General features: G+C 67.4%; 89 protein-coding genes (1 of these 89 running past the window's edge). 82 read left to right on the forward strand and 7 right to left on the reverse strand.

Translation table 11 applies throughout. The annotated features are described in order from the left end of the window. The 4 genes from ACIBQ6_RS21755 to ACIBQ6_RS21770 all read right to left on the reverse strand — a co-directional run. Window positions 1-331, reverse strand: the 5' end (the start) of a protein-coding gene (locus ACIBQ6_RS21755) for a tyrosine-type recombinase/integrase (protein WP_397213894.1). It extends 1415 nt beyond the left edge of the window; 331 of the gene's 1746 nt are visible here — the first part of the coding sequence; it begins with the start codon at window positions 329-331; its stop codon lies off the left edge, out of view. 36 nt (window positions 332-367) lie between these two features. Next, complete coding sequence (locus ACIBQ6_RS21760) at window positions 368-1138, reverse strand: hypothetical protein (RefSeq protein ID WP_397213896.1); 771 nt, start codon at window positions 1136-1138, stop codon at window positions 368-370. Further along, window positions 1135-1395 carry a hypothetical protein gene (locus ACIBQ6_RS21765; protein ID WP_397213898.1) on the reverse strand — a complete coding sequence of 87 codons (261 nt, stop codon included), beginning with the start codon at window positions 1393-1395 and terminating at the stop codon, window positions 1135-1137. The genes ACIBQ6_RS21760 and ACIBQ6_RS21765 overlap by 4 nt, the downstream gene beginning before the upstream one ends. Before the next feature lie 291 nt (window positions 1396-1686). Further along, window positions 1687-2202 carry a helix-turn-helix domain-containing protein gene (locus tag ACIBQ6_RS21770; RefSeq protein WP_397213900.1) on the reverse strand — a complete coding sequence of 172 codons (516 nt, stop codon included), beginning with the start codon at window positions 2200-2202 and terminating at the stop codon, window positions 1687-1689. 431 nt (window positions 2203-2633) lie between these two features. On the opposite strand from ACIBQ6_RS21770, the gene ACIBQ6_RS21775 reads away from it, so the two are divergent. From ACIBQ6_RS21775 to ACIBQ6_RS21875, 21 genes are all read left to right on the forward strand, one after another. Continuing rightward, window positions 2634-2975: a helix-turn-helix transcriptional regulator gene (locus ACIBQ6_RS21775; protein ID WP_397213902.1), complete on the forward strand. Its 342-nt coding sequence runs from the start codon at window positions 2634-2636 to the stop codon at window positions 2973-2975. Beyond that, complete coding sequence (locus tag ACIBQ6_RS21780; RefSeq protein WP_397213904.1) at window positions 2972-3742, forward strand: BRO family protein; 771 nt, start codon at window positions 2972-2974, stop codon at window positions 3740-3742. The genes ACIBQ6_RS21775 and ACIBQ6_RS21780 overlap by 4 nt, the downstream gene beginning before the upstream one ends. A 204-nt stretch (window positions 3743-3946) precedes the next feature. Then, entirely contained in the window at window positions 3947-4330 is a 384-nt protein-coding gene (locus tag ACIBQ6_RS21785; RefSeq protein WP_397213906.1) for a hypothetical protein, read from the forward strand. Next, window positions 4327-4743, forward strand: a complete 417-nt coding sequence (locus tag ACIBQ6_RS21790; RefSeq protein WP_397213908.1) for a hypothetical protein — start codon at window positions 4327-4329, stop codon at window positions 4741-4743. The genes ACIBQ6_RS21785 and ACIBQ6_RS21790 overlap by 4 nt, the downstream gene beginning before the upstream one ends. Beyond that, complete coding sequence (locus ACIBQ6_RS21795; protein ID WP_397213910.1) at window positions 4740-5039, forward strand: hypothetical protein; 300 nt, start codon at window positions 4740-4742, stop codon at window positions 5037-5039. Before ACIBQ6_RS21790 ends, ACIBQ6_RS21795 begins: the two co-directional genes overlap by 4 nt. After that, on the forward strand, window positions 5036-5281 hold the full coding sequence (locus ACIBQ6_RS21800) for a hypothetical protein (RefSeq protein WP_397213912.1): 246 nt from the start codon (window positions 5036-5038) through the stop codon (window positions 5279-5281). Before ACIBQ6_RS21795 ends, ACIBQ6_RS21800 begins: the two co-directional genes overlap by 4 nt. Further along, entirely contained in the window at window positions 5278-6114 is an 837-nt protein-coding gene (locus tag ACIBQ6_RS21805) for an ERF family protein (protein WP_397213914.1), read from the forward strand. The genes ACIBQ6_RS21800 and ACIBQ6_RS21805 overlap by 4 nt, the downstream gene beginning before the upstream one ends. Then, entirely contained in the window at window positions 6111-6455 is a 345-nt protein-coding gene (locus tag ACIBQ6_RS21810; RefSeq protein ID WP_397213916.1) for a hypothetical protein, read from the forward strand. Before ACIBQ6_RS21805 ends, ACIBQ6_RS21810 begins: the two co-directional genes overlap by 4 nt. A gap of 346 nt (window positions 6456-6801) precedes the next feature. Further along, window positions 6802-7242, forward strand: coding sequence for a hypothetical protein (locus ACIBQ6_RS21815; protein WP_397213918.1), 441 nt, complete (start codon window positions 6802-6804; stop codon window positions 7240-7242). Next, window positions 7242-7592: a hypothetical protein gene (locus tag ACIBQ6_RS21820; RefSeq protein ID WP_397213920.1), complete on the forward strand. Its 351-nt coding sequence runs from the start codon at window positions 7242-7244 to the stop codon at window positions 7590-7592. The genes ACIBQ6_RS21815 and ACIBQ6_RS21820 overlap by 1 nt, the downstream gene beginning before the upstream one ends. Window positions 7593-7668: 76 nt before the next feature. Further along, window positions 7669-8136, forward strand: a complete 468-nt coding sequence (locus tag ACIBQ6_RS21825) for a hypothetical protein (protein ID WP_397213922.1) — start codon at window positions 7669-7671, stop codon at window positions 8134-8136. Then, window positions 8133-8291 carry a hypothetical protein gene (locus ACIBQ6_RS21830; protein WP_397213924.1) on the forward strand — a complete coding sequence of 53 codons (159 nt, stop codon included), beginning with the start codon at window positions 8133-8135 and terminating at the stop codon, window positions 8289-8291. Before ACIBQ6_RS21825 ends, ACIBQ6_RS21830 begins: the two co-directional genes overlap by 4 nt. Then, window positions 8288-8680 carry a hypothetical protein gene (locus ACIBQ6_RS21835; protein WP_397213926.1) on the forward strand — a complete coding sequence of 131 codons (393 nt, stop codon included), beginning with the start codon at window positions 8288-8290 and terminating at the stop codon, window positions 8678-8680. The genes ACIBQ6_RS21830 and ACIBQ6_RS21835 overlap by 4 nt, the downstream gene beginning before the upstream one ends. Then, complete coding sequence (locus ACIBQ6_RS21840) at window positions 8677-9108, forward strand: hypothetical protein (protein WP_397213928.1); 432 nt, start codon at window positions 8677-8679, stop codon at window positions 9106-9108. Before ACIBQ6_RS21835 ends, ACIBQ6_RS21840 begins: the two co-directional genes overlap by 4 nt. After that, entirely contained in the window at window positions 9105-9437 is a 333-nt protein-coding gene (locus tag ACIBQ6_RS21845; RefSeq protein WP_397213930.1) for a hypothetical protein, read from the forward strand. Before ACIBQ6_RS21840 ends, ACIBQ6_RS21845 begins: the two co-directional genes overlap by 4 nt. Then, complete coding sequence (locus ACIBQ6_RS21850; protein ID WP_397213932.1) at window positions 9434-10303, forward strand: DNA cytosine methyltransferase; 870 nt, start codon at window positions 9434-9436, stop codon at window positions 10301-10303. Before ACIBQ6_RS21845 ends, ACIBQ6_RS21850 begins: the two co-directional genes overlap by 4 nt. Beyond that, a complete protein-coding gene (locus tag ACIBQ6_RS21855) occupies window positions 10300-10455 on the forward strand; it encodes a hypothetical protein (protein ID WP_397213934.1) in 156 nt (51 codons plus the stop codon). The genes ACIBQ6_RS21850 and ACIBQ6_RS21855 overlap by 4 nt, the downstream gene beginning before the upstream one ends. Then, entirely contained in the window at window positions 10455-10682 is a 228-nt protein-coding gene (locus ACIBQ6_RS21860) for a helix-turn-helix domain-containing protein (RefSeq protein WP_397213936.1), read from the forward strand. The genes ACIBQ6_RS21855 and ACIBQ6_RS21860 overlap by 1 nt, the downstream gene beginning before the upstream one ends. Beyond that, window positions 10675-11034 carry a hypothetical protein gene (locus tag ACIBQ6_RS21865; protein ID WP_397213938.1) on the forward strand — a complete coding sequence of 120 codons (360 nt, stop codon included), beginning with the start codon at window positions 10675-10677 and terminating at the stop codon, window positions 11032-11034. The genes ACIBQ6_RS21860 and ACIBQ6_RS21865 overlap by 8 nt, the downstream gene beginning before the upstream one ends. Before the next feature lie 102 nt (window positions 11035-11136). After that, complete coding sequence (locus tag ACIBQ6_RS21870; protein WP_397213940.1) at window positions 11137-11421, forward strand: WhiB family transcriptional regulator; 285 nt, start codon at window positions 11137-11139, stop codon at window positions 11419-11421. Then, window positions 11421-12107: a hypothetical protein gene (locus ACIBQ6_RS21875; RefSeq protein ID WP_397213942.1), complete on the forward strand. Its 687-nt coding sequence runs from the start codon at window positions 11421-11423 to the stop codon at window positions 12105-12107. The genes ACIBQ6_RS21870 and ACIBQ6_RS21875 overlap by 1 nt, the downstream gene beginning before the upstream one ends. A gap of 5 nt (window positions 12108-12112) precedes the next feature. Here ACIBQ6_RS21875 and ACIBQ6_RS21880 read toward each other — a convergent pair whose 3' ends face one another. Continuing rightward, a complete protein-coding gene (locus tag ACIBQ6_RS21880) occupies window positions 12113-12346 on the reverse strand; it encodes a hypothetical protein (RefSeq protein WP_397213944.1) in 234 nt (77 codons plus the stop codon). Window positions 12347-12548: 202 nt separating this feature from the next. On the opposite strand from ACIBQ6_RS21880, the gene ACIBQ6_RS21885 reads away from it, so the two are divergent. The 43 genes from ACIBQ6_RS21885 to ACIBQ6_RS22095 all read left to right on the forward strand — a co-directional run bounded on the left by ACIBQ6_RS21885 (window position 12549) and on the right by ACIBQ6_RS22095 (window position 34324). Continuing rightward, window positions 12549-13535, forward strand: coding sequence for a hypothetical protein (locus ACIBQ6_RS21885; protein ID WP_397213946.1), 987 nt, complete (start codon window positions 12549-12551; stop codon window positions 13533-13535). Then, window positions 13532-14095 (forward strand): ATP-binding protein, encoded by a 564-nt coding sequence (locus tag ACIBQ6_RS21890; RefSeq protein ID WP_397213948.1) that lies wholly within the window; start codon window positions 13532-13534, stop codon window positions 14093-14095. The genes ACIBQ6_RS21885 and ACIBQ6_RS21890 overlap by 4 nt, the downstream gene beginning before the upstream one ends. Beyond that, window positions 14092-15474 (forward strand): replicative DNA helicase, encoded by a 1383-nt coding sequence (locus tag ACIBQ6_RS21895; RefSeq protein ID WP_397213950.1) that lies wholly within the window; start codon window positions 14092-14094, stop codon window positions 15472-15474. Before ACIBQ6_RS21890 ends, ACIBQ6_RS21895 begins: the two co-directional genes overlap by 4 nt. Window positions 15475-15484: 10 nt before the next feature. Further along, window positions 15485-16168, forward strand: a complete 684-nt coding sequence (locus ACIBQ6_RS21900) for a hypothetical protein (RefSeq protein ID WP_397213952.1) — start codon at window positions 15485-15487, stop codon at window positions 16166-16168. A 42-nt stretch (window positions 16169-16210) separates the two neighbouring features. Continuing rightward, window positions 16211-16957, forward strand: coding sequence for a hypothetical protein (locus ACIBQ6_RS21905; protein WP_397213954.1), 747 nt, complete (start codon window positions 16211-16213; stop codon window positions 16955-16957). Beyond that, on the forward strand, window positions 16950-17234 hold the full coding sequence (locus tag ACIBQ6_RS21910; protein WP_397213956.1) for a hypothetical protein: 285 nt from the start codon (window positions 16950-16952) through the stop codon (window positions 17232-17234). The genes ACIBQ6_RS21905 and ACIBQ6_RS21910 overlap by 8 nt, the downstream gene beginning before the upstream one ends. Beyond that, on the forward strand, window positions 17227-17559 hold the full coding sequence (locus tag ACIBQ6_RS21915; protein ID WP_397213958.1) for a hypothetical protein: 333 nt from the start codon (window positions 17227-17229) through the stop codon (window positions 17557-17559). Before ACIBQ6_RS21910 ends, ACIBQ6_RS21915 begins: the two co-directional genes overlap by 8 nt. After that, window positions 17552-17941 carry a hypothetical protein gene (locus ACIBQ6_RS21920; protein ID WP_397213960.1) on the forward strand — a complete coding sequence of 130 codons (390 nt, stop codon included), beginning with the start codon at window positions 17552-17554 and terminating at the stop codon, window positions 17939-17941. Before ACIBQ6_RS21915 ends, ACIBQ6_RS21920 begins: the two co-directional genes overlap by 8 nt. Further along, a complete protein-coding gene (locus ACIBQ6_RS21925; protein WP_397213962.1) occupies window positions 17934-18479 on the forward strand; it encodes a hypothetical protein in 546 nt (181 codons plus the stop codon). The genes ACIBQ6_RS21920 and ACIBQ6_RS21925 overlap by 8 nt, the downstream gene beginning before the upstream one ends. A 122-nt stretch (window positions 18480-18601) precedes the next feature. Next, window positions 18602-19018, forward strand: a complete 417-nt coding sequence (locus tag ACIBQ6_RS21930; protein WP_397213964.1) for a hypothetical protein — start codon at window positions 18602-18604, stop codon at window positions 19016-19018. Next, the gene (locus ACIBQ6_RS21935; RefSeq protein ID WP_397213966.1) at window positions 19015-19206 is read left to right on the forward strand and encodes a hypothetical protein; all 192 of its coding nucleotides are present in this window, start codon (window positions 19015-19017) and stop codon (window positions 19204-19206) included. Before ACIBQ6_RS21930 ends, ACIBQ6_RS21935 begins: the two co-directional genes overlap by 4 nt. A 365-nt stretch (window positions 19207-19571) precedes the next feature. Beyond that, window positions 19572-19841 carry a hypothetical protein gene (locus ACIBQ6_RS21940; RefSeq protein ID WP_397213968.1) on the forward strand — a complete coding sequence of 90 codons (270 nt, stop codon included), beginning with the start codon at window positions 19572-19574 and terminating at the stop codon, window positions 19839-19841. A gap of 76 nt (window positions 19842-19917) precedes the next feature. Beyond that, window positions 19918-20160 (forward strand): hypothetical protein, encoded by a 243-nt coding sequence (locus tag ACIBQ6_RS21945; RefSeq protein ID WP_397213970.1) that lies wholly within the window; start codon window positions 19918-19920, stop codon window positions 20158-20160. 73 nt (window positions 20161-20233) lie between these two features. Then, window positions 20234-20446, forward strand: coding sequence for a hypothetical protein (locus tag ACIBQ6_RS21950; RefSeq protein WP_397213971.1), 213 nt, complete (start codon window positions 20234-20236; stop codon window positions 20444-20446). A 45-nt stretch (window positions 20447-20491) separates the two neighbouring features. Then, window positions 20492-20947 carry a hypothetical protein gene (locus ACIBQ6_RS21955; protein WP_397213973.1) on the forward strand — a complete coding sequence of 152 codons (456 nt, stop codon included), beginning with the start codon at window positions 20492-20494 and terminating at the stop codon, window positions 20945-20947. 76 nt (window positions 20948-21023) lie between these two features. Further along, the gene (locus ACIBQ6_RS21960) at window positions 21024-21212 is read left to right on the forward strand and encodes a hypothetical protein (protein WP_397213975.1); all 189 of its coding nucleotides are present in this window, start codon (window positions 21024-21026) and stop codon (window positions 21210-21212) included. After that, window positions 21209-21511, forward strand: coding sequence for a hypothetical protein (locus ACIBQ6_RS21965; RefSeq protein WP_397213977.1), 303 nt, complete (start codon window positions 21209-21211; stop codon window positions 21509-21511). Before ACIBQ6_RS21960 ends, ACIBQ6_RS21965 begins: the two co-directional genes overlap by 4 nt. A gap of 132 nt (window positions 21512-21643) precedes the next feature. Next, a complete protein-coding gene (locus ACIBQ6_RS21970; protein ID WP_397213978.1) occupies window positions 21644-22153 on the forward strand; it encodes a hypothetical protein in 510 nt (169 codons plus the stop codon). After that, the gene (locus ACIBQ6_RS21975) at window positions 22146-22550 is read left to right on the forward strand and encodes a DUF4326 domain-containing protein (RefSeq protein ID WP_397213980.1); all 405 of its coding nucleotides are present in this window, start codon (window positions 22146-22148) and stop codon (window positions 22548-22550) included. Before ACIBQ6_RS21970 ends, ACIBQ6_RS21975 begins: the two co-directional genes overlap by 8 nt. After that, window positions 22543-22845, forward strand: a complete 303-nt coding sequence (locus tag ACIBQ6_RS21980; RefSeq protein ID WP_397213982.1) for a hypothetical protein — start codon at window positions 22543-22545, stop codon at window positions 22843-22845. Before ACIBQ6_RS21975 ends, ACIBQ6_RS21980 begins: the two co-directional genes overlap by 8 nt. Beyond that, window positions 22832-23080, forward strand: a complete 249-nt coding sequence (locus ACIBQ6_RS21985; RefSeq protein ID WP_397213984.1) for a hypothetical protein — start codon at window positions 22832-22834, stop codon at window positions 23078-23080. Before ACIBQ6_RS21980 ends, ACIBQ6_RS21985 begins: the two co-directional genes overlap by 14 nt. Then, entirely contained in the window at window positions 23073-23357 is a 285-nt protein-coding gene (locus tag ACIBQ6_RS21990; protein ID WP_397213986.1) for a hypothetical protein, read from the forward strand. Before ACIBQ6_RS21985 ends, ACIBQ6_RS21990 begins: the two co-directional genes overlap by 8 nt. Next, window positions 23350-23583 (forward strand): hypothetical protein, encoded by a 234-nt coding sequence (locus ACIBQ6_RS21995; RefSeq protein ID WP_397213988.1) that lies wholly within the window; start codon window positions 23350-23352, stop codon window positions 23581-23583. Before ACIBQ6_RS21990 ends, ACIBQ6_RS21995 begins: the two co-directional genes overlap by 8 nt. A gap of 75 nt (window positions 23584-23658) precedes the next feature. Beyond that, window positions 23659-24096, forward strand: coding sequence for a DUF6221 family protein (locus ACIBQ6_RS22000; protein WP_397213990.1), 438 nt, complete (start codon window positions 23659-23661; stop codon window positions 24094-24096). Window positions 24097-24136: 40 nt separating this feature from the next. Further along, window positions 24137-24418: a hypothetical protein gene (locus ACIBQ6_RS22005; RefSeq protein WP_397213992.1), complete on the forward strand. Its 282-nt coding sequence runs from the start codon at window positions 24137-24139 to the stop codon at window positions 24416-24418. Window positions 24419-24866: 448 nt separating this feature from the next. Then, window positions 24867-25541, forward strand: coding sequence for a hypothetical protein (locus ACIBQ6_RS22010; RefSeq protein WP_397213994.1), 675 nt, complete (start codon window positions 24867-24869; stop codon window positions 25539-25541). After that, window positions 25538-25753: a helix-turn-helix domain-containing protein gene (locus ACIBQ6_RS22015; protein WP_397213996.1), complete on the forward strand. Its 216-nt coding sequence runs from the start codon at window positions 25538-25540 to the stop codon at window positions 25751-25753. The genes ACIBQ6_RS22010 and ACIBQ6_RS22015 overlap by 4 nt, the downstream gene beginning before the upstream one ends. A 347-nt stretch (window positions 25754-26100) precedes the next feature. Continuing rightward, window positions 26101-26286, forward strand: a complete 186-nt coding sequence (locus tag ACIBQ6_RS22020; protein ID WP_397213998.1) for a hypothetical protein — start codon at window positions 26101-26103, stop codon at window positions 26284-26286. Continuing rightward, window positions 26283-26579 (forward strand): hypothetical protein, encoded by a 297-nt coding sequence (locus tag ACIBQ6_RS22025; RefSeq protein ID WP_397214000.1) that lies wholly within the window; start codon window positions 26283-26285, stop codon window positions 26577-26579. Before ACIBQ6_RS22020 ends, ACIBQ6_RS22025 begins: the two co-directional genes overlap by 4 nt. Next, window positions 26579-26848 (forward strand): MW1434 family type I TA system toxin, encoded by a 270-nt coding sequence (locus tag ACIBQ6_RS22030; RefSeq protein ID WP_397214002.1) that lies wholly within the window; start codon window positions 26579-26581, stop codon window positions 26846-26848. Before ACIBQ6_RS22025 ends, ACIBQ6_RS22030 begins: the two co-directional genes overlap by 1 nt. Continuing rightward, the gene (locus tag ACIBQ6_RS22035; protein ID WP_397214004.1) at window positions 26848-27063 is read left to right on the forward strand and encodes a hypothetical protein; all 216 of its coding nucleotides are present in this window, start codon (window positions 26848-26850) and stop codon (window positions 27061-27063) included. The genes ACIBQ6_RS22030 and ACIBQ6_RS22035 overlap by 1 nt, the downstream gene beginning before the upstream one ends. Then, complete coding sequence (locus tag ACIBQ6_RS22040; protein WP_397214006.1) at window positions 27060-27482, forward strand: DUF6221 family protein; 423 nt, start codon at window positions 27060-27062, stop codon at window positions 27480-27482. Before ACIBQ6_RS22035 ends, ACIBQ6_RS22040 begins: the two co-directional genes overlap by 4 nt. 38 nt (window positions 27483-27520) lie before the next feature. Then, on the forward strand, window positions 27521-27769 hold the full coding sequence (locus ACIBQ6_RS22045; protein ID WP_397214008.1) for a hypothetical protein: 249 nt from the start codon (window positions 27521-27523) through the stop codon (window positions 27767-27769). 155 nt (window positions 27770-27924) lie between these two features. Then, window positions 27925-28161 carry a hypothetical protein gene (locus ACIBQ6_RS22050; RefSeq protein WP_397214010.1) on the forward strand — a complete coding sequence of 79 codons (237 nt, stop codon included), beginning with the start codon at window positions 27925-27927 and terminating at the stop codon, window positions 28159-28161. A 1-nt stretch (window position 28162) separates the two neighbouring features. Next, complete coding sequence (locus tag ACIBQ6_RS22055; RefSeq protein WP_397214012.1) at window positions 28163-28342, forward strand: hypothetical protein; 180 nt, start codon at window positions 28163-28165, stop codon at window positions 28340-28342. A gap of 369 nt (window positions 28343-28711) precedes the next feature. Beyond that, window positions 28712-28921, forward strand: a complete 210-nt coding sequence (locus tag ACIBQ6_RS22060; RefSeq protein WP_397214014.1) for a hypothetical protein — start codon at window positions 28712-28714, stop codon at window positions 28919-28921. A 20-nt stretch (window positions 28922-28941) separates the two neighbouring features. Beyond that, on the forward strand, window positions 28942-29178 hold the full coding sequence (locus ACIBQ6_RS22065; RefSeq protein WP_397214016.1) for a hypothetical protein: 237 nt from the start codon (window positions 28942-28944) through the stop codon (window positions 29176-29178). Next, window positions 29162-29428 (forward strand): hypothetical protein, encoded by a 267-nt coding sequence (locus ACIBQ6_RS22070; protein WP_397214018.1) that lies wholly within the window; start codon window positions 29162-29164, stop codon window positions 29426-29428. The genes ACIBQ6_RS22065 and ACIBQ6_RS22070 overlap by 17 nt, the downstream gene beginning before the upstream one ends. Window positions 29429-29527: 99 nt before the next feature. Continuing rightward, a complete protein-coding gene (locus tag ACIBQ6_RS22075; protein ID WP_397214021.1) occupies window positions 29528-30046 on the forward strand; it encodes a hypothetical protein in 519 nt (172 codons plus the stop codon). 20 nt (window positions 30047-30066) lie between these two features. Continuing rightward, window positions 30067-30366 (forward strand): hypothetical protein, encoded by a 300-nt coding sequence (locus ACIBQ6_RS22080; RefSeq protein WP_397214023.1) that lies wholly within the window; start codon window positions 30067-30069, stop codon window positions 30364-30366. Further along, entirely contained in the window at window positions 30363-31610 is a 1248-nt protein-coding gene (gene terL, locus ACIBQ6_RS22085) for a phage terminase large subunit (RefSeq protein ID WP_397214251.1), read from the forward strand. Before ACIBQ6_RS22080 ends, terL begins: the two co-directional genes overlap by 4 nt. Before the next feature lie 13 nt (window positions 31611-31623). Next, window positions 31624-33351, forward strand: a complete 1728-nt coding sequence (locus ACIBQ6_RS22090) for a hypothetical protein (protein WP_397214025.1) — start codon at window positions 31624-31626, stop codon at window positions 33349-33351. Beyond that, the gene (locus tag ACIBQ6_RS22095) at window positions 33260-34324 is read left to right on the forward strand and encodes a phage minor head protein (RefSeq protein ID WP_397214027.1); all 1065 of its coding nucleotides are present in this window, start codon (window positions 33260-33262) and stop codon (window positions 34322-34324) included. Before ACIBQ6_RS22090 ends, ACIBQ6_RS22095 begins: the two co-directional genes overlap by 92 nt. Before the next feature lie 79 nt (window positions 34325-34403). Here ACIBQ6_RS22095 and ACIBQ6_RS22100 read toward each other — a convergent pair whose 3' ends face one another. Further along, window positions 34404-34577 (reverse strand): hypothetical protein, encoded by a 174-nt coding sequence (locus ACIBQ6_RS22100; protein ID WP_397214029.1) that lies wholly within the window; start codon window positions 34575-34577, stop codon window positions 34404-34406. Between the two features lie 118 nt (window positions 34578-34695). Between ACIBQ6_RS22100 and ACIBQ6_RS22105 the strand changes: the two genes are divergently transcribed. The 13 genes from ACIBQ6_RS22105 (at window position 34696) to ACIBQ6_RS22165 (ending at window position 42831) form a co-directional block, all read left to right on the forward strand. Continuing rightward, window positions 34696-37056 carry a hypothetical protein gene (locus ACIBQ6_RS22105; RefSeq protein WP_397214031.1) on the forward strand — a complete coding sequence of 787 codons (2361 nt, stop codon included), beginning with the start codon at window positions 34696-34698 and terminating at the stop codon, window positions 37054-37056. Then, window positions 37056-37412, forward strand: a complete 357-nt coding sequence (locus ACIBQ6_RS22110; protein ID WP_397214033.1) for a capsid cement protein — start codon at window positions 37056-37058, stop codon at window positions 37410-37412. The genes ACIBQ6_RS22105 and ACIBQ6_RS22110 overlap by 1 nt, the downstream gene beginning before the upstream one ends. Window positions 37413-37417: 5 nt before the next feature. Next, window positions 37418-38656, forward strand: coding sequence for a Mu-like prophage major head subunit gpT family protein (locus ACIBQ6_RS22115; protein ID WP_397214035.1), 1239 nt, complete (start codon window positions 37418-37420; stop codon window positions 38654-38656). A gap of 253 nt (window positions 38657-38909) precedes the next feature. After that, on the forward strand, window positions 38910-39245 hold the full coding sequence (locus ACIBQ6_RS22120; protein ID WP_397214037.1) for a hypothetical protein: 336 nt from the start codon (window positions 38910-38912) through the stop codon (window positions 39243-39245). A 10-nt stretch (window positions 39246-39255) separates the two neighbouring features. Then, window positions 39256-39621: a hypothetical protein gene (locus ACIBQ6_RS22125; RefSeq protein WP_397214039.1), complete on the forward strand. Its 366-nt coding sequence runs from the start codon at window positions 39256-39258 to the stop codon at window positions 39619-39621. A gap of 12 nt (window positions 39622-39633) precedes the next feature. Continuing rightward, on the forward strand, window positions 39634-40065 hold the full coding sequence (locus tag ACIBQ6_RS22130) for a DUF6093 family protein (RefSeq protein ID WP_397214253.1): 432 nt from the start codon (window positions 39634-39636) through the stop codon (window positions 40063-40065). Continuing rightward, entirely contained in the window at window positions 40065-40418 is a 354-nt protein-coding gene (locus ACIBQ6_RS22135; RefSeq protein WP_397214041.1) for an HK97-gp10 family putative phage morphogenesis protein, read from the forward strand. Before ACIBQ6_RS22130 ends, ACIBQ6_RS22135 begins: the two co-directional genes overlap by 1 nt. Beyond that, window positions 40415-40849 (forward strand): hypothetical protein, encoded by a 435-nt coding sequence (locus ACIBQ6_RS22140; RefSeq protein ID WP_397214043.1) that lies wholly within the window; start codon window positions 40415-40417, stop codon window positions 40847-40849. The genes ACIBQ6_RS22135 and ACIBQ6_RS22140 overlap by 4 nt, the downstream gene beginning before the upstream one ends. Window positions 40850-40914: 65 nt before the next feature. After that, the gene (locus ACIBQ6_RS22145) at window positions 40915-41241 is read left to right on the forward strand and encodes a hypothetical protein (protein ID WP_397214045.1); all 327 of its coding nucleotides are present in this window, start codon (window positions 40915-40917) and stop codon (window positions 41239-41241) included. After that, window positions 41238-41438, forward strand: a complete 201-nt coding sequence (locus tag ACIBQ6_RS22150; protein WP_397214047.1) for a hypothetical protein — start codon at window positions 41238-41240, stop codon at window positions 41436-41438. Before ACIBQ6_RS22145 ends, ACIBQ6_RS22150 begins: the two co-directional genes overlap by 4 nt. 3 nt (window positions 41439-41441) lie before the next feature. After that, a complete protein-coding gene (locus ACIBQ6_RS22155; protein ID WP_397214049.1) occupies window positions 41442-41930 on the forward strand; it encodes a hypothetical protein in 489 nt (162 codons plus the stop codon). Continuing rightward, window positions 41927-42466 carry a hypothetical protein gene (locus ACIBQ6_RS22160; protein WP_397214051.1) on the forward strand — a complete coding sequence of 180 codons (540 nt, stop codon included), beginning with the start codon at window positions 41927-41929 and terminating at the stop codon, window positions 42464-42466. Before ACIBQ6_RS22155 ends, ACIBQ6_RS22160 begins: the two co-directional genes overlap by 4 nt. 14 nt (window positions 42467-42480) lie before the next feature. After that, on the forward strand, window positions 42481-42831 hold the full coding sequence (locus tag ACIBQ6_RS22165) for a hypothetical protein (protein ID WP_397214053.1): 351 nt from the start codon (window positions 42481-42483) through the stop codon (window positions 42829-42831). On the opposite strand, the gene ACIBQ6_RS22170 is transcribed toward ACIBQ6_RS22165, so the two are convergent. After that, window positions 42828-43001 (reverse strand): hypothetical protein, encoded by a 174-nt coding sequence (locus ACIBQ6_RS22170; protein ID WP_397214055.1) that lies wholly within the window; start codon window positions 42999-43001, stop codon window positions 42828-42830. The two genes, ACIBQ6_RS22165 and ACIBQ6_RS22170, sit on opposite strands and share 4 nt — an antisense overlap. Before the next feature lie 66 nt (window positions 43002-43067). Here ACIBQ6_RS22170 and ACIBQ6_RS22175 point away from each other — a divergent pair, with 66 nt between their 5' ends. The 5 genes from ACIBQ6_RS22175 to ACIBQ6_RS22195 all read left to right on the forward strand — a co-directional run bounded on the left by ACIBQ6_RS22175 (window position 43068) and on the right by ACIBQ6_RS22195 (window position 49074). After that, entirely contained in the window at window positions 43068-47093 is a 4026-nt protein-coding gene (locus ACIBQ6_RS22175; protein ID WP_397214057.1) for a hypothetical protein, read from the forward strand. A 42-nt stretch (window positions 47094-47135) separates the two neighbouring features. Beyond that, window positions 47136-47369: a hypothetical protein gene (locus ACIBQ6_RS22180; RefSeq protein ID WP_397214059.1), complete on the forward strand. Its 234-nt coding sequence runs from the start codon at window positions 47136-47138 to the stop codon at window positions 47367-47369. 9 nt (window positions 47370-47378) lie between these two features. Next, window positions 47379-47846, forward strand: a complete 468-nt coding sequence (locus tag ACIBQ6_RS22185) for a hypothetical protein (protein ID WP_397214061.1) — start codon at window positions 47379-47381, stop codon at window positions 47844-47846. A 65-nt stretch (window positions 47847-47911) separates the two neighbouring features. Further along, entirely contained in the window at window positions 47912-48391 is a 480-nt protein-coding gene (locus ACIBQ6_RS22190) for a hypothetical protein (protein ID WP_397214063.1), read from the forward strand. Next, on the forward strand, window positions 48391-49074 hold the full coding sequence (locus tag ACIBQ6_RS22195) for a hypothetical protein (RefSeq protein WP_397214065.1): 684 nt from the start codon (window positions 48391-48393) through the stop codon (window positions 49072-49074). Before ACIBQ6_RS22190 ends, ACIBQ6_RS22195 begins: the two co-directional genes overlap by 1 nt. Window positions 49075-49178 lie beyond the last annotated feature (104 nt).

Genomic DNA, 49178 nt, shown 5'->3' on the forward strand with positions numbered 1-49178 from the left:
GAGCGCGGAAGAGGTAGGCGTAGTTGCCGCGGGATCTCAGACCGACGTCGAGCCCCTCCCACCAGCGAGCGAACCACTCGTTGACGGTGAAGCCGTCGTCTTCCTGCGCGGGCTCTGGCTCGGGGGCAGGCTTCGTGCGCTTACGGGAGTAGTCCGGGGCGAGACCACGGCGTTCGAGGTCCTCCATCCACTCGCCCCAGCGCTCGGCCTCTACACCGTCCTTCCAGTACTCGTTGGTGTCGGGGTGGCGCGATTTGGTGCCGAACGTGCCGTTCGCTTTCTTCCAGCGGGCGACGATCACGCCGTCCGCGCGCACTTGATGGAACGCCATAAGGGAGCTCCTTGAGGGTGAGGGATTAGGCGCAGGCTAGCCGAGCAGGCACAGATCCAGCAGCGGATCCAGGTCAACCTCCACCAAGCCGTCGCAGTCTTCGGCCGCCGCCACTGTGGGCTCCGGCGTGGGTTCCGGTTGGGCGGCGGGCTGCGGGGACGGTGGTGTGGTGGTTGGCGGTGCCGTGCTTCTTCCTGGCTGGTCTGCGTCGCTGTGGCGGCCGCCACGGTCCGAGGTCTTGGGCGGGGCGGTCGGCTCCGTGGCATGGGCTCGCGGGGATGTGGTCGGATCGGCGGTGGGTGACGGCCTCGGGGTGGCCACGAGTCTCGGCGGGGGCGCCGTCGAAGGGGGCGGGTCGTCCTCGCCGTCTGCCTGCTCGGCCGGGGCTCGCCTGCGCGACGGCTTCGAGGCGGGCGTGGACAGGACCGCGGTGATCGTGACCGGAGGGTGCGGGGGGAGAGTGATGACCCTCTCGGCTGTGGCCGGGGGAGTGGGATCAGCCTCGTGCCGGGTCACGTCCGTCATGACCGCTGTGGCGGCGATGCCGGCTGCGGCGGTACTGGCCACCGCTAAGGCGATCTGTCGTTGAGCTGACTGGCTAGCCCATTCGCGCAACCAGGCGAGTCCAGTGATGCCGCCAAGCCACACGATCACCCTCTTGATCGCCTTCTTGGCGGCTGGATCGTCGATATTGACGATCACAATGGGATTTTCGTCTTCGTCGATCTCTACAGACATGGCGGCGATTTCGGGCTCTAACCGCTCACGCCTGTACTCGTGCACGTTGTCGCGCTGGTTCTCTGTCACGGGAGCTGCTCCCGTGCCCGGATAGCGGTCTCGCGTATGCACCGCCAGACCGCTGCTTCTCGGCGAGGGTTTCGTTTTCCCTGTGAATAGAGGTTGGCTTTGATCGTCATGCCTTCGTGGTAGACGACCACAGTAGGGTTGGCGCCCTTCGGGGCGCGCAGGGCGTGCGTGATCTGCTCGGGAACCTCCTCCCCGTCGGCGCCGATGCTGGCGCGGCGCTTGGCTTCGTCGAGTTCTAGTTCGGTGGAGGCCACCACCTGTGCGAGGGCTCGTTCGCGCGCTGAGGATCGACTGATGTGCCGTAACGCGCGTCGGATCAGATTGCTGTAGGAGGGATCGGTAGAAGGAGCTTCGTTGCTCGGGGACGTCATCAAACGTCCGCACCTCCCCTTGATGCGTACTTTTGTGCTATCCCTCGCCTTTATGAGCTGTCGGGACCTTTATGTGACGCCTGGGCCCCGTGAGTGGTCTATGCCCTGCACGTGATTGTGGTCATTCTGTGACAATAAGTGTCGCGCTTGCCCTAGTTTCGGACAGGTCTTCCGTCGTTACGCGCCCTTCTGGTGAGGAGCTCCGTTCTCCAGGTCATCGCGTTCTCGCTCGGCGGTCAGGGCGTCGATCTTCTTGTTGAGCTGTCGAATCTCTTCTTGCATCGAGGCTAGGTAGCGGAGCATTGCTGCCTCGGCGGGGCTTGGATCCTTGACGTCGCCGAGATCAGGGGGAAGGGCCGGCGCGGCGAGGAGGGACCCAAGGTCTACGGTGCCTGCGGCGTCCACCTCCAGCGACGGTAGTGCGGCATCCATGACGGCTTCGCGAGGGTAGACGGATGCGATCATTTCTTCTGGCCCGATCCCCAAGTGGGGATAACGCTCGACCAGGGCTTCGCCGAGCGATTGCAGGCTCTCGTACTTCGGCTTGCTTGATCCGGATTTCCATCGACTGAGCTGCGACTGATCCATTGGGACGAGTGCAGCGAGTTGAACTTGCGGCAGACCGGTCTCCCGCAGGACGTGATCGATCAGCTCGCGGAAGCGGTCAACGGGCCAACTAGGCGTCTTGACCATGTACAAGAGCATAGGGCCATGTGCATGGCCCGTCCACTTGCGTGAGCGCATAAGCGCACGTCAGCACCCTATCTCTTGCGCCACATTCATAACGCCAGCTCTGACCCACAATCAACATTGCGGTCAACCGCAAGACCCTCTTGCGTTGCGCCATGTACATGAGTAATGTCCATGTACATGAGTCAAGGAGCCACCATCCGACTCCGTCCAGGGGTCGCAGCCCGCCTTAAGGAGGCGTTCGGCTGCAGAACCGACACTGGGGTTGCGGAGGCCATCGGTATCGACCAGGGCCAGTACAGCCGCATCGTCCGAGGGCGCTCCGACCCTGGCCCGTCGTTCCAAGCTCGCCTGCTCCTTCGGGCCGAAGGTCACGGCCTGCGGTTCGATGACCTGTTCGAGGTCCACGTTGACGAACCCGAGCGGGAGTCCGCATGACACCGCCAGTCAGGTACGACGTGCGCCAGGCCGCCGCCCTCGTCGGCAAGAGCCCGAGCTGGATGTACCAGCAGGGCGCGGCCGGCAACATCCCCCGCTCCAAGCTGGGCCACCACGTGTTCTGGACCGAGGCGCAGATCGCTCAGATCATCGCGAGCGCCGCCCAGGAGCCCAAGCAGCCCAAGCCCCGCGAGGCCCAGAAGTCGCAGCAGCGTCGCGAGCAGGCGCCGCCCAAGCGGGAACAGCGCCGCAAGCCGACCCTCGCCCCGACCAACTCGAAGATCCCCACCGCTGACTTCAGCGTGTCCCGGCTCTACCGGACGGAGGACGCCGCATGAGCGAGATCCAGCCTTTCGACATAGCTGGCAGCGGCGTCAGGTTCGGCACCGCCAAGGACGGCCGCCCCTACGCGGTGGCCGCCGACTTCACCAAGGTCATGGGCTACCGGCAGGCCAGCGACGCCACGCGTCTCCTGGACGAGGACGAAAAGGGTCAGCAGATTGTGCTGACCCTTGGCGGCTCCCAGAAGATGAACGTCATCTACGAGGACGGCATGTGGGAGCTGATCTTCCGCAGTAGCCTTCCTGGCGCCAAGGCGATCAAAAAGCGCGTCAAGGAGATTCTGCGCCAGATCCGCGAGACCGGCAGGTACGCAGTCGAGAGCGTCGAGCAGCCCGCCATCCCGGAGGACTACTCGGGCGCGCTCCGGCGCCTGGCGGACGAGCATGACGCCCGAATCCTGGCCGAGAACCAGCGGGACGCGCTGAAGCCTCTCGCTGAGGCGTACGCCGACCTGATGGAAGCGGACGGCACGTTCGACTGGGCTGCGGTAGCGCAGATCTTCGCCCGAATCACGGGCGGGCTGGGCCGGAACAACTTCCTGGACCTGCTGCGCAGCGACGACCTGAAGATCCTCAAGGCGAACAACACGCCGTACCAGTTCAAGGGCATGGACCGCTTCTTCAAGGTCATCCCCACGAAGGCCGGCAGGGACGCGACTCCGACGACGCGGGTCACTGCTGACGGCCTGGATTGGCTGCGGAAGCGGCTGATCAAGCACTTCAACCACCAGTCGACGCTGTTCGCGATCGGAGAGATCGCATGACCGCCGTCGAACTCTGGGGCGCCGCCTACCTGACTCTCGGCCTGTCTCTCCGCACCTCGGAGCTGGCCCGCATCGACGCCGGTGACTCCTACGTCGGCCGTCACCACAAGCCCTGACATGCCGCGAGGCCCAGCAACGCCATGCCGGACCCCGCGAAGACCACCCGCTCCAAGACACGACTGATCAGAGAGAGCGAGCAAGTCAATGAGCATCATCTCATCTGCCCCCGAGCAGAACGACGTGTCAGCCGAGACGGAGCAGCGAGCCGAGGAACTCGCCCGCAGCTTCAACCTGCTGGCCGCGTTCATCCGGCTCAATCCCGAACTGGCTGGCATCTTCCGCGCCAGCTTCCGCTACATCAACTTGCCGATCACCGAGAGCCGCGACGCCGAGGAGGTCCTGCGGGCGGTCGCTCTCATGGCTGACACGTTTGGTCTGCCGATCGAGGCCGGACGGAAGCTCGACGATGTGCACAGCGGCGTGACGCTGTTGGTCGGCTCGTTCCAGCTGGAGGTGTACGCCGACTCTGAGCGGCTCCCGCTTCCGATCCACGAGTACCTGCCGATGCCTGCGGCGGTGTCGGCATGACCACCGAGACCATCCGCATTGTCGAGGCCACCCCATCCGCGTTCGAGGTCGCGATCCTGCACCTGGCGGACCACGCCACCGCGAGAGTGCATCACCCGTTCGGGGTGAAGGAGTACACGCCGTTGCTCGTCGAGGACGACGTGTACGTGGTCGTCCCCGGATGGGCCGACGTGATCGGCTGGGGTGCGGTCTGCTGGCACTACACGCTGCGCGGCGTCCGCAACGGCCGGCACCGCCTGGACCGGGACGCCTGGCACGCCGCCGCCGAGCTGCTGCACACCAACCCGGTCGTGTACGTGACGTTCGAGCGGCGCGACTACTACGGCACGCCCCGCTGGACCGCTGTTCACGCCGATGTCGAGTCGCTGCGTGGCCTGGCTGCCCGTCTCGCCGAGCAGGCGGTGACGGCATGAGCGACTTCGAGATCCGCTTCGAGGACCCTCCCAGGTCCACCAGAAGGTGGGCGAAGGCGCTCCCGTTCGACTACGAGCAGGTAGCCGCCACCTTGTGTGCACGTCCGGGGGAGTGGGCGTTCATCGGCGCGACCGCGACCCCTACGCGGGCGGGCGGCGTAGCGCAGCGCATCCGTGACGGCGTGGTTGAGGCGCTGGCCGCTCACGGACAGTTCGACGCTGTCTCCCGGACGGTTGACGGCGAGTACCGGGTGTACGCCCGGTTCCTGGGCCAGGCCGGCGAGGTGGCCTCGTGACGGGCCGCTGGTTCACGCGTACCGCTGTCGCCGCCCGTCTGGGCATCTCGCGGGACGAGGTCGAGGACCTGATCGCCGCCGAGGTGCTGCATCTGGAGTCGATCGCGGGCGACCACGAGGTGATCTCCGAGCAGTCGGTCGAGGACTACGAGCGCACCCACGAGCGCCGGCCGTCCGTGCGCGGTGGCGAGCCGCTCCCGCTGGAGATCGAGGCCGAGTACTGGAGAGGGCAGGACACGTGACCGAGCCGCAGAGCATCATCCAGCTCATCGCAGAGGTCAAGCGCAAGGTGGGAGCGGTCCGCAAGCGGGACAAGAACGCCCAGCAGGGCTTCATGTTCCGGGGAGTCGAGGCCGTCGTGAATGCGGCCGGACCACACCTGGACAAGTTCGGGGTCGTGTCTGTCCCAATCCTGGAGACCAGCTCCTACGAGACGGTCGAGGTCGGCAAGAACCGCACCCAGATGGGGCATGTGACGGTCGAGGTCACCTACCGCTTCTACGGGCCGGCGGGCGACTACATCGACGCGCGGGTGCCCGGCGAGGCGATGGACTCGGGCGACAAGGCGATGGCAAAGGCCATGGCGGTTGCCTGGCGGACCGCGCTGATCCAGGTATTGAACCTGCGCACGAACGACCCGGAGCCGGACGAGACGTCTTATGAACGGTCCGCGGCCAAGACCGTCGAGGACTACCGGGCTGAGGCGCTGAACGGCAACGCCACCAAACAGGACCTGGAGCGCACCTACCGGGAAGCGAACCGGGCCGGCATGCTTCCCCAGCTCGTCACCGACGCCGCCGGCACCGAGATGCGCCTGGTCGACCTGCTCGTCAAGCGCGGCAAGGAGGTCCCTGACGGGCTGCCCCGGAACAAGGACAAGTCCGTGTCCCGGTCGAAGCTGACGGACGACGAGAAGGCCGCTGCCGGCCTGATGACGGGCCCTGAGTTGCGGGCCCACAACAAGCTGGAGAAGGAGACGCTCTCCGACCCGAAGAAGGCTGAGCGGCTGGACTCGTCTGAGCTGTTCGACCCGTTCACCACCGTCCCGCCCGCGCCGAACGGTGGTGGGTCATGAGCGAGATGCTCACCATCGTCAAGCAGCTCGGGCAGCTCTCCCGTGACCTGGACGACGCGGTGAAGAAGCTCGGAGAGTACGAAGAGGCCGCCGTGGACGCCGAGGGTGAGTACAAGGTGGCCTTCTCCAGGGCGTTCCGGGCCGCGCAGGGGGGCGTTGAGGAGCGGAAGCAGCTCGCCACCGCCGAGACGGACGACCTGTGGCGGATCTGGGGTAAGGCCGCTGCGCTGGTCCGGCTCCAGAAGGAGCACGTCAAGGCGCTGCATGCCCGGATCGACGTCGGCCGGACGATCCAGTCCACCGCGCGGGCGGAGATGCAGTTGGCGGGTGGTCAGCTGTGACCGCGCCCATCGCTGTCAAGGTGACCCGCTACGCGTGCCCCTTCTGCTCCCGCTCCAGGGCGAAGAAGGCCGCCACGGAGGCTCACATCGGCCGGTGCTGGTTGAACCCGGCCAACCGCACATGCAAGACCTGTGTGCACTTCTCCGAGGGCTCCGGCGGCGGCTCTGAAGGGTGGTGCTTCGAGGGACGGCCCTGCTCGTGCAACGACTCCCCGGCTTCGTGTGAGGCGGACGTGGACCTGCCTGAGTGGGATCTGCTGCCTGTCGTCGGCTGCTCGCTGTGGGAGTCGTCCAAGGCGGGTGAGGGCCAGTGAAGCGCTCGCCGATGCCTCCGAGGAAGAAGCCGATGCCGCGCGGCAAGGGCTTCAAGACCTCACCGAACACGCCTAAGCGGAAGGCGTCCAAGCAGGCCAAGACGAATCGCGGCCTCGACGCACTCAAGGCTCAGGCTCGCCGGCGCGACAACGACACGTGCGTGAAGTGCGGCGTCATCTTGGACGGCGGCGGCAACGTGCACCATCGCCGCAACCGGGGCCAGGGCGGGTCGCGTAAGGCGAACGTCATCGCGAACCTGATCACCTTGTGCGGGACGCCGATGACCGGCTGCCACGGAGAGGTGACGCTCAAGCCGTGGGAGTGCCAGGCGGCAGCGTACGGGTGGGTGCTGTCCACGAACGGCACCACCGACCCGGCTACCGAGCCGGTGATGGTCGCCTGGCTCGGCTGGGCGCTCCCTCTCCCTGACGGGACGTGGCTGCGCGTCGATGACATGGGCGAGGTGGCGTGATGGCTGCCCAGCAGGTCGTGGAGTTCATCTACGACTGCACCGCCTGCGAGACGTCGGCTCCTCACTGCTACGACGGCGAGGAGATGGCCTGCCTGTCGTGCGGCACGCCGCGGGACGTGGAGCCGGAGCTGATCGCGTCGGTGCTGGACATGCGGTTCTGCGACTGGTGCCGGGCCACCTTGCCAGCCGGTCACACGTGCCGGCCTGATGAGCCGTCGTGCGAGTCGAGCGCCTACCTGTACCCGGATCGGTGCGGCATGTGCCCGACCGATCTGGCCCTGCAGAAGCGGGACCTCGCCCGCCGTGCCGAGTACGAGCACGTCAGCCCTTCCGACCTGTCCTATCCCTGATCTTCCGTCACGTGCTCGACCACCGGGGGCGGGCACGTGGCGGCTCTCCCAGACCTCAACACACCCAGGAGCATCGATGCTCGTCGACACTCTCTCCCAGCCGACCCTCACCAAAGAGGACGCCGCCCTGCTGCGGGCGCGTCTCCACCAGGACCAGCAGCACCTCGCCACGGTCAAGACCTCACGCGACGACCTGGCCGCCCAGGTCGCCTCGCGGGACACCGTGATAGACGCGTTAGAGGAGTCGATCACGCGGGCGCAGCGGCTGCTCGGCGAAGACGGCCCGCTACTGCCGACGGCGGCGGCCCACCGTGACCTGTTCGGCGGACCCACAGCGCCGCTGGCGGGCGAAGTGGTGCCGTCCCCTGCCCGGGAGCAGCTCGCCAACGGTCAGCCGCCGGACGGGCAGTGCCGCCACTGCCACCAGCCGGTGTGGCGGGTCGGGGTCAGCGAGGCAAGCCCTACCGGCCTCACCCACGGGTTCGGCGCTACCTGCGACCCGAACGACCCCGAAAGCCGCGTCGCAGAGCTGGCCGAGTCGTGACCGCCGCCCTGCGCCTGGTGCGCCACTACCTGCTGCGCCGGCCTCACGTGCCGCGTCACGCCAAGCCTGAGCTGCTCGCCCCGTTCTCGACGAGCGAGGACGACTGGATCCCCTTCCGCCGCAACCCTTACGACTCCCCGAAGGACGCCCCGTGAACGCCCTCGACAAGATCGCCCCTTACCCGCAGAGCGCCGAGGAGGCCACCGCCGAGGCGATGGCCCGCCACTTCACCGCCTTCGCCCAGATGCACTGGCAGGTCTCGATCGACCACCCCGACAAGGGCCAGGCCCGCCAGTCCATGAACATGGCGATCGCCTACTACGGGCTCGCCTACCTGCTGCGGGAGATGCCCGCCCGCGACCGTGACCGGGTCGCCCACGCGCTGTGGGAGACGTGGGACTCCGGCATGGGTGTCGCAGTGGACCTGTGGGAGTGGATGGCCGAGTACGGGATCGACCCCGCAGCGGTCGCCAGGATCGCCGATCAGGTGGTCAAGCCCAACCCTGAGGCCGGTACGCAGGCCGGGATGGGCGGTGCGGCATGAGCGAGATCACCCCCGAGGCAACGTGGATCCCCGACGGGAGCAACAGCTACGACTGGCAGCAGGCCATTGAGGAGAGCGGCAGGGACACCGGCACCGCCGCGTACCCGTCCGAGCAGGCCGAGCCGCTCACTTTGGCCGACGTCGCCCGCGTGGACACCTACGCCATCTCCTACTACGGGGACCGGTGGAAGCCCGGCGACGACACCGGCAACGAGCTGGAGCTGTACGCGCTGCTGGAGCTGAAGGACGGCCGCTGGGCCTCGCTGGAGGCGTGGACCGACTACACCGGGTGGGGATGCCAGGACGGCTCCACGGTCCGCATCGGCCCGGACAGGGACACGGTCGTTCGGTTCGGCCTCACCGATGAAGGCCGCTCCACCCTTGGCCTCGCTGAGGCCGCTCAGGCAGAGAAGGGCGGCACCCAGTGAAGCCCCTCACCCTGTTCTTCGCCGGCGCCTACGCGTTCGCCACGTCCGTGTGCGCCACCATCTCGGCGCTCGCCGCCCGTGACCTGATCGCCGAGCCGTTCTCGTGGCCGACCGCTGCGCTCGCTGCGGCCGGCGCGGCAGGCACGGTGGTGTGCGCCTCCCTCCTGGTCCGCACGGTCGGGGGCGCGCTCTCCCACCTGTTCGGCTGGCACCGCCCGCCCGTGGAGGAGATGGCAGACCCGGCCTACAAGCCCGAGCTGGACCGCCACCAGAGGATCCTGCGTGAGGCACTCAAGGGCGAGGCCGACCGCTACGAGGGGGGCGAATGACGCTCACCATCGGCTCGCCATGCGCCGGCGTTGGCGGCCTGGAGATGGCCGTCAGCATGGTCCTGGACGCTGAGCCGCTGTGGTTCGCAGAGAAAGACGCCGGCGCCTCCAAGGTCTTGGCCCACCACTGGCCCACCGTGCCCAACTACGGCGACATCACGACAGTCGACTGGGCGAGCGTCGAGCCGGTTGACGTGCTCGCCGCCGGCTTCCCCTGCCAGGACCTCAGCTACGCCGGCCGCGGCGCCGGCATCAGGAAAGGAACACGTAGTGGCCTCTGGTTCGCCATCGCCGACGCTGTCGGTGCGCTACGACCCAGCCTCGTCGTCCTGGAAAACGTGGGGGCCCTCGTTGATCGGCGACCTGGTCTTGACGTCGTCCTCGCTTCGCTTGCCGAGCTCGGGTTCGATGCGGAGTGGAAAGCTGGTCCTGCCAGTGACGTCGGAGCCTGCCACTCACGAGTGCGGGTCACCATCGCCGCCTGGCCGTCTTCTTCCGACACCTGCCGCGCGCGACTACAAGGACACCGGCGCCGGCGTGGACCGGGTGCCGGAGAACGGCATCCTGCCCCGGGTGCTGCGACGGCTGTGGCGCCTGCACAGTTCTGGCGCGAGTACACCCCCGCCATCCGACGCTGGGAGCACGTTCTTGGACGTCCCGCTCCCTGGCCTGTAGACGAGGCCGGCAACGAAACTCCGGCGTGGGCCGAATGGCAGATGGGCCTGCCTGCCGGCCACCTCACCGACGTGCCCGGGCTGTCCAGGACGGCTGCTCTGAAGGCTGCCGGCAACGGCGTGGTACCGCTGCAGATCGCGCAGGCCCTCGATGTGCTGCTGGACCGCATGGGTTCGGAGGTGGCGGCATGACCGACCTCCGCCGCTGCTGCCAGCAGGCCGTACTCGACGGGGAGACGCCTGAGGAGCACTACCCGAGGTGCGACGCCCGAGCCGAGCCGCCCACGCCGCCGCTGTTCGCGCTGGCTCCAGTCACCCCTGAGGAAGGCGGGGGGTTGTTGTGATGAAGCGCCAGTATCCGCCAACGCTGATGCGGGAACTCGCGGACCGCCGAACCGAACTCGGCATGTCGCAGCCCGCCCTCGCCCGGCGCCTCGGCGTCAGTGTCGGCCTCATCTCCCACTGGGAGAACGGCTACGTCCGCCCGCCGATTGACCGCGTCATCGCCTATGCCGACGCGCTCGGCCTACGCCTGACCCTCGTGTCCGTGAAGGAGAACGTCCATGCGTGAGATCCAGTGCGGCTCCTGCAGGTCCAGCTACGACCCTCCTGGCATCGACCAGCGGCACAAGGAGTACGGCGCCCGTGTCGCCGGATGGATCGTCTGGGAGGGCAAGACGGAGGGCGGCAGCCACGTAAAGCGCGTCTTCTGCCCCCGGTGCGCTGGACGCCCTGTTGTCGACGCCGCCACAGGCGAGGAGCCGTCGTGGAGCGCCGACTGTCGCACCTGCGGCGCCTCCATGCACGAGGACTGGTTCGAGGGCGTGGCGCTCTCCCAGGAGGACGCGGAGCTGTGGAAGGACGAGCACAGCTGCGAACCCGACGTCGAGATCACGGCCCCGAAGCATGTGGTTGCGGCATGAACACCGGAACGACTCGGAACGATCCCGAACACTTCCGGACGCTCTCGGATGTCCCCGTACGGGACCGGACGCTTCCGGGCCCGACCCGAGAGGGGGAGACCTGTGGCAACGCCTAACTGGTCCTGGCAGGAGCGTGCAGCCTGCCGCGGCGAGGACCTGACGCTGTTCTTCGGTGCTGATGGCGAGCGCGGCGAAGCGAAAGACCGGCGCGAACGGGTGGCCAAAGCTGTCTGCTCGGGCTGCCCGGTCCGCCGCGAATGCCTCGACTATGCGCTGTCCGTCCCGGAGAAGTACGGCGTTTGGGCGCTCACCGAGGACGAACGGGCGCGGGAGCGCCGTCGCAGGATGCGTCGGGCGGGCCAGGCTGGCGTCGAGGCGGTGGCGTGATGGCCGCCAAGTACGCCACTAATGCACCGCATGGCGTCTACCACCGGTACACGATGGGTGGCTGCCGGTGCGAGCTGTGTCACGCGGCGATGCTCCGCTACAACAAGCGCCGCCTGGCGCTGATCCAGCGCGGCGAGTGGAAGCCGTGGACGGACGCAGAGCCCGTCCGCCGGCACGTCAGGAAGCTTCGCCAGGGCGGGATGCGTCTGGAGACCATCGCCTCGCTGGCCGGGGTCGCGCCGGGCAACATCTACAAGCTGTTCGACGCCGGCCGGACCAGGGTGCGGAGCCACTTCGCCGACAAGCTGCTCGGTGTCCGCCCCGACGACACGCCTCCTCTGCACGCCCGCGTGGACTCGACAGGGACCCGCCGCAAGCTGCAGGCACTCATGTATATGGGCTGGTCGGCTCAGGTTCTCACGGAGCGGCTGGGTATGGATCGGTCCTTCATCCGGAGGGTGATGAACAGATCCCAGGTCGAAGGCGTGACCGCTCGCGCGGTGCAGGACCTGTTCGCTGAACTGTCCATCGTCGGACCGCCCGTCCGTACCCGGTACGAGCGGGCCAGCGCCACACGAGCTCAGCGGTACGCGCGTGAGCGGGGCTGGGTGTCAGCTCTGGCCTGGGACGACATCGACAACCCGAAGGAGAAGCCGAAGGGGCTTGCCCGGGGGGAGGCGTCGTGACGACGTCAGTCCGCGGCTCGGGCCGGCTTAAGGCCGTCGGCGATGTCGGCGGCCTCCTGGATTCGGCGCACCTGCTCGCGGGTCAGTCTGAGCTCGGCGGCGATGTCCTTCTGTGGGGCGTCGGCGGCGCGTGCCTTGCGGATCTCGCGGCCGAGTTCGAGCCGAAGTTCTGCGGCGCGGGCCTCTACCTCGTCGAGGGCGGCGCGGACTGCGCGAATGCCGGTCATCGGGTCGGACACCTCCTCATCATCGCACCTCTGGTGAGGCCACCTTAGCATGTGCCTAACACTTATAGGCCAAGTGTTGCTAGGCCACATTCAATGTGGCATACAATGGACTCGAACAACAGAGTGATCAGGGGGACCGAAGTGGCGACACCCCGAAGACCGGCACACCTCTCGTAGCCCAACCCCGAGTACCGCCAAGAGAGAGCCGCTCTACGTGAACAACGACGAACAACCTGCAGGCTCGCCGCCGGCGGAGCTGAACCAGGCGGCGATCGACTGGGCCTGGTCCCAGCCGGTCGCCAACAACCCGGGGGCACGGATCGCGCTGCTGTGCCTTGCACGTCGGGTGGACGAAGCGTGGGAGTGCACGGCAAGCCAGGAGGAGGTGGCAGTGGACGCGATGGTCGCCACACGCTCGATGCGCCGCTACCTCGACCAGTTGGAGGAGGACGGGTTCATCGTTCGCCGCCGGCGGGTGAGTGACACGGGGCATCGGTTGCCGGATCGCTACCGTCTCAACCCCGCTCAGGTCCTACCGGCCAATGTGGACGGTAGGCAGGTCAACACGGGTGAGTCCTACCGGCCAATCTGGCCAGTGGCCAATTTGGCCGCTGGTGCTGATCAGGAGAAATCCCTACCGGCCAATCTGGACGCTAGGGACGGGACCTTGTGGCCAGATTGGCCGGTAGGCGAGACGGCGGAAGCGCAAACCCGCAGGTCGCAACCAGTGGCCAATTTGCCCACTGGCCAAATTGGCCGCGCTATAGGTGTTAGTAGTTCTTCTTCTTCAGAAGAAGAACACACACCCTCTACAACCAAGGGGGGTGCAGGGGGGAAATCGCGCTCCAGCGACAAGGAGCACCCTCGCTTCGCCGAGTGGTACGCCGCCTACCCGCTGCACGACAAGCGCCCCCAGGCGGTCAAGGCGTTCAACAAGGCCGTCGCCAAAGTCGACGACCCGCAGATCCTCATCGACGGCGCCACGCGCTACGCGACTCATGACCCTCGCGTGCAACGCGGGTACATCAAGGGGCCGTCCGTGTGGCTGAACAACGAGTGCTGGAACGACCCGATCCCGCCCGACCCTGAGCAGCAGCGACCTCCTGTCGAGGGCAGCCGCGCCGGGAACGGCTCTGGCTCTTTTGTCCCACCTCGGGGGGCCAGGCAGAACCCCTTTCGCAGCAAGAGGGAGTCAGCATGACCATCAGCGATGACGACTTCGCCGAGTGGCGGGCCGAGCAGCTCCGCCGCCGAGTGGAGGCGTTCCAGGCCCGGCGACCTGTGATGCTCCGTCACGCCGGCGAACTCAACGACGAAGTGGCCGAGTGGGGATCGCGCCTGTTCGATGGCACAGCCCGCACCCTGGTGCTGGTCGGCGATGTGGGCGTCGCGAAGACGTGGAACGTGTGGGAGGTGCTCGAGCGGGCCATCAAGGTCGGCTATCAGGGGTCGATCATTTTCTCCACCCAAGCCGACTGGCAGGAGGTCGTCGGGCCGCCCGCGGACTACGACCGGCTGCGCGAGATGCGCCAAGCGGATGTGCTCGTGCTGGACGACCTCGGCGCTTCCCGGATCAACGAGTGGCAGCGGGAGAAGCTCCTCGGCATAGTCGACGAGCGCTGGCAGCACGCCCGCCCCACCGCGGTCACCTCGAACATGGACGAGTTCGACGACGTGCTCAAGGAGCGCATCACCTCGAGGCTCGGTGACACGGCGATCGTCGTCACCCTCGAGGGCGAAGACCTGAGGGCGGCCCGATGACCGCGACCGAGTTCGACACGGCCGGGTGGGAAGCCGCCGAGAAGGTCATCGCCGCGGAGATGGCGATCGCGGGCGCCGCGATCCAGTCGCGGGTGTTGCTGGACGAGGCCGCCGACGTGGTCACTCCTGCGGACTTCTACAGCATCGCCGGGCACGTGTTCGCTGCCGCGCTCGAGGTTCGGGACGCCGGCAATCCGATCGACCCGACCGAAGTGCTGATCGAACTGCAGAACCGCGGCGACCTCGAGCGCGTTGGCGGTGGTGCCTACCTGCACACGCTGATGGAGCACGCTGCCGTCCCCGGCTCGATCGTCCGTTTCGCCAAGCAGATCGCCGAAGACGCCGAGCGACGCCGACTGCAGCAGGCGCTCCGCACGGGCGTGCAGATGACCGAGCACACCTCGTGGGACCCGTCCACGGACGTCGACCAGGTGCGCAAGATGGTCGACGAGGCGCTCGTGCGGCGGATCGGGGAGCGGCCCAAGGACGTGTCCTCCGCCATGATCAAGCTGCTGGACGAGCTTGAGAACCCGCCGCCGAAGCTGGACGTGGTGGAGCCGCCGTTCGAGGACCTCGCCCACCTGCTTGGCGGAGGGTTTCGCAAGGGGCAACTCGTGGTCGTGGCAGGCAGGCCCGGCCTCGGCAAGAGCGTCCTGTCCACAGACCTCGTCCGCAAGGCGGCGATCAAGGACGGCGAGCGGAGCATCATCTTCTCGGTCGAGATGAGCGAGGAAGACATCCTGCAGCGCATCACCGCCGCCGAAGGGCGCGTCCCTCTGCGGGCCATCCAGACCCGCAACGTCACCCGGCAGCAGCTGGCCGCCGCCGCGGAGGCCGGCGCCCGCATCTCCGGCTCGCCGCTGACGATCGACTACGCCCCGGCCTGCACGCTCGAGCACATCCGCTCCCAGTTGCGCTGGCTGTCGCGCGAGGACCCGGCCAAGCTCGCTGTCGTCGACTACCTGCAGATCATGAGGGCGCCCAAGAACCCGCGCCGCGACCTCGAACTCGGCATGATCACGCAAGAGCTGAAGGCGATGGCGGGAGAGTTCGGGCTCACGATCGTGCTGCTCAGCCAGCTCAACCGCGACTCGCAGAAGCGCGCCGACAAGCGCCCCCAGATCGCCGAACTGCGTGACAGCGGATCGATCGAGTCCGACGCCGACGTGGTGATCCTCATCCACCGCGAAGACGCCTACGAGGCGGAGACGCCGCGGGCCGGCGAAGCCGAACTGATCGTGGCGAAGAACCGCAGCGGCCCCCAGGGCACGGTCATCGTCGCCGCCCAGCTCCACTACTCGCGCCTGATCGACATGGCCCGGCCCGAAGACGACGCCCCCAACTCTGGCGGGCGCCCCAACCTGCACGCCGTGAGCTGAGCGAGGGACCGTGACCATCCAAGCGATCGACACCAAGTACGCCGGCTGCCGGTTCAGGTCCCGTCTCGAGGCCCGGTGGGCTGTCTTCTTCGACACGCTCGGCATCCGCTGGCAGTACGAGCCGCAGGGCTACCTGGTCGGCAAGAAGCGCCGCCCTTACCTGCCGGACTTCTACCTGACGGAGCTGCGCTGGTGGGTCGAGGTGAAGGGGCCGCTCGAGCGCCTCGACGTGCCGCTGCTGCTGGACGCCGTCGACCCCGTCTATGGGTTAGGCCGGGAGGACCCGTTCTGCATGACGAACATGCTCGTCCTCGGCGACGTCCCCACCGGAGACGTGCCTCACGGCCACCTGTCCATCCGCCGCTCCCGCGCCGTCGGCACCCCGCTCCGCGGCCAGAACGCCATCGTCGGCGCCGGCTGCGGCGGTGACTGCGCCTTCACCGGCCCGCTGTTCGGCTACCACTTCTTCGCCCCAGCGTGCGGCATCCTCCCCGATGTCGAAGACGACGAGTTCAAGCACATGCTGTGCAAGGCTGGCGCTCTGCTGGTCCCGGCCTGCCGCTCCTCCACCAAGCAGCCCGCGGGCGACATCACCGAGCCGATCCCGCTCGCTGGCGCCCCGTACGCCCAGTACCTCGAGTTCGCCTATGTCGCCGCGCGTTCGGCCCGTTTCGAACACGGCGAGCGCGGATGACCGTCCCCGACTTCCCCGACACGACACCAGAGGAGACCCCGCGTGGACGGCAATGAGCTGCGCTACCTGCTCAAAGTCCGTGACGACATCTCGCAGGCGATGAAGGATCCCCGGTTCCCGCCCGCCACGCATCGGGACGGTGACCTGCGGATGTTCGCCGTCACCGCGATCTGGGTGCTCGGCGTGGAGCGTGCACCTCGCGGCCGTCGCATCCAGCGGGTGTGCGAGGTGATGGGACTGGACAACCGCCAGTTCTGGCAGTTGATCCGCTCCGACCTGCCCCGCTACGAGCCTCGCCGCAAGAGCTGGGACGAGGGCGGCTGTGTGGTGATGCTTCCCAGAGCGAAGCGTCCCTGCGGGCGGGCCATGGCCAGCGGCTTCAACGTGACGAACCCTGTCGACGGGACGTGGGAGTTGACCTCCTACTGCCTGCGGCACCGCGAGGAGGCCCGAGCCGCCCTCGCGGCCGAGGAACGCCGCCAGCAGGCGGGCGTCCCGGAACCGCTGCCGAACACAGGCGGGCTGCTGCCCTGCTACCTGCCATGGGACTGGATGAAGAACTACACCAAGGCGGACTCCTCGTGGAAGCCGCCCAAGGTCGGGATCAGAGCCGATGACTGGCCGGTCCTGGCTCGGGTTGAGATGGCGGACCCGACACCGCCGCGTTTCAAGGTCGTGCTCGGCGGCGTCGGGCACGAGCCACCCGGTTTGGAGGAGGCGGACGACGCTATTCCGCCGTCGCTTCAACTGATCACCGCTGCTAGCGAGGAGACCACAAGCCATGAGTGACCCAACCGCGACGCAGACAGCGTGCAACGGCCACCCGCACCACGCCTGGACCACGCAGCGTGGACCGAACTCGCAGATCTGGGTGCAGCGCTGCTCGCTTTGCGGCGAGATCGACTGGCAGGAGCTCGCCAACGAGATCGCCGAGCTCACCGCATCGTCAGGCGTCGATGAGGTCGTGGCCCGCGCTCAGGAGCGGGCGGCCTGCGTGCGAGAGCTGCGCGACTACGCCTGGAACTCCGCCGCCGACCTGCTTGAGAAGGGTGCTAGCCATGAGTGACACCAAGACCGACACGCCCGCTGACCAGATGCGCCTGGCAGTCCGAAGGCTGCGCTGCGATCACCGCTACCCGATCCAGCCGCCGCACGGCTCCCTCGCCCACCCCGGCCCGTGCAGCAACTGCGGCCTGCCGTACCCCGGCGACGAGGAGGTCCCCGAAGCGCTGCGAGGGGCGCTCGTGTTCCTGCTGGACGAGCTCGCCCGCCAGTACGACATGCCGCCGTGCGACAAGCCGGACGGCTGCTGCAACGGCTGCGAGCGGTGCGACGACTTCGTGTACGCCAACGGGCTGGCCCAGATCATCAACGGAGGCAACCATGGGTGACACCAAGACCGAGACCCGCGTCCGGTGCGGAGCGGTGAGCGAGCACGGGGACGTGTGCGGGCTCCCGCCCCACGACGCGGGCCTGTGCCGGTCCAACGGCCCCCGCAAGCATGTGTCCTCCCCGGAGAAGGCGTCCAAGCCGTGGTTCTGGTACCGCGACGCCGCCGTTGCCTGGAACGCCGCCCACCCGATCGGCACACCGGTCCTGGCATGGCCCGGAACCCGAGACGACGAGCCGTTAGTGACCTGTACCCGCACCCCGGCGTGGACGCTCGGCCATGGTGCCGCCGTGGTGTCGGTCGAAGGCCGGTCGGGCGGTATCGCCCTGACCCACATCCAGGTCATCGAATCTCCCGGGCAGGAGGCCCCGAACCGTGGCTGACACCAAGACCGAGAAGACCGTCGCCGACGAACTCCGCGAAGCGGCGGCGAAGCTGCGCGAGACCGCGAAGGCTGCCCCTCCGGGCCCGTGGGGCGTCAACGGCCCGTGGTGGTGGGAGGTCACCCACTACGAGCAGGACGTCACCTCGTGCATCGTCACCGACCCGGGCAACGAGCCGATCGCCGTTCTCGCCCCGCCGTACAACCGACATGCGGACGCCGAGAAGGCGGCTCCGTGGATCCGTCTGGTCAACCCGCTCCTGGCTGAGCCTCTCGCCTCCTGGCTGGAGGAGTACGCCAGGTGGGCGAAGGACTCGATCTTCGTCTACGACGAGGAGGAGGACACGCCGGTCCATGAGTCGGACCACTGCGACGGCGTGATCGGCGAGAGCTGCCAGTGCTTCGCACACCCGCTCGCGGTGGCTCGGGTCTTGAACGGGACCGCACCGATGGCGGGGGACAGCTCGGACGGGAATGCCCTCAGCGCGCCCCACAAGGCCGCTACAACGCGAGAAGAAGCGTCTCCGGTCTCCCTGTAGCGAACGGGGCGCTGAGAGCCGCTTCTGAAGGCTCTCGGCGCTCCGAGATCAGAACTGGTGATCAACTTCTAGCCCGACCCGGGAGCCTCGCGGCTTCTGTTCGAGGAAGGAATCGAACGACGATGGGCGAGGCAAACGAGCTTCGACTGGCTCAGGAGACGTTCAACGGCAAGCTCTACATCCGCGAATGGCAGCCAGGAGACGGTCTCCGGTGCAGCGTCGGCAAGAAGACCACGCGGGTACCGTGCGGGCCCCCGGTGGCCGTCACGTTGCAGGTGAACAGCTACCGCTGGCGTCCGAACGAGGATCGGTATCAGCGAGTCGTCTGTGCCTTACACCTGCCAGGCGTTACGTCCGCGGGCGAAATTTCCGCCGACGCCGACAAGGCGGCGCGGGAACGGCTCCTTGTCGAGCACTGGGAGGACTACCAGCGGTACGTCGATGAGGAGGTGGCCCGCCGGGTCGAAGAGACGATCGAGTTCGCCTCTGAGGAACTGCGGAGACTGGCGCTCGGCGAACACGAGGAGGCGTCCCGGTGACCCGCGTCTCGCACCGTGAGGTGACCAAGGCCTGGACCGAGTACACGCTGCCGTGCGTGTGGGGAGACCTGACGGACTTGGTGGCGCTGGCCCGTCAGGCGTTGGGCGAGGACGCCGCCCGGTGGGACTCCGTCGCCGAGGTCATCGCTACGGACGAGGAGCTGATCGTCCGGTGGGAGTCCCGGTGACGGGCTCCTCGCCGGCGGACTGCTGGAGCGCCTGGTCGATGAGCTCCTTCGGGGGCCGCTCGGGAAGCTTGGCCCCCTTCTCGCGGACATACCAGCGCACGAACTGACGTACCACCTCCGACCGGTCAACGGGCGGATCTGCGGCGTCTACAGCAGCACAGAACAGCGTCCAGAGGTCGGGGTCGAAACGGAACGCCTGTCGGGGGTTTCCCTTGGTGGGCATGGCTCATCCGATCGTTAGTGTCGCGACACCTGGGACGTTAACACGATCAAGGGTGTCGCGACAATTGAGGGTTGCGGGTGTCGCGACACCCTGGCATAGTGGGTGTCGCGACACCGAGCAGGCCGACATCACGGAGCGAGACATGGACACCTGGACCGACACCGAGATCGCGATCCTCGACACCATCGTCGAGAACGCCCCCCGCGACCGCTGGCTCTCCCTCACCGACATCCGCCCCCGCCTCGCCCGCTGGACCCGCGCCGACCAGGACCGCGTCCTCTGGAAGATGAACCTCCTCGACAACATCACCCTGGTCCCCGAGAGCAACCAGAAGACGCTCAGGCCGGCCGACTGGGACGCGGCGGTGGAGATCGGCGGCCAGTACAAGCACTGCATCTGGATCGGCGAGTAGCAGACCTCGGGCCCCTCGGGGCCCGCCCCCTCTCCCTGACCAACACCCCGCCCCCGCCCCGGACGTAGGAGAAGAGATGGCCACCGAGTACGGCGTGTTCAACGATGAGGGCCTGGTCGAAGACCACCTGTGGTCGCTCGGCGAAGCCGAGGCTGCGGCAGCTCAACACCGCGCACAGGGTGACGAGTTCGCCGAGGCGCGCGAGATCTGTCCCGACCACGAGGGACAGCCGAAAGACGGCTGCGAGGCGTGCGAGGACGAAGAGAGCAGCGACGAGCAGGGCGACGAAGACGAGGACTCCTGGCACATCGCTGCCTGACCTTCTCCGGTCCCGGTCTCTACCGACCGGGACCACCCCCGCCCCTTTCAAGATCCGCTCCCGAGGAGACGTGATGAGCGAGACCCGCACCGAGTACGGCATCCAGGCGACGATCGAAGACGACGGCAGGTGGGTGAAGGTGGTCGACCCGGCGCCGACCACCGACCCGCACATGCTCGGGCACATGGTCACCGAGAAGCGGACGTGGCAGAAGCGGCGCGGCTTCCCTGCGGACGCTGTGCTCGTCTCCCGCACTGTGACCGTCAGCGACTGGTGCGCGATCTGACCGCCCTTCCCGCCCACCCCTGACCCCCTGAATGGAGACCGACCGATGAGCGACGAAGAGCACGCTGGCTGCCGAGTGTGCGGGCGCACCGACGTGGGCCTGAAGAAGGACGGGACGCTGCGCCAGCACGTCCACGCCGCCTACAAGGGCAGCGGCTTCCTCCGTCCTGGCGGCAGCCGATGCGACGGTGTGGGCCACCCGCCGAAAGGCGTCCTGGGCCGGTACGCCCTCGCAGTCATCGAGGCCCTCCGCGTGGAGTTCCCCGACCTGGAGCAACCGGTTACGGCGCAGGTGATCGGCGAAGCAGTCCAGCAGTACCGCGCCGCCCCGACGCCGAGCAGCGGCTTCGAATGCCTGCTCACCGGGCACGGAAGCTGGCGTCTCCGCCCGCACATGGAAATCCCTGGTCTCGTAAGGGTCGCCTGCTGGCAGCCCAACCCCAGTGATGTCGCCCGAGAGCGCGAGGAGCTCCTGAACGCACGGCTGAACGAGATCCGCTGACCTCGCCCTCTCTCTGTGCTTGGACGCGAGAGGGAGGGCGCTACCGGCCCCAACCGAACGGCTGAGGAGACTCCCGATGCCAGACAGCTCAAAAGACGGCAGCGACGAGACGCTGACCCCGGAAGCCGCCGACCGCATGGCGGACGCCTTCGCGCAAGCACTCCAAGCCATCGCGCAGGAAGACCAGGAAGGCCGCGCGGCCGAGACCGCCAAGATGCGCCACGTCCTCGACAACCCGAACAGCAGAGAGGCAGACGCCCGATGAACCAGCTCCCTACCTGGGGCCAGATGTCCGACGTGGACAAGGGCGCCGCGCTCCTGCACCTGCGCAAGATCGAAGTGGAAGGGCGGGAGTACGCCCGCGAGAACTACCCCGCCGACTACCTCGACCACCCCGAGCTGACCGCCCTCGACGACGATGCGGCCAGCGACCACGCCGAGAGCCTCTTCGACGGCTGGTACGACGCAGAGCGCACCCTCGGCATTGATGAGGTGGACCGGTTACGTGCGCTTGCGAGAGACGCGGTTGCCGCCTCTCCGGACTCCTCCTCCGAGGAGGGCTGAGCCGATGAGCGACTGCACCTGCTTCGCCCCCGACGACGCTGAGCCTGAGGACCACGACCACGACTGCCCGGAGCACTCCTGCTCCGACGAGTGCGATGGGCCCGACGGGGCCGGCGTAGAGGAGGGGGACCAGTGACCTCCCCAGAGATCGACTGGCCGTACGACGCCGACCAGAACGACCCACTCACCAAGCTCCGCATCGCGGTCGTCGGGCACGCGTGGCCGCGCTGGTTCTACATCGTGGCGTTCGACTCTGGACGCCTCGACGACGAGCAGCACCGCCCTGACGAACACGAGACGCTGCTCCTGCGCTCTTTCCTCGACGAGTACATCGAGCACTGGTACAACGACCGCTGGAAGGCGAAGATGGCCGAGCGCCCGTTCGACATTGACGGCGGAGCGAACGGTGTCATCTTCCGTAAGTGGAGCGACAACGACTGGGGTTACCGCCGCCAGTCATGGCAGTACGGGCCTACGTACGTGCCGGTGCACCCCCGCGTCCGTGACGGGAGCGGGCCCGGCCCGCTCACGCTGGTGCAGGTGATGGACCGCATCCACACCATCGGCGACAAGCTGATGCCGCACTGGGTGGAGTGGAAGGCCGCCCGTCCTGAGGTGTTTGGCAAGGTGGCTCGTGGCTGAGACCCGAGAGCCGAAGCGCATCCAGCGCAAGCGCGAGCGCGGTTGGAGGCTTCCCGAGGGGGCTGTCTGCGTTGACCGCAGCACAAGGTGGGGCAACCCGATCCGCATCACGCCCGAGCGCAGCGAGCGTGACGGCCGCCGCATGTACCGGGTCCACGGAAGCCCGATGGACCACCACGGCGGCCCCAGCTACTGCGACATCGAGACCGCCCGCTACTTCGCTGCCAAGTTCTTCAAGTGGGACCTGCTCAACGGGCGGTACGGCGACGCCTACCCGTCCCTGGAGGAGATCCGGCGGGAACTCGCGGGCAAGGATCTGGCCTGCTGGTGCCCGGAGGGCCCGTGCCATGCGGACGTGCTACTGGAGATCGCGGACGGAGCCTACGCAGATGCCTGACCCCATCCCGGCAGAAGCCGTCCAGGCCGCGATCGACGGCGTGGATCACGAGTACGTGGAGCGGCGCGGGTTCGACGCCAACGCCGCCCGCGCTGCTCTCACAGCTGCTGCTCCTGTCCTCGCCGCCCAAGCCCGAGCGACCGCCGTCACCGCTCTCCGCGCTATCGCGGACAGTCCCGGACTGCTCCACCGCTTCGTAGATCGCCATGCCGAGCTGCACGACGGCGTCACCGTGAGAGGCGTGCTGCTCGCTGTCGCCGACGAGATCGAAGGAGACGCCCGTGACTCCCGTTGAGCTGATCGCCTTGCACGGCTGCTCCCGTCCCGAGGAGGGGAGAGGCTGCGAGGTGTGCCTGGCCGCTGCTGAGCATCACGTAGGGGCGGTAGAGCGCGCCGGCCTGGTGGTCGCCTTCCCGGACGACCTCGACGTGATCCTCAACCAGGGCGACCAGGCGGCGGGCTGGTCCCGCTACTCCGACGCCTGCAACCGCCTCCGTGCCGCCCTACCTGAGAGGACCGACCATGCCTGAGATGCCCAGACTCGCCGCCTGGCTCCGCAAGTGGGCCGACAGGCTAGACGACAGCGGGGCGATCAAACGCGCCCATACGTCGTTCACGTTCGAGACCGGCAAGGGCAAGGTCCTCAGAGAGGACGGCAAGGGCTGCCCGCTGTACTTCGTCCAGAGCGACTACGAGCGGGCCCATGCGGAGGCGGACTCCAGCCAGCCGGACCCGAAACTGGAGGAAGCTAGGCGCTTCATCGACGCTGTGATCGCAGCACAGGAGGAGGAGCGCCGCCGTGGCTGAAGACCTCCGCCACCGCACGGTCCGTGCCCTCGCCGACCCACAGTGGTTGAGCATCACCCGAGGACACGAGGTGCGTGAACGGCCCGACGAGCAAGGCAACGTGCAGGTGGCCTGCGAGTGCGGCGCTGTCGTGCTCCACCGCATGCTGGTGCCGGGCGACAGCGCCGAGTTCATGCGAGCGGTCAAGCGGCACGCTCGCCGCGACAACGTGAGGTGGAGCGAATGAGCGACGGCCTCCGCCACCGCCACGCCGAACCTTCCGCCGCTCTCGACGCTAGCCTGCCTCCTGAGGAGGACACCGATGCCCGACACTGACCTGGCCGCGTTCATCAGGGCAAGACTCGACGAGGACGAGCAGGAGGCCCTAGCAGCCTCTCCGGGCCCCTGGCGCGCGAACGCCGAACATGATGAGGTGCTCGCCGTCGATGGGGAGACGGTGGCAGACGGCTTTGCCCTGAGCAGCGAGCAGTTGAGGGCCACCGTCCGGCATATCGTCCGCCACGACCCTGCGCGAGTGCTGCGTGAGATCGAAGCCAAGCGGCACCTCCTGCACGCTCACGCCCGAGAGCATGAGTGTCTCGGATTGACAGGCCACGGTGAACACAGCGTCGTGGATGGCAAGCCTTGGGAGTTCTGGGAGAACCACTACACGGACGATTTGGGGCCGTGTTTCGTGCTCCGCTGCCTCGCCCTGCCGTACGCCGACCACGAGAGCTTCCGCGAGGAGTGGCGTCCGTGATCCTGTCCACCCTGCCCCCTGAGGTGTCCAAGGAGGAGGCGTGATGGATCTCTGGTCGCTGGAGCAAGACACGTGGACGTGGGTAGACGACAACGGGTTCGTCCGCGAGGAGCCGACAGGTTTCGCCACGTTCACCTGCTCCTGCCGGGACAGCTGCCACGCCCGAACTGACGAAGTGGTAAACCACGCGCGTGAGCACATCGCGTCCCAGCATCCCGTCTGGGATGAGAGCGTCCAGATGTTCATCGACGCAGGCACCGCAGAGCCCGTGGCGATACTCAGCCTGGGGGAGCCGTACGAGACCTCGGACGGCTCGATGTGACCGAGCACGCCTGCGCTCCGCCAGCGGAAGCCCAGGATGGACAGTCGTGGAAGTGCCCTGACTGCGGCATGCTGTGGGAACTCCTACCAGCAGAGACGAAAAAGGCGCGACGGCAGCAGACGTTCAGATGGGGCGCTTTCGGACTCGCTGTCGCGGTCGTTGCCGCTGCCGGTGGCGCGGGCTGGTGGGGGACGATCTTGGCGCCCATAGCGTTCCCTGCCGTCCTGGGTGCTCTCCTGATCACCGCCATCGGAGTGGCGGTATGGCAGAACAGACGATCGTGAGACGATTGCTGCGTCACCTCGCCGTCCGGCATACGGCAGACTCTCACTAGATAGCGAAAGCGGCCCTCCGCACCACCGGAGAGCCGCCTCGTCCCACTAGTCCTCGCCCACCGCAATGCCCTCATAAGCGGTCTCCCGTAAGCGTATCCATCGGGGAGGCCGAAATGTCCCAGCGCACGTACGACCACTTCGCCGCTCTACGCGACGCACTCCAGCACTTCGACACCGCGCTACTCCCCGGCACCCCCCGACGGTGGGCCGAACAAGACCTCACCCCACAGCAGCGGGCCCGCCTCGACGCCCGCGCCGTCGAGGAACGCCACGCCAAACTCCACAACCTCGCCCGCGGCCTGAAGGCACTCGGCGACGGCAAGGCACCTCTGAGGCTGGAAGTCCTCGACGCTGCCGCAGACATCACCGCCTCCGTCGCAGAGCTCGAAGACGCCGTCTGTGCCGTCCTGGGCCTCACCCCGCTGGAACGCGCCACCACCACCGACCGGATCCGCCGGCTCGTCGACCTGCTCGACCGGATCGACCTCCACGAGGACCTCGCCGAGCACGTCCACAGCGAGGCGCTACGCCTGCGCCGGCTGGCCTCGTCCACGATCGGGGACGCGGAGGTGGTGCGGAAGCTCAAGTTCCGCTGCCACATCTGTGACGCCACATCGATGCGGGCGTTCCCTGAGCGTGAGCTGATCATCTGCGTCAACCCCGACTGCCAGTGCAACGCCCTCGACTGCCCCTGCCAGTGGGAACGCCCACAGCGCCACAGGTGGCCGTTCGACCAGTGGCCGTGGCTCGCGTCCCTGCTCGACGAAGGCATTGGGGTGGAGGCGTGACTGGCGACATCTTCGACGACCCGCTGTTCACCGCCGAGGAGGCAGCCGAGCAGGTCGGGGTGAAGGTGGCCACGATCTACGTGTGGGTGCACCGTGGAGCGTTGACTCCGGCTGGCACGAGGGGCCGGCACAGGCTGTTCCGGCTGTCGGACGTGTTCAGGGCGGAGTCGTCTCGTGACCGAAGTAGGCGTAAACGGGCTGTGGCGTGCTAATCTGCTCACTGAAAGATCAAACGGCGTGCGGTAGCCATGCCTGAAAGCCTCGCTTCGGCGGGGCTTTTCGCATTTCACGGCCCTATACGCCGCTAGAGATCCCCATAGACGCGCACCTGCCCGGCGGACAGGTGCGCTCGCTCCACAGCCCCGTGCTGTGTCGAGCTGGTGTCCCGGTCTGGTCTCAACTCTCGGGACTGAGGGGTCCAGAGGGCGGGAGCAGAGACCAGGCCGGGCACCACATCCCTCACCCCTCGAAGCCTCAGGAGACCTGCATGATGGCCTTCCGGAAGCGGCCTGCCGCCGTTGATGATTCTCAGTCATCCTCCGGACCACGCTGGCGGCGAGTGACTTCCGCGTGGACGTTGGCGGCCTACCGCGACGAACTGCTCGCCTGCGGCTTCCCTGCCGAGGTGGCTCACCAACTGGTCCTCATTGCGGCGCAAGGGCAAGGGCTAGTCACGGACCCGATGTTCGAGGTGCGGGCCGAGCCGCCGTACCTTGCCGCCCCCGCGATGGAGGGCGGCAAGTGATGCGGCTCCGCTTCTGGCGCAAGCCCCGCCTCGTCGTGGACGCCAAGGACGCCTACGAGCGGGTCCTGACACCCGAGTACCAGACCGTCCTGTGGTGGATGCGCACCGAAGGGCTCGTCCCCGAGAACATCAAGCGCATCGAGGTGTACGGCAGCAGGCGTCCCTGCGCGACGCTCACCGTGTACGAGCGGGACGGCGACGGCCGGCTGGTCTACGACCCGGTGACGTGGCAGGCCGTGACTCACATGGAACGGGTCCGCCTGTCGTCGCTGCCTCCCTTGCGGGAGGTGTGATGGACTTCGCCGCCGCGCTGAAGTGGCTCCAAGAGGGCATGAAGGTCACCCGCTCCGGCTGGGAGACGCCCGGCCTGTACGTGAGCCTGAGGCTCGACTACAAGCGGTCTGAGGCGCGGGCGCTCGTGTACGAGCCGGTCCTCATGCTTCACCACTCCGACGATGAGCCCCACGAGTGGTGCCCGGTCGGTAGCGACCTGTTCGCCCAGGACTGGCTTTGCGCCAGCGCCGACGGTCAGATCAGGTGGCCTGACGGGACGGTGGCCTGATGCCCATCCACATCGACTCCGAGCAGGAGCAGCTCCGTACAGTCACCCTGCCGCCCGGCCCCGCGATCCTGTACGTGACCGAGGGCGACAACCCCACGGTCACGATCCTTGACCGGGCTGACCATGCGTTCATGCGGCATCGGGACCGGGCCATCTGTCGCGCGCTTCTGGCGTACGTCATCGAGGGCATGGACATCGCCATGGGGGATGGATGAGCGCCGACCTGCTCTCATGGCTGAGATCGGTCATCGAGGGCGACAAGGCAGTAGCCGAAGCGCTCCCACACGGGCCGTGGCGCGTCGAGATGTCGGAGCGCCGCTACCCGCAACAGATCTCCAACGCGCAGGCGATCCTCATTGCCGAGACCACCACCGGTCCCGAGCATGAGCCCGTCATCGCGAACTACATCGCCCTCCACGACCCCAGGGACACGATCGCCCGCTGCGACGCGGAGCTGGCCATCCTGGATCAGGTCCTGCCCGAGGTGCGCAGGGTAGCCATCCGGTTGGCCGAAGAGTTCGGAGGCATGTGGCCGGACGACATGCTGACGTCCTCGGAGACGTTGCTGCTGACAACTCTCGCATCGGGCTACCGCCACCGCGAAGGCTTCAATCCTGCTTGGCTGGAGTCATGATGTGCAGCGACTCCTACACCTGCCTCCGTTGCGGCTGTGTGGTCGATGAGCGCTTCCGGGAAGAGCACAACGTCTTCCACGACCAGATCGCGAAGCGGGACCTCGCCGCCGACTCACCCAGCGTCGTTCTGGCCGACCGCAACGGCAACGCCATGAACATCGTGGTCACCTGCTCGTGCGGTGCCGAGATGCGGCGCATGAACGAGTCTCGCAGAACGGGCGCTGGCATCATGACGGAACTCGCCTGCTCCCGTTGCGGGAACAGGCTGACCGTCACGGTCTCGTAGACCTCCGGGCGGGTATGAGGACACACCAACCTAGGTGCGCGTCTTCGCTGGGAGAGCCCGCCCGGAACAACCCTCAACCCCTCGGAGCCATCCCCATGCATCAAGAGCACACCCTTGCTAGAGAGCTCTCCTGGGAGCAGGAGTTCGTCCGTAGAGTGACCCAGGTGCTCGCCGCCGATCACTACGGACATGGCTTCCGCCCAGAGCAGGTGGACAGCGCAGGCGAGAATGGCGGCGCCTGGTCGTCGTGGACGTGGGAAGACCCGTCGCTCAGGATCACCGTCCAAGGGAAGTGCCCCTGTGGCCGGGACGTGTACGCCAGTGCGGACACGCCGGAGAAGATCGCTGACTTGCTACGCAAGATCACCGGGCCCGAGTGCAATGGTGCCTGACGTGGACGCTCTACAGCTCGACCTCGCCACACTCGTAGGCCGCCTGGAACAGGTGGAGGCTGAGGGCGGCTGGGAGCACGCCTGCCCGATCGTGTTGGACCGCATCCTCACCTGCGACCTGCCGCGCCTGCGGGAGCACCTGACGGCGGAGGCTGCCGCTCTGCTCGACGCCAACCGCTAGCCCAACTCGAATACCTGTTCGCCCTGCTGGGTATCCTCGCTCTCATGCAAGGCCCGCCCGTCGTGAAACTCCCAGCTCACCCCGCTGGAGCAGGACACATCCTGGCGTGGCGGCAACGCGCCGACCGGACGTGGGAAGCGCTCATCGAGTACGTGATCGACGCACCAGGCTTCCGCGGCGGGCTACAGAAACCCACACAGTCATGGATGCCGGCCCACGAGATCCAGCCCGTACAGGGCGAGGACTACAGCCGGGTACCGCGCACCCAAGCCTGAGCCTGCATCAAGAACCCTGCGGCCTGATCCCCGCAGGTTAGACGGCCCCGAGCTCCCCGGACTCGGGGCCGTCGCCATACCCGGGAGACCCCTCATGAACGTTGAGCTGTCGTTCACGCTGTCGTCGGGCACGTACACGAACACCACCGTCTTCGCGTCGTTTGACGAGTGCAAGCAGCGGATGATGGTGCTCCTCGAATCGGATGACGACTCGATCGCCTTCGAGGGGCCTGGCCAGACAGTGACTGTGCTCGCCAGTCGTCACATCGTCGGCGTGACCATGACAGCCGCAGGCGAGCAATGAGCGGCGGGAGTAGCGCCCTCGTGCGAACCTGGCGCGCACTCGCCGACCCCCCGGGCAGCCCCGAGGCGTTCCTCATCGCCCGCTTCGCGCTCCCCATCGGAGCGGTGTGCGTCGCGACCTGGTACGGGCTCGGCCTGCACGGCATCCAGCCTGTCACCCTCGGCGACGTAGCCTGGACGTTCGCCCTCCTGTGGGTGGTACGGCAACGCGACCAAGCCCGCGCCGAAGCGAGGAGGCATCGTGAAGGTCACCGCTGACCAGCTCATCGCCGCCCTGACGGACTCTCGCTTCTACCTGGAGCCAGAAGAGGGCGGCATCAACCTTCACTGCCAGGACTGCTACAGCAACCGCCTCTGCAAGCCCCTGGCCCACTACGACCTCGGCGACGACGGGTACCAGCTCTACAGGGACGATCCTGCGATAGCGAACGTCACCACCATCCCCAGCCTGTGGGACGAAGCAGCCAAGCACCTGGAGAGCGCCCACCAGAACGGTAGCGGTACGTAACCAGGGTGCTGAGAACGCGCAGGTCGCATCCCACACTTCTGTAATCACCGCAGGTCGCCGAGAGAGCGACCTCATTGACCCCATTCCGAGGGAACGCCCATGGCCAAGGGAACCAGAGGGGGCAACGGGCGCTTCGAACGCAACCCCGACACCGCCATACGAGACGCCCAAGCAGCCCGCCTCCGCACTCGCGGCCTCACCTACCGGCAGATCGCCGACGAGCTCGGCTTCGCAGGACCAGGCAAGGCACACGAGGCGGTCAAACGCATCCTCGCCGAGACGGTTCAGGAAGCTGCCGACGATCTTCGCGCCGTCGAGCTCGAACGCCTCGACCAGATGTATCAAGCGGCGCTCAAGGTGCTGGAGACCGAGCACTACGCCATCTCTCACGGCAAGGTCATCTACCTGGAAGAGGGAGGCCCACCGCTTGCGGACAATGGGCCTGTCCTCGCGGCGATGGACCGGCTGCTGAAGATCCAGGAGCGTCGGGCGAAACTCCTCGGTCTGGACGCGCCGGCGAGGACGAACGTCACGGTGTCCGACGCCATCACGTCCGAGATCGAACAACTCGCCGCCCAACTCGGGATGGCCGACGACACGGAGCCATCCGAACCGTAGAGCGCGAGGTGACCATGAGCATGCCTTCGACGCTCCCACGCGGCTGGCGTGACTGGCCCGCCGAAGCTCAGGAACGGCTCCTCTCCACGCTACGCACGGCGGCCATCAACAAGCTCGGCCACCTCCGGCCGCTGTGGGCGACCCCTGGCGAGTTGGCGAAGGCTCTTGATCGCAAGACGAGGCAGACGCCGGCGCTCGACCTGATCGACGCTGAACTCGTCCGCTTGCTGAACACGCCTGACGGTCGCCTGATCCTGTCGATGCCGCCTCAGGAGGGAAAAGCCAACGGGCCTCTCGCCGCTTCCCTCTGTGGGCGCTGACGCAGAGGCCCGACACGCGCGTGGCGATCGCCTCCTATGAACATGGGGTTGCCCGCCGGTGGGGTCGTGCGATCCGGGACGACATCCTCGTCCACGGCTCCAAGCTCGGCCTGTCCGTACGGGACGATCTGTCGGCGCAGCATGAGTGGCAGCTTGTAGGCCAGGAGGGCGGCGTCTACGCGGCCGGCATCGGCGGAGCTCTGACAGGCCGGCCAGTGGACCTCCTGGTGATCGATGACCCAATCAAGGACCGCGCACAGGCCGACTCGCCGACCTACCGGGAACGAGCCTGGGACTGGTGGACCGACGTCGCCGCCACCCGGCTCGCCCCCGGCGCCCCAGTGGTACTGATCCTGACCCGCTGGCATGAAGACGACCTCGCGGGCCGTCTCCTCGCCGCCGAGGACGGCCACCTGTGGCGGGTGGTCAACATCCCCGCCCAGGCCGACCACGACCCGATCAAGGGCGAGGTGGACTCGCTCGGCCGTGAGCCTGGCGAGTACATGCAGTCCGCCCGCGGGCGTACGAGAGCCCAGTGGGAGGCCATCAAGGTCCGCTCAGGCTCGCGTACGTGGGCCAGCCTCTACCAAGGCCGGCCCGCTCCGGCTGCCGGTGACATCTTCCAGCGTGACTGGTGGCGCGAGTTCACCTCGCCACGATGGATCGTCCGCGACGACGGGACGCACATCGCCCCTGGCGCCGACGAGGTGTGCATGTCGTGGGACATGGCGTTCAAGGACACTGACGGCTCCGACTACGTGGTGGGGCAGGTGTGGGCCAGGTACGGGCTGGAGCTGTTCCTCCTCGACCAGGTCCACGACCGGCTGTCCTTCACCGCTACGTGTGCGGCGCTACGTCAGATGGCCGCCAAGTGGCCTCAGGCGACGTTGAAGCTGGTGGAGGACAAGGCCAACGGCACAGCCGTCATCAACAGCCTGTCCCGCCAGGTGTCCGGCCTCGTGCCGGTCGAACCAGACGGGTCGAAGGAAGCCAGAGCAAGAGCCGTCACCCCGTTTATCGAGGCCGGCCAGGTGTGGCTACCCGCCCCGGAGATCGCCCCGTGGGTCGGCGGCTTCGTCAATGAGGCCGCGGCCTTCCCCAACGGCTCCCATGACGACCAGGTCGACGCCGCCACGCAGGCGATCAACCGGATGCTGCTCGCCCCGATCCTCGCCGGCAACCTGATCGTGGATGCGACCGAACTGGACGACGAACTCGACGGCTACTCGATCTCCATGTATTGAGCGAGGAGGCATCGTGGGTATCGCCTCCCGACTCCAGGAAACGTTCTACCGGGTGACCGGGCGGACCGAACTGGCCGAGGTGGTTAAGGCCGATCGGCAGATGGTCGCCCACCTTCAGGAGTCGATCGCTGATCTCGAAGCTCGGATGTACGAGCCCGGGTGGCAGCGGCTCACCACGATGGCCGATCAGGAGTTCTCGCGCGACGGCCTCCGGCAGATCTCCGCCGTCAACCGGCTGATGGCGCTCAAGAACCCGCTCATCAAGCGCGGTCTCGCACTCCGCATGGCGTACGTGTGGGGGCAAGGCGTCGAGATCAGCGCCCGCGACGAAGACGTCAACGCGCTGATCCAGTCGTTCCTCGACGACCCAGGCAACAAGCGCTGCCTGACCGGCGCGCAGGCCCGCGAGGAGAACGAGCGGGCACTGGACACGGACGCCAACCTGTTCTGGGCGCTGTTCACCAACCCGCGCACCGGCAAGGTGAAGGCGCGCAGCATCCCGTGGGACGAGATCGCCGACGTCATCACCAACCCGGAGGACATCTCCGAACCCTGGTACTACAAGCGCGTCTACTACGAGACGTCGACCGACCCGATCACGGGCGGCCAGACGTCCAGGCATCGCACTGTCTACTACCCGGCGCTCGGCTACCGCCCCGAAGGGCCCAAGCCGCTCCGGGTGCGTGACCAGACGGGCGAGGCCGCCGAGGTCATGTGGGACGCGCCGGTCTACCACATGAAGGTCGGCGGGCTGAAGGGCTGGAAGTTCGGGCTGGGCGTCGTCTACGCGGCGATCGACTGGGCCGCCGCCTACAAGGATTTCCTGACCGACTGGGCCACGCTCGTGAAGGCGTTGTCCCGGTTCGCGTGGAGGCTGACCAGCAAGGGCAGCAAGCAGGCCGCCGCCAAGGCACGCATCGCCGCCGCCCCTGCCACCGATCGGTATACAGGCGAGGCGCAACGCGCCGGCGCCACGGCGCTCATGACGCCCGACATGGCACTCGAAGCGGTCCCCAAGTCCGGCGCCACGATCGACAGCGAATCCGGTCGTCCGCTCGCTGCCATGACGGCCAGCGCGCTCGACCTGCCCGTCACCATGCTGCTCGGCGACCCTGGCGTGACCGGCGCCAGAGCGACTGCGGAGACGCTGGACAGCCCCACCGAGCGGACCATGGAGCACCGCCGGCAGGCGTGGACGGAGACGTTCCAGGCCATCCTCGGCTACGTCATCGCCGCCGCCGTGAAGGCCCCACAAGGACCGCTCAAGGGCACTGTGACCGTGGACGACGAAGTCGAGACAGTCGAACTGGCCGGCGGGGTCGAGGCCACGCTGGACATCTCGTGGCCTGACATCGACGACCTTGATCCTTCGACGGTCATCGACTCGATCACCAAGGCAGACCAGACCGGGTACGTGCCGCCCCTCGTGATCGTCCGCCTCCTGCTGGAAGCGCTCGGCGTGAAGGACGTGGACGAGATCGTCCAGGAACTCACGGACGAGGACGGCAACTTCAAGCCTCCCGAAGGATCAGTGAAGGGTGCCGGCCAGGCAGCAGTCGACGCCTATCGCCGCGGCGAGGATCCGGCCCGCATGCTCGGCAGCGGTGACGAGCCTAACGAACCCCCGGAAGAGGGCGACGGAGGCGACGATGGCGATCACTCCGGAGACGATGACGCTGATCGCGACCCTGAGAGCCCAGATCAACCAGATCGCCGACGGCAGCGTAAGAACGCTGACTAGCGCCTGGGTGAGGGCGTGGGACGAGCTCGTCTTCGAGACCGCGGCAGCGATCGATGAGTTGTTGCGCTCGGCGGACGGCGGCTGGCCCACACGGAGGCAGATCGCCCGCACCCGCCGCGCGATGACGGCGCTCGACCTGATCCGGGAAGCGCTCGAACGCCTCGCCGGCCTCACCATCCGGGCGGCGTCTGCTGCCGCTGACGAGGCGGCCCGGGTGACGTACACGGCACAGCGGGACCTGACCGCCAGCCAGCTCCCGCCCGGGTCCCGCCTCCAGCTCGCGGTCAGGTTCGGGCGAGCAGACCAGGACCCATTGGCGGCGATCGTCACCCGCACCACGCAGCAGATCACTTCCCGAGCCCGGCCCCTGTCGCGAGAGGCGACCGAGGCCGTACGCGGCGAACTGGTGCGGGGTGTGGCAGTGGGAGACAATCCGCGAGAGGCCGCCAGGCGCATGCTGCGCCGCGTCGAGGGCGCATTCAACGGAGGGCTCGCAAGGGCCGCCACGATCGCCCGCACGGAGATGCTGGACGCTTCCCGGGCTGCCGCTGACGCATCCCAGGCAGAGCACGGGGACGTCCTCGCCGGCTGGCTGTGGAACGCCTCCCTCGACCCACGTGTCTGCCCAGCCTGCCTGTCCAAGCACGGCACCCTGCATCCGCTGTCGGAGCCGGGACCACAAGGCCACCCGAACTGCCGCTGCTCCAGGACGCCGCGCACCAAGAGCTGGCAAGACCTCGGCTTCGACATCCCGGAACCCGACGACCTACTGCCCGACGCCCGAGCCTGGTTCGACGCCCTGGCCGACGCCGAGCAGGAGCAGATCATGGGCAGGCGCCGCCTCGACATGCTCAAGGACGGTGACCTTGACTGGTCCGAGCTGGCCATCAGGAGAGACAGCCCCGACTGGCGGCCCAGCTACCAGGTGAGACCGCTCAAGGCCGTACCGCGCCGACAGAGGCGCGCCGCCTGATCGCCCGGCAAGGGCGCGACCGTCGTCTCAGTCATGTGGTGCTGCACCTCACGGGCGTGCAGCACCACATGACTGAGATCTAACTGGCAGTCCGCTGGATGGTGACGATTCGACCAGCCGCAACGCGGAGTACAACGACTTCCTCGCCGCCTTCGCGCTTAAAGAAGTCGACGAACTCTCCCACCGTCGCAAAGCGGTCGGCCTCCACCTTGTCGGGGTGACCATGAGTGCCGTGGATGACGTAGGTCGCCACTGACCCACTCCCTTCTCTGAGGAACCAATCCGACCAGTCTCCCCAGAGGCACCGACAAAAGAGTCCTGCTCGCATCTTCCACAAGAACTGTCACCCCGAGACGAGCGGAGGAGTAACCATGCCCGACCTCCGCGAGGGACGCCACTCATGGAACGCTGCCGACCATCCTCGGGACGGTGACGGCCAGTTCGCCCGGAGTGCTGGCGGCGGCTCGTCTCACGCCTCTGACAGCCCGTCCGGTGGTCGACGCCGCGGCCGTCAAGGCATGCCGGACACTCTCGCGTCTGGGTCAGTAGTCCTCTCCAAGGGCGGCGCCGGCACCATCGAGCGGCACGCCAACAACGACGTCAGCATCGGCGACGGCAACTCCTCCAAGCGGCTCACCCCCGACCAGGCGACCAAACTCCTCAACACCTTGTCGGTGGCCGACGACTGGGACGCTGGCGAGACCGAACACCTGCCCGGCGTCGGCACCGTCACCCGCACCAAGGGCGGCGTCCGAGCAGACCTCGACGACGGCCCCAGCCTGGAGCTGACGCAGCGAGACGTGACCCGGCTTGAGCGTGAGCACGAGCGGGCCGATCAGGCGACCCGTGTCGACACCGGCAACGGCGACGTGGACGTGTTCCCGGACGGGAAAAAGATCGGGATCCGGCATCTCGGCAACGACGGCACACCTGTCGAGGTCGCGTTCAACAAGACGTCCCTGTCGAAGATCAGCAGCACGATCGACCAGTTCATCGACGACATGGACGACGCCTACACCCCTGCCAAGGACTCCTACAGCAAGACGGTGTCCACGAACGTCGGCAAGGTCCGTGTCGACCTGTCAGGCCGCTGGGGCAAGCCCGGCAGCACCCTGACGATCAGCCCAGAGGGCGGCGATGACTGGGGCGTGGCCGTTGACGGCGCCCATCAACACGATTGGAGCCGAGCCGTGTCCAACCTGATCGACGAGAGCGCTACGCCGACGCAGCACAACCTTCAAGAGTCGACCTCGCTGACGGAAGCCGCGGGAGGGCAGCCGCCGAAGGGACGCCGCTTCCGTGCCCGGATCATCCAGGGCGATATCCAAGGCTCATCGGGCTTCTACCCGGCGGAGATGCTGAAGCGGGACGCTGCGGTGTTCCGGGAGGGCCTGCCGGTCTTCCTCGACCACCCGGGCGCGACCGAGTCCTACGACCGGCCTGAGCGGTCAGTCAGGGACCTCGCCGGCAAGCTCGCCTCCACCGCCGTGTACGAGCGGGACGGGCTGTACGCAGACGTCGAGGTGTACCCGCACTGGGCGCCCGTGGTCGAGGCCATGGCCGGCGACATCGGCATGTCGATCCGGGCGTCCGGCACCGTCGAGGCGTCGAAGGACGAAGCGATTCGAGGCCCGATCGTCACCGCGCTCACCGAGGCCGCAAGCGTGGATTTCGTGACCGCGGCCGGCGCCGGAGGGAAGGTCGTCGCCCTCCTGGAGTCCGCGAGAGCCCAGTCAGGAGACCTGCTCCGCAAGGCCACCGAGGCGCGGCCCTTCTCCAATGGCTCCAGCGGCGGCGAAATCCTGTCATGGTCGGAGCGGAAGACGCAGGTTGCCGAGGCCGCCAACGTCGGCGCGTGGCTCGAATCCCGCATCCACTCCATCTTCACGCAGCTCGCCGACGACATGTACGGCGAAGGACGCCTGACCCGCGAGGAACGCATCACCTGCTCCTCCGCGATCGGCGACGCCCTGGCCGCGTTCACCTCCCGAATCGAGGCTGACGCCGCCCACCTGTACCAGCGCGACCCCTGGCGAGAGCCCGAGGTTGCGCCTGCCGAAGTCTTCGAAACCTCGAAGACCAAGGCACCCGAGAACGTGCCGGCGCCGCCGGCCAACACCCCTGAGGAGGATGCCCCGATGAGCGGTGGCACCAACCAGCAGGGCGCGCCGGACAGCGGTGGCGCCCTTACTGAAGCCGAGGTGACCGAGTCGGCGGCAGCGTCCGCCCGAGCTGCGGTTGCCGAGGCCGAGCGTGACCAGTACCGGGCCAGCGCGCAGGCGCTCACCGAGGCGCAGCAGGCTCAGGCGCGCGCGCTCGCCGAGCGGGATGCCGCCGTGGCGGAAGCTCGCAGGCTGGTCGCCAACGACGCCGCCCGCCGTGCCGTGTCTCGGCTCGTCGCCGAGTCCGGCCTGCCCGGCGAGATCGGCGTCCTGATCACGCCTCGCGTGGAGTCCGCGGTCCTGGACCGGGTCCCGCTGAACGAGTCCGGCCAGCCCAACACGCAGGCTCTCGACGCTGCCGTCACTGCGGCGATCGAGGCCGAGCGCACCTACGCGGCCCGCCTCCTGGAGGCTCACGGGGTCGGCGACGTCCGCGGCCTGGGCGGCTCGTCCGACGTCGAGACCCTGTCGGAGTCCGACCTGAACGGCGCTCTGGAGCGCGTGTTCTCCGGCATCGGCCTGTCCGCTGATGTCGCTAAGGCTGCCGCGAAGGGGCGGGTGAACATCTGATGGCTACCAACCAGGTGTACAACCACGGCGACCAGTTCGACGTCGTCTGCTCCGAGCCGGCCACCCCGTCTTCGGGGGACCCGGTGCTGGTCGGCCAGCTTCCCGGTGTTGCTCTGACGGACGAGAACGCGGACGGCACCACGACCGTCAAGTTCAATGGCGTCTACGACTTCCCCGTGAAGGGCGAGACCACGACGAACGCCGCGATCGCGGTCGGTGACATCCTCTACTACGACGCCGCTGCCACCCCGCACAAGCTGAACAAGGACAACACGAACGGCGTCCGGTTCGGCTACGCCCTTGAAGCGGTCAGCTCGGGCGCCACGAACACCATCCGCGTGAAGATCGGCTACTAGGGAGCATGATGCGCACCACCGTTCTCGACGTGCTCCCCGAGGTCGCCTCCTGGCGCGCCTCCGAGGCGTCCACCGACACCATCTATGCGGGCGAGGGCACCAGCCTGTCCGCCCGCGTGCGTAGGGCCGGCCGCACCGGCAACCCCGCCTACCGGCAGAACCTGCTGGAGGCTGCCGAACTGTACGGGCGTGTCATTCAGGGGTCGAAGCGGGCCGCGCTGGACTTTCAGGAGGCCATGACGACCTCCGACTTCCAGTACCTGTTCGGCGACGTCCTGGACCGGCAGATCCTCGCCAACTACCAGCAGATGCCCGTCCAGTGGGACCAGATCGCCCGCCGCGGCCGGGTCCGTGACTTCCGCACCGTCAAGCGGTTCACCATCGACGGCGGCGAGGCCATCCTGGACGAGGTCAAGCAGCAGTCGGAGTACCCGGCCGCTGCACTGACCGACGGCAAGTACGAGTACGGCGTCAAGAAGTTCGGCCGGCGCATCCCGCTCGCGTGGGAAGTGCTGATCAACGACGACCTGGACGCGTTCGCCGACATCCCGACCCGACTGGGCAACGCCGCCCGCCGGTCGGAGGAGAAGTTCGCCACCAGCCTGTACGCGTCTTCGACGGGCCCGAACAGCACGTTCTTCAGCAGCGGCAACAAGAACCTGCTCGCCGTCGCCGACGTGCAGGCCGCGGGCGGCACCGGCTTCACCACGACCGCGCTCAACACCACCAGCCTGCAGGCGGCGTTCACCAAGCTCGCCGCCCAGGTCGACACCGACGGCGCCCCGATCTACATCGACGCCGTCCACCTGGTCGTGCCGCCGGCGCTGGAGGTCGTGGCCCGCAACATTCTCAACGCCAGCGAGATCCTCGCCGCGTCCGGCGGCGGCGATAACACCGGCAACGACCAGCTCCGTGTCGCGAACTGGATGCGGAACCGCGTCACGCTGGTCGTGAACCCGTGGCTGCCGATCGTGGACACCACCAGCGGCAACACCGCCTGGTATCTGTTCGCCAACCCGTCCACGGGCCGCCCTGCCATGGAGGTCGGGTTCCTCATCGGTCACGAGACGCCGGAGCTGTTCCAGAAGCACCCCAACGCCACCCGCGTGGGCGGCGCCGCGGTGGACCCGATGGACGGAGACTTCGACACCGACTCGATCGAGTGGAAGTTGCGCCACGTGTACGGCGGCGTGCTGATGGATCCGAAGTCTGGCCTGGCCGCCAACGGCACCGCCTCGCCGTGACGCCGCTGCAGCTTCCCCCGGTACACACGCCGGGGGACGCCTTCCTGGCGGTCATCGCCCAGCAGCAGGCGGAAACGAACGCTCTGCTGGCACGTCTCCTGGACCGGCTGCCCGAGCAGACTCCTACGCCAGGCGGGGAGCCGGCCGGGCAGGTCGAGCTACGCGAACCTGCTACGGACGAGCCTTCCCCCGCTCCGTCTGAGTCTCCAGCCCGGCGCACTCCAAGCAAGCGCTCCACTAGAAAGGCAGGCTGATGACTGCCACCATCAAGGGCCGCCCAGGCGGGCTGGCCACCCTGAACAGCAGCGGGCGGGTGCCCGCCGCGCAGAAGATGCTCACCGCCACAGCGACCTTGGACTTTGCGTCCATTGCCGCAGGCGCTGTGGGCACGCTCACCGCCACTGTGACGGGAGCCGCTACGGGCGACTTCGTGATCGTCGCCCCGCCCGGCAACCTCACCGCTGGCCTGGTGTTCTCCGCGTTCGTCAGCGCCGCGAACACGGTGACGATCCGCATCATCAACGGCACCGCCGGAGCGATCGACCCGGCGTCCGCGTCGTGGGGGATCGCCGTCATCCCCGCCTCCTAGGAGGTGCCGGATGGCGATCGACTACACCACCGACCGGGGGCGGGTTCGCCTGCTGATCCCTGATGTGGATGAGGCGAACCTGCTGCTCGCGGACGACCAGATCGACGCCTTCCTCGCGATGGAGGGCTCGGTCAAGCTGGCCGCAGCGGCGGCCCTCGACACCATTGCCTCGTCGGAAGCGCTGGTCGGCAAGAAGATCCGCACCCAGGACCTGCAGACCGACGGCCCTGCTGTGGCCGCCGAGCTGCGGGCCAGGGCCGCGGAGCTTCGCCGCCAGGTGGACGAGGGTGTCGGGGACGATTCGGTCGGTTTCGATGTCGTGGACTTCGACCCGTGGCTGGGCTACCGCGGCTATCTCGGCTACGAGTCCTGTTGAGGGGAGGCCTTGGTGTCTCCCCTCTCAGGCTCCGCGCCGATCCACCCGAGGTGGTCTGAGCATCACCGCCCGGTCGCCTCGGGCTCGCATACGGGCCGCTGCACCATCACCCGGCCCGGGACCGGGGAGGGCACGGAAGACCCGGACGGGACATGGCACCCGCCAGCGCCGACAACGGTCTACACGGGGCCGTGCAGGATCACCGCCCCGTCCCCGTCGAACATCGTCGTGGTGGGGGAGCAGCAGACCGCTGTCGCCTCGTACGAGGTGGCGATCGAGTGGGATGCCGCCGAGGTCCTGGAGCGCGACCTCATCACCATGGACGAGGCCCCAGACCCGGCCATCGTCGGCAAGCAGTTGATCGTCACCGACATCCGGTACGCCACCGAACGGTTCGAGCGCGTTCTGAAGGCGAAGATCAACCTGAGCGAACCGGAGGCGTGATGAGCGACTTCGACTTCTCCGAGCTGGCACGGCTCGAAGTAGCGATCGACAACGCCACCGCCAAGACGCAAGCCATGGTGAAGGCGGCGGTGAAGAAGACTGGCCTCGATACCGTGGCTGCAGCTCAGAGCCTCGCCCCCGTGGACACCGGCAACCTCAAGAACAGCATCGGCGTGGACTTCGACCCCGACGGCTACGGGTTCGAAGCTGGCGCGACAGCGAACTACGCCGGCTACGTGGAGTTCGGGACCAGCAGGATGGCACCCCAGCCATACCTCGGCCCCGCCTTCGCGCGCACCTCTGAGCAGTTCGTGGAAGCGATCGAATCCATCGGCGGCCGGGTGCTCGAATGACGGTCGCAGCGGCCAAGCCGCACACTGACGCTGTCCTGGCGCTGCTGGTCGCTGCGAGCGTCGCAGTGGGGCGGGGGAAGCCTCCTGCGGGCAGTGGATGGCAGGGCACTCCCGGCTCGTCGGACTTCAAGCCGTACGCGGTCATGTTCCCGTTCCCGGGCCAGGACGAGCCCACAGCGCTCGCTCTGCCCCACCACAGTCTGGACTTCGTCTTCCAACTCACCTGCGTCGGCGCGACGCAGGACCAGGTGGAGACGTTTATGGACAAGGTGCGGGCTGCTCTCATTGGCGTGACGCCTTCCGTTTCTGGCCGCGCCACCTTCCCCGTCTATCGGGTCCCGCTGGACCGCCCAGTGACCAGGGACGACGCCGCTACGCCGCCCGTGCACTACGGGGTCGCCCAATTCCACTTCAGGTCAGACCCGACCTAGCCCACCCCGTTTCCTAGCCCGGCACGGCGCGTGCGCGGGCTCTTCGGCATGCCCAAGGAGAGCGCATGGCCAACCTAGACACCCCGCAGGCGATCTCCAGCCAGGCGGCGATCACCTATTCCGCCGTGGGCGGCTCGGGCGACCGGGTCCTGTACGCGGAAGGCACCTTCGTGATCATCCGCAACGGCTCGGGGTCATCGACTACGGCGACCATCACCGTGCCCGGCAACACGAAGTACGGCGTAGCCAACCCAGTAAAGACCAAGGCGGTCGCCGCCGGCGCGGACGTCCCCATCCCGCTGCTGCCCGAGTACGTCGACCCTGCTGACGGCCGGATCGCAATCGCGTGCTCGCCCACCACCACAGTCTCGATCGCGGTGATGCGCGCGTGAGCACGTTGAAGATCCGCGACCCGTACGGCAACACCTTCGAGATCGACGCCTACGCCCGCCCGTACTGGGAGAACCGCGAAGGTTACGCGATCCTGCCCGACGAGCGCGAGGACGCCGAACGTCAGCCGGACAAGTCGGACACCCCCAAGACCACCAGCAAGGCGGGCTCGCGGCCTGCCCAGAACACGGAGGAGTAGGCCGTGAGCAAGAGATTGTCGGACGGCAACACGAAGGCGACGTTCGTCCCGTCTGTGGCTGTCCTGTCGGCGCCGACCGTGGCGGAACTCACCGCCGTCGGCATCGTCGCCTGCGAGGAGTACATTACCGCTGACGGGCTGAGCATCAGCATCGACCAGGGGGCCGTCGAGGGTGACACGCTCGCCTCGACGCAGACGTTCCAGGGCCCCGGTCGGACCCAGGCACAGATCGAGCTGACGTTCTTTCGTGACAGCGTGACCGCGAACGACCGCATGTGGTCGGTGATGACGAACGGCACGGAGGGCTACTTCGTGGTCCGCCGCGGCGTCGCCTACGACACCCCATATGCCGCCGGCCAGAAGATCTCCATCTACACGGTCACGTGCGGGGAGCCCTCGGAGCTGGCTCCTGAGGCTGAGACGTACGACCGGGCCACGGTCAAGCTGTTCCCGTCCGGCCGGTACCTGCGTGAAGCTGTGGTGGCCGCGTGAGCGCTGTCTCTGATCTCAAGGCGAAGATTCGCCGCCCGGAGAAGAGCGTCTCCATCTGCGTGGCGGGCGACCTTCAGGTCACCTACGAGCAGATGGAGCGTGACCTGGCCAAGGCTCGCGAACAGCCCTCCAAGGGCACCCTGGCCGGCTCAGCGAACCCGGAGGCGGCTGAGATCGCACGCCAGATTCAGGCGCTGCAGGAGGAGATGCGCGAACACACGGAGGTGTTCCGCTTCAAGGGGCTCACCCGGCGCGAATACTCCGACCTCGTGGCGAAGCACCCTCCGACGGACGAGGACGAGGCCAAGGGGTCGGACGTCAACTGGGAGACGTTCGGCGTGGCACTGATCGCCGCCTGCTGCGTCTCCCACCCGATGACCAATGAGGAAGCCGGCGAACTGGTCGACATCCTCACCGCTGCGCAGTACGGGGCCCTGTTCAGGGCAGCGAACGCAGTCAACGTTCAGGACCTCGACATCCCTTCCTCGTTGGCCGCCTCCGCAGTTCTGGCACTCTCCAAGAAGAGCTCGAAGTAGCTCACGCCTGGGGAGTGCCCAGATCAAAACTGCTGGGGCGGCAGCAACGAGCCGTCACCACCATCCGTACCGGCCCAGACGGCGAGCAGATCATCGAAACCGTCTGGGATCCGGAGTGGCTGGATGAGGACTACGCCTGGTCGGCCGCCTACCTGCGCTGGCTAGCAGGCAAATGCCCAGGATGCAGGCTGGACCTAGTCGACACAACAGCGATGCATGACGGCGAACCGGTCCACACGTACAAGGTGCCGACACCGCGGCGGTGTCACGCCTGTGATGCCCGGGTCGCGGCTCAGGAAGAGCACGCCAAGAAGAAGGTCATCCGGCCTGAAGCGCTGACGTGGCAGATCGAGCAGACGAGCTAGGTGATGTTCAGCGCCTGAGCGATCCCGGTCACGATGCCGGCGAAGAGGATCAGGGCGATGATCGCCAGCACTACTCGGACTGGCCAGTAGCTCCACCATGCGCGCTTGCTGTTCACCGTTGGTCCTTTCGCGAGGATCCCCCGATCCGCAGCGATGATGCCACGTTCCATCGCCCCTTCTGCGCCGAATGGCACGAATCGTGATCTGAGGGGCGGTGAGTCATGGCTGACCGCTCTGTGTCCATCAACCTGCGCGCCCGAGTATCGGACTTCGTGGCCGGCATGGGGCAGGCCAAGAGATCGACCGAAGACCTGTCGCGCCAGATGGTTCAGACCGGCGCCTACGCTGACCAGTTCCGCCGGCGGCTAGAAGCAGCAACCAAGGCGCTCCCGAAGATCGAGATTGACGCTGACTCCAGTCCAGCCGAAATCAAGTTTGCTCAACTGCGCGCCGAGATGGAGAAGCTCGCCGACAAGAAGATCGGCATCGATATCGACGCCGCATCCGCTCAGGCGCAGCTGCAGGAGATCGAGCGCGAGCTAGAGAAGCTCCAAGGCCAGTCGGCCACCATAGACGTCAAGGCCGACATCGGGAGCGCGCTAGCCGAACTGCGCGCAGTGGATGCCGAGGTCTCCCGAGTCAACGGCCAGGACGCCCGTGTCGAGGTAGACGCTGACGTCGCCGGCGCGTTGCGCGGCATCGCCATGGTGGGCGCAGCTCTCGCGTCCCTGCCTGCGGTGACGACCCTCGCTGTCGGCGTGACGGCGCTCGGCGGAGCATTCGCCGCGGCTGGCGCTGGAGCTGCAGCTTTCGGTGCTGTAGCGGTCCCTGCGCTCTCGCGGATCAACGACGCTCTTAAGGCTCAGGAATCCGCCGCGAAGAGTGCTGGAGGTGCAACGGGCGGTGCTGGCCAGTCTGCTGCTCAGGCAGCCCAGCAGGCCATGCAACTGGAGCAGGCCGAGCGCAGGCTGAAGGACGCCCAGAACGAGGAGAAGCAGGCACAGGAGGACCTGACTCGGGCGCGCGAGGCTGGCAGGCGAGCGCTTGAGGACATGAACTTCAGCCTCGAACGGTCGATCTTGTCGCAGAAGGATGCGGCTCTGGCTGTCCGTGAGGCCGAGGCTCGGCTGGCCGAAGTCCAAGAGAAGCACTCCCAGGGCAAGGCCAGCGACCTGGAGCTTGAGCGGGCCATGCTCTCCCTGGAGCAGGCGCAACAGCGGAGCCGCGAGCAGGAGGTCAAGACCCAGCGGGCCCGTAAGGACACGGCCGAGGCGAACAAGGCCGGCGTCAAGGGCACCAAGCAGTACCAAGACGGCCTGGACAAGCTCGCGCAGGCCCAAGAGAAGGTCGCGCAGGCGGAAGCCCAACTCAAGCAGCTCCACCTGCAGCAGCAGGCCGCCATGTCCGGCGGGGGTGGCGGAGCGGCGAAGCTTAAGGACGCCTTCGCGGACCTGAACAAGCAGGAGATCGAGCTCGCCAAGAACATCAAGAAGTTCAAGGACGAGTACGTCGCCTGGCAGCGCAGCCTGGAACCGAACGTGTTCCCGGTCATCGCTCAAGGGCTTGACCTGATGCGGCTGGGGCTGAACGAAGCTGGTCCGCTGGCCAAGAGCGCCAGCGCTGCCTTCCTGACGCTCGGCCAAGATGCTGAGAAGGCGCTGACCGGTCCGTTCTGGCAGCAGTTCCTGTTCAATCTCAACACTCAAGTGCCGGGAGCGCTGACCGGCCTGGGGCGCTCGTTCCTCAACGTCACGACCGGCGTGGCGGGGGTTATCGACGCCTTCTTGCCTTTTGCTCCGACCGTTGTTGGTGGGATCGAGAAGGCCACACAGGCGTTCTCCGTGTGGGGCCAGAACTTGAAGTCGAGTCCCGAGTTCCACGAGTTCATCGCCTTCGTCAAGCGGGAGGCCCCCGAGGTCTGGGAGCTGATCAAAAACGTCGCCAGGGCGATCGGGAACATCGGCGAGGCGATCGCCCCGCTCGGCGTTGGAGCCTTCTCCGGGCTCGGCCTGCTCGCGAAGCTAGTCGCAGACATGGACCCTGAGCACATTCAGGCGATTGCCCTCGCCATCGGCGCGATCAAGCTTGCGTCGTTGGGCATGTCGGGCATCGCCGCGTGGCAGAACCTTGCAGGTGGGATCGCCGCCACCGGGGCATCGGCAGGCAAGGCGAGCGGCAAGATGGCGGCCTTCGGCAAGGCGGCTATCGGTGTGTCCGCTGCTGTGATTGGACTTGAGGCGACCGGAAGCGCGATCAATGCCATCTCTGGCCAGTCCCAGGGGATCGACAAGCTCACCCTCGCTCTCACCGAGCTCGGGCAGACGGGGAAGTGGGCCGGCGACCTGGCCGATCAGTGGACGTCTGCCCTTCAGGATTCAGGCGAGGCCGCGGCGGGGTTCCAGGACGACGTCAAGCAACTGCTCGACCCTGGTCTGTACGACGTCGCGATCTGGCACCCGTTCACCGAACTGGGGGCTGTACTGCCCGGCGTGGACTCTGCTGTGGACCGGATCGAACAGCGGTTCACCGACCTCGACGCCGCGCTGACCGGCATGGTCACGAGCGGCAACCTTGAGGGGGCCAACGCAGCCTTCGCCCGCCTGCAGGACGAGGCGAGGAAGGCGGGCGTGCCTGTCGAAAAGTTGAACGAGTTGTTCCCTCTCTACTCGCAGGCTGTCCGAGTGGCTGGCAACGCCTCCGCTGAGGCTGCGGCTGGCGTGGACAAGGGCAAGCTGGCGATGGATGGGTTCAACACGTCGCTCGGCGCGTTCTCCAGCCGGACAGACGCCATCCAAGCGCTCAATGGTCTCAAGGCCGCCTTCGCCGAGGCCGAGAAGGCGATTCACGCCGCGAACGGCAAGCTAGAGATCAGCTCCGGCATGACGGACAAGCAGCGGGCAGCGGTAGTTGCAGCGCGCGAGCAGTTCATCGGCTACATCGACAAGGTCAAGGCGGCGGCTGATGGCGCACAGACGCTGAGCGGTAAGACTACGGACGGCACCCGCGCCATCCTGGAGCAGTTGCCGCAACTAACGGCGCTGGCCGGCAAGAACCAAGAGGCTCGCGAGCAGATCCTCAAGCTAGCGCAGGCGTACGGGATCAGCCGGAGCGATGCCGAGAAGGCCATGGGCAGCGCTAAGGGTTTGCGCGACGTGCTTGCGCAGCTTAAGTCCAAGGAACTGAAGATCACGGCTGATACGACGGCAGCTCAGCAGAAGCTTCACGACTTGCTGCAGATGTACATCAAGCCCGTTGAGATCCCCGTGGGCATCAAGGCGCCTTCTACGCCACCGAAGAAGAAGGCCGCGGGCGGGATCCAGACCGGCGCCGGAGTCGACCTGATGGCGGCCGGCGGCATCAAGCCGATGGTCGCGAATCAGGCGACGTTCGTGTCCGGCAGCAACACCGTGTTCGCCGAGGCTGGTAAGGAAGCGTACATCCCGTACGCGTCCCAGTACCGGGATCGGGCGATCGCGATCCTTGCGCAGGTGGCGAACGATTTCGGGTTGCAGCTCGGCAACCAGAAGGCGGCCCAGTCGTTGTCCGACTTGTCGGTGACGATCGACGCGAGCGGCATGCAGGTGGCCGGCGGTTTGCAGGCGGTCATGGGGTCGCTGCAGTCGACGATGGGGCAGGCGGGCAGCCTGACATCCTCGATCGGCAAGGTCGGGTCCAGCGCTGCGCAGCTTGACCAGTCGTGGCTGTCGGGATCGCAGGTGATCGGGGACAGCATCGACCTGCTTGGCGCTGGCGTGTCGGACATGTCTTCGACAGTGGCCGGCTCGGTGGACGGGTTGACCGGCAGTGTGTACGAGCTGACGCAGACCATGGCCTCCATCAAGGAGGGCGCGGTCGGGGCATCTGCGTCGAAGTCGACCGGGTCGCTCAAGGGTGGCTCGTCCAAGGCTGGGGCGGTCGGTGCGACCGCGACCAAGTCGATGGGGTCGCTGAAGGGCGGCCTTGTCGAGGGCAACCAGCCCAAGAAGAAGAAGGCCGCCGGCGGCATGGTGTCTGGCTCTCAGCCGGTCACTGGGTATGCGTCGAGCGGGCCGGTGAACGCGTCGAAGGTGTCCAAGCCGCAGCAGATCTCCGGATCGTACGGCGGCCTGGGCGGCTCGTACGGTGCGGGCGCGAACGGCGCTGGCTCCGCGTCTGTCGCTCCGGTGGTCAACAAGTCGGTGACGTTCAACGGCGTCACGATCAAGGAAACCGTGGACGCCGACGTCATGTGGGCCAAAGCCGACCTGTACACGCGCGGCTGAGTCCGCCCTTACCAACATCAACGAAGGAGGGCGGGCTTAGCCATGCCTGAAACGACCCCTGACGATGACCTCTCCTACGCCGAGCGGATGCGACGGAAGGGCGTCCAGACGCGAACGGCGGGCTGGTCGCACGCTACCCGCGACGAGGTGGCGGAGGGCCGTACCGAGGAGGGCGGCCGGTTCAAGGCCGTCCGGGACACAGCCGGCCACATCGTGACGGAGGAGACCACCCCGTCCGGTCGTCAGCGTAAGCACGTCACCATCAACCTCGGATAGGAGGCGAGCGTGGCTCTGACGCAGGACGCCTGGTTCAACGACACGTATGTGAAGCTCGTCAGGCAGCAGATCACGATCGACGTCGGCAGCACCACGCCGGGTGTGTTTAAGGGTGCCTTGTGGACGGGCACGGTCACGCCGGACTTCTCGCAGGTGAACCCGGCCTACAACGTCGCGCCGTGGAACACGGGACAGACGTCCGGGCCCGGTTACACCGTGGGCGGCAACAGCCTCACCGTGGTGTCGTTCGCCGAGTTGGCGTCGGCGGCCAACAAGGTGGGCTGGCGGTTCGCCGCCACCACCTGGACCAGCGCGACGATCGCAGCCGAGGCGTTGCTGGTGTACGCGCCCGGCTTGAGCAATAAGGCGTTCCTGTTGCGCTGGTTCGGCCAGTCCTACGACAGCTCGGACGGCGACTACACCGTGACGCCGGATACGACCGGCATCTGGCGGACCGTCCTGCGTAACGCCGCCTAACCCCCTGATTCGACCTTCGACCCTCACCGGAGCGTGGGGGTTTTCGCATGTGAGGAGGCCGATTCATGGCCAAGAGCGCATATGAGATCACGACCGAGGGTGCGGTGGCCCTGTCGGCGGCCACAGCCAAGACCATCCTGGGCGTCAAGTCAGGGGCGACCACCGCCAACCACGGCGTGGACTGGATCAGCTACTCGGTCGGGTTCGACGGTGTGTCCGCCGGCGCTGTGCCGGTGTTGATCGAGCTGTGCGCGTGTACGTTCGGCGCGAACCCGCCCGGAACGAACTCGACCAGCGTCACCATCATGCAGACCCGGGGGCGGGCAGCCTCCACGGGCTTCTCGGCCGCGAAGACGTGGACGACCGAGCCGACCACCATCACGGTGTTCAAGTCGTTCCTGCTCACTCCGAACGGCGGCACGATCCTCTACGACTGGCCGCTCGGGACCAGCCCTGACAGCCCGCTGGGTGAGGGGTTCGCCATCCGGTGCACGGCCCCTGCGACTGTCAACGTCCGGGCTTCGATGGCGTTCGAGCGCTGCTGATGGCGATTGCCATCGCGACGTCGCCCGCGCTCGTCTCTACCGCGTCCGCCACGTCGCTGGCAACGGCGGCTTTCGACGCGCCGGAAGGGGCGCTGCTGGTCGCGTGCACGATGATCGGCGGCCTCGCGGTCCTGTCCAACTCAGGTGCGGCTCTCACGTGGACGCAGCGGCACGTCACAGGCACCAGCACGGACGCCATCTGGACCGCGCCCGTGCCGGACGCGCGGACCGGGATGACGGCGACAGTCGCCCGGGACACGGGTGCGACGTTCATCGGCGGCTTCAGCGTGTACGTCGTCACCGGGGCCGGGCTGGGCACGCCGATCGGTGCAACAGGGTCGGGCACGTCCACGACCAACAACATCACCCCGACCGGCTACAACAGCACGGTCGCGAACTCGCGCGGGCTCGCAGTAGCCAGAGACACAGCCGCTGGCGGCACTCCCACCAGCACAGATGACGAGCAGGCATGGGTGCGCGGCATCAACACCGCAGGCATGAGCGTCCTCAAAGCGGCCAACACCGCGAGCATCGGGACGGGCGTGACCTTCAACTTCGATGCCTTCTCCACCTCGCCGGCAAGCTGGACGTGGATCGCTGTAGAGATCATCGAAGAGCAGCCTGTCCCGCCGACCCGTGTCTGGACGCCTCCGACCGCCGTGCACCGCGCCGCCAACTGGTAGGGGGTGAACGGTGGCCCGTTCCGGACGCGCACATCCGAACCGCCCGATCGTTGTCCGCCACCCGCGTATGTGGGGGCGGTCGCTCAGTCTGGGGCCGTTCGAGA

It is taken from the genome of Nonomuraea sp. NPDC049655, assembly GCF_044465465.1.
Lineage (GTDB): Bacteria > Actinomycetota > Actinomycetes > Streptosporangiales > Streptosporangiaceae > Nonomuraea.

What these genes read in the sequence shown, in the direction of transcription:
- ACIBQ6_RS21770 (WP_397213900.1), bottom strand. Translation starts at nt 2,202, where the DNA reads ATGGTCAAGACGCCTAGTTGGCCCGTTGACCGCTTCCGCGAGCTGATC.
- ACIBQ6_RS21775 (WP_397213902.1), top strand. Translation starts at nt 2,634, where the DNA reads ATGACACCGCCAGTCAGGTACGACGTGCGCCAGGCCGCCGCCCTCGTC.
- ACIBQ6_RS21780 (WP_397213904.1), top strand. Translation starts at nt 2,972, where the DNA reads ATGAGCGAGATCCAGCCTTTCGACATAGCTGGCAGCGGCGTCAGGTTC.
- ACIBQ6_RS21785 (WP_397213906.1), top strand. Translation starts at nt 3,947, where the DNA reads ATGAGCATCATCTCATCTGCCCCCGAGCAGAACGACGTGTCAGCCGAG.
- ACIBQ6_RS21790 (WP_397213908.1), top strand. Translation starts at nt 4,327, where the DNA reads ATGACCACCGAGACCATCCGCATTGTCGAGGCCACCCCATCCGCGTTC.
- ACIBQ6_RS21795 (WP_397213910.1), top strand. Translation starts at nt 4,740, where the DNA reads ATGAGCGACTTCGAGATCCGCTTCGAGGACCCTCCCAGGTCCACCAGA.
- ACIBQ6_RS21810 (WP_397213916.1), top strand. Translation starts at nt 6,111, where the DNA reads ATGAGCGAGATGCTCACCATCGTCAAGCAGCTCGGGCAGCTCTCCCGT.
- ACIBQ6_RS21815 (WP_397213918.1), top strand. Translation starts at nt 6,802, where the DNA reads ATGCCGCGCGGCAAGGGCTTCAAGACCTCACCGAACACGCCTAAGCGG.
- ACIBQ6_RS21820 (WP_397213920.1), top strand. Translation starts at nt 7,242, where the DNA reads ATGGCTGCCCAGCAGGTCGTGGAGTTCATCTACGACTGCACCGCCTGC.
- ACIBQ6_RS21825 (WP_397213922.1), top strand. Translation starts at nt 7,669, where the DNA reads ATGCTCGTCGACACTCTCTCCCAGCCGACCCTCACCAAAGAGGACGCC.
- ACIBQ6_RS21840 (WP_397213928.1), top strand. Translation starts at nt 8,677, where the DNA reads ATGAGCGAGATCACCCCCGAGGCAACGTGGATCCCCGACGGGAGCAAC.
- ACIBQ6_RS21850 (WP_397213932.1), top strand. Translation starts at nt 9,434, where the DNA reads ATGACGCTCACCATCGGCTCGCCATGCGCCGGCGTTGGCGGCCTGGAG.
- ACIBQ6_RS21855 (WP_397213934.1), top strand. Translation starts at nt 10,300, where the DNA reads ATGACCGACCTCCGCCGCTGCTGCCAGCAGGCCGTACTCGACGGGGAG.
- ACIBQ6_RS21860 (WP_397213936.1), top strand. Translation starts at nt 10,455, where the DNA reads ATGAAGCGCCAGTATCCGCCAACGCTGATGCGGGAACTCGCGGACCGC.
- ACIBQ6_RS21865 (WP_397213938.1), top strand. Translation starts at nt 10,675, where the DNA reads ATGCGTGAGATCCAGTGCGGCTCCTGCAGGTCCAGCTACGACCCTCCT.
- ACIBQ6_RS21875 (WP_397213942.1), top strand. Translation starts at nt 11,421, where the DNA reads ATGGCCGCCAAGTACGCCACTAATGCACCGCATGGCGTCTACCACCGG.
- ACIBQ6_RS21890 (WP_397213948.1), top strand. Translation starts at nt 13,532, where the DNA reads ATGACCATCAGCGATGACGACTTCGCCGAGTGGCGGGCCGAGCAGCTC.
- ACIBQ6_RS21895 (WP_397213950.1), top strand. Translation starts at nt 14,092, where the DNA reads ATGACCGCGACCGAGTTCGACACGGCCGGGTGGGAAGCCGCCGAGAAG.
- ACIBQ6_RS21910 (WP_397213956.1), top strand. Translation starts at nt 16,950, where the DNA reads ATGAGTGACCCAACCGCGACGCAGACAGCGTGCAACGGCCACCCGCAC.
- ACIBQ6_RS21915 (WP_397213958.1), top strand. Translation starts at nt 17,227, where the DNA reads ATGAGTGACACCAAGACCGACACGCCCGCTGACCAGATGCGCCTGGCA.
- ACIBQ6_RS21920 (WP_397213960.1), top strand. Translation starts at nt 17,552, where the DNA reads ATGGGTGACACCAAGACCGAGACCCGCGTCCGGTGCGGAGCGGTGAGC.
- ACIBQ6_RS21930 (WP_397213964.1), top strand. Translation starts at nt 18,602, where the DNA reads ATGGGCGAGGCAAACGAGCTTCGACTGGCTCAGGAGACGTTCAACGGC.
- ACIBQ6_RS21940 (WP_397213968.1), top strand. Translation starts at nt 19,572, where the DNA reads ATGGACACCTGGACCGACACCGAGATCGCGATCCTCGACACCATCGTC.
- ACIBQ6_RS21945 (WP_397213970.1), top strand. Translation starts at nt 19,918, where the DNA reads ATGGCCACCGAGTACGGCGTGTTCAACGATGAGGGCCTGGTCGAAGAC.
- ACIBQ6_RS21950 (WP_397213971.1), top strand. Translation starts at nt 20,234, where the DNA reads ATGAGCGAGACCCGCACCGAGTACGGCATCCAGGCGACGATCGAAGAC.
- ACIBQ6_RS21955 (WP_397213973.1), top strand. Translation starts at nt 20,492, where the DNA reads ATGAGCGACGAAGAGCACGCTGGCTGCCGAGTGTGCGGGCGCACCGAC.
- ACIBQ6_RS21960 (WP_397213975.1), top strand. Translation starts at nt 21,024, where the DNA reads ATGCCAGACAGCTCAAAAGACGGCAGCGACGAGACGCTGACCCCGGAA.
- ACIBQ6_RS21965 (WP_397213977.1), top strand. Translation starts at nt 21,209, where the DNA reads ATGAACCAGCTCCCTACCTGGGGCCAGATGTCCGACGTGGACAAGGGC.
- ACIBQ6_RS21980 (WP_397213982.1), top strand. Translation starts at nt 22,543, where the DNA reads ATGCCTGACCCCATCCCGGCAGAAGCCGTCCAGGCCGCGATCGACGGC.
- ACIBQ6_RS21990 (WP_397213986.1), top strand. Translation starts at nt 23,073, where the DNA reads ATGCCTGAGATGCCCAGACTCGCCGCCTGGCTCCGCAAGTGGGCCGAC.
- ACIBQ6_RS22000 (WP_397213990.1), top strand. Translation starts at nt 23,659, where the DNA reads ATGCCCGACACTGACCTGGCCGCGTTCATCAGGGCAAGACTCGACGAG.
- ACIBQ6_RS22010 (WP_397213994.1), top strand. Translation starts at nt 24,867, where the DNA reads ATGTCCCAGCGCACGTACGACCACTTCGCCGCTCTACGCGACGCACTC.
- ACIBQ6_RS22030 (WP_397214002.1), top strand. Translation starts at nt 26,579, where the DNA reads ATGGACTTCGCCGCCGCGCTGAAGTGGCTCCAAGAGGGCATGAAGGTC.
- ACIBQ6_RS22035 (WP_397214004.1), top strand. Translation starts at nt 26,848, where the DNA reads ATGCCCATCCACATCGACTCCGAGCAGGAGCAGCTCCGTACAGTCACC.
- ACIBQ6_RS22040 (WP_397214006.1), top strand. Translation starts at nt 27,060, where the DNA reads ATGAGCGCCGACCTGCTCTCATGGCTGAGATCGGTCATCGAGGGCGAC.
- ACIBQ6_RS22060 (WP_397214014.1), top strand. Translation starts at nt 28,712, where the DNA reads ATGAACGTTGAGCTGTCGTTCACGCTGTCGTCGGGCACGTACACGAAC.
- ACIBQ6_RS22075 (WP_397214021.1), top strand. Translation starts at nt 29,528, where the DNA reads ATGGCCAAGGGAACCAGAGGGGGCAACGGGCGCTTCGAACGCAACCCC.
- ACIBQ6_RS22080 (WP_397214023.1), top strand. Translation starts at nt 30,067, where the DNA reads ATGCCTTCGACGCTCCCACGCGGCTGGCGTGACTGGCCCGCCGAAGCT.
- ACIBQ6_RS22095 (WP_397214027.1), top strand. Translation starts at nt 33,260, where the DNA reads ATGGCGATCACTCCGGAGACGATGACGCTGATCGCGACCCTGAGAGCC.
- ACIBQ6_RS22105 (WP_397214031.1), top strand. Translation starts at nt 34,696, where the DNA reads ATGCCCGACCTCCGCGAGGGACGCCACTCATGGAACGCTGCCGACCAT.
- ACIBQ6_RS22110 (WP_397214033.1), top strand. Translation starts at nt 37,056, where the DNA reads ATGGCTACCAACCAGGTGTACAACCACGGCGACCAGTTCGACGTCGTC.
- ACIBQ6_RS22115 (WP_397214035.1), top strand. Translation starts at nt 37,418, where the DNA reads ATGATGCGCACCACCGTTCTCGACGTGCTCCCCGAGGTCGCCTCCTGG.
- ACIBQ6_RS22120 (WP_397214037.1), top strand. Translation starts at nt 38,910, where the DNA reads ATGACTGCCACCATCAAGGGCCGCCCAGGCGGGCTGGCCACCCTGAAC.
- ACIBQ6_RS22125 (WP_397214039.1), top strand. Translation starts at nt 39,256, where the DNA reads ATGGCGATCGACTACACCACCGACCGGGGGCGGGTTCGCCTGCTGATC.
- ACIBQ6_RS22135 (WP_397214041.1), top strand. Translation starts at nt 40,065, where the DNA reads ATGAGCGACTTCGACTTCTCCGAGCTGGCACGGCTCGAAGTAGCGATC.
- ACIBQ6_RS22140 (WP_397214043.1), top strand. Translation starts at nt 40,415, where the DNA reads ATGACGGTCGCAGCGGCCAAGCCGCACACTGACGCTGTCCTGGCGCTG.
- ACIBQ6_RS22145 (WP_397214045.1), top strand. Translation starts at nt 40,915, where the DNA reads ATGGCCAACCTAGACACCCCGCAGGCGATCTCCAGCCAGGCGGCGATC.
- ACIBQ6_RS22170 (WP_397214055.1), bottom strand. Translation starts at nt 43,001, where the DNA reads ATGGAACGTGGCATCATCGCTGCGGATCGGGGGATCCTCGCGAAAGGA.
- ACIBQ6_RS22180 (WP_397214059.1), top strand. Translation starts at nt 47,136, where the DNA reads ATGCCTGAAACGACCCCTGACGATGACCTCTCCTACGCCGAGCGGATG.
- ACIBQ6_RS22190 (WP_397214063.1), top strand. Translation starts at nt 47,912, where the DNA reads ATGGCCAAGAGCGCATATGAGATCACGACCGAGGGTGCGGTGGCCCTG.
- ACIBQ6_RS22195 (WP_397214065.1), top strand. Translation starts at nt 48,391, where the DNA reads ATGGCGATTGCCATCGCGACGTCGCCCGCGCTCGTCTCTACCGCGTCC.